This window comes from Streptomyces bugieae, from assembly GCF_036352915.1.
In the GTDB taxonomy this organism is placed as follows: Bacteria; Actinomycetota; Actinomycetes; order Streptomycetales; family Streptomycetaceae; genus Streptomyces; species Streptomyces endophytica.
The window spans coordinates 1-49,928 of the sequence record NZ_JAZBJP010000049.1 but is presented as its reverse complement, the minus strand read 5'-3'; the positions used below and the strand labels follow the sequence as shown (position 1 = coordinate 49,928).

49 protein-coding genes, 3 tRNA genes and 1 pseudogene are annotated in these 49,928 nt (G+C 73.4%); 26 read left to right on the top strand and 27 right to left on the bottom strand.

Annotated elements, in window-relative coordinates:
• The 5 genes from V2J85_RS37560 to V2J85_RS37540 form a co-directional block, all read right to left on the bottom strand.
• On the bottom strand, positions 1-2,382 hold a 2,382-nt coding region (locus V2J85_RS37560; RefSeq protein WP_474064971.1), incomplete at its 3' end, for a WXG100-like domain-containing protein.
• Positions 2,383-2,543: 161 nt separating this feature from the next.
• Positions 2,544-3,053, bottom strand: a complete 510-nt coding sequence (locus V2J85_RS37555) for a hypothetical protein (protein WP_261951591.1) — start codon at positions 3,051-3,053, stop codon at positions 2,544-2,546.
• Positions 3,054-3,161: 108 nt separating this feature from the next.
• Positions 3,162-3,626: a hypothetical protein gene (locus tag V2J85_RS37550; protein ID WP_330824081.1), complete on the bottom strand. Its 465-nt coding sequence runs from the start codon at positions 3,624-3,626 to the stop codon at positions 3,162-3,164.
• A 126-nt stretch (positions 3,627-3,752) separates the two neighbouring features.
• The gene (locus V2J85_RS37545) at positions 3,753-4,550 is read right to left on the bottom strand and encodes a maleylpyruvate isomerase family mycothiol-dependent enzyme (RefSeq protein WP_261951593.1); all 798 of its coding nucleotides are present in this window, start codon (positions 4,548-4,550) and stop codon (positions 3,753-3,755) included.
• A 19-nt stretch (positions 4,551-4,569) separates the two neighbouring features.
• Complete coding sequence (locus V2J85_RS37540) at positions 4,570-6,486, bottom strand: APC family permease (protein WP_261951594.1); 1,917 nt, start codon at positions 6,484-6,486, stop codon at positions 4,570-4,572.
• Between the two features lie 475 nt (positions 6,487-6,961).
• Here V2J85_RS37540 and V2J85_RS37535 point away from each other — a divergent pair, with 475 nt between their 5' ends.
• A complete protein-coding gene (locus V2J85_RS37535) occupies positions 6,962-7,471 on the top strand; it encodes a hypothetical protein (RefSeq protein ID WP_330824080.1) in 510 nt (169 codons plus the stop codon).
• A gap of 72 nt (positions 7,472-7,543) precedes the next feature.
• Here the strand turns inward: V2J85_RS37535 and V2J85_RS37530 are convergent, their stop codons facing one another.
• From V2J85_RS37530 to nirB, 5 genes are all read right to left on the bottom strand, one after another.
• Positions 7,544-8,488, bottom strand: coding sequence for an oxidoreductase (locus V2J85_RS37530; protein ID WP_261951596.1), 945 nt, complete (start codon positions 8,486-8,488; stop codon positions 7,544-7,546).
• A gap of 132 nt (positions 8,489-8,620) precedes the next feature.
• Positions 8,621-8,917: an ArsR/SmtB family transcription factor gene (locus V2J85_RS37525; protein ID WP_315975482.1), complete on the bottom strand. Its 297-nt coding sequence runs from the start codon at positions 8,915-8,917 to the stop codon at positions 8,621-8,623.
• A gap of 113 nt (positions 8,918-9,030) precedes the next feature.
• Positions 9,031-9,531, bottom strand: coding sequence for an SRPBCC family protein (locus V2J85_RS37520; RefSeq protein WP_261951598.1), 501 nt, complete (start codon positions 9,529-9,531; stop codon positions 9,031-9,033).
• A gap of 104 nt (positions 9,532-9,635) precedes the next feature.
• Positions 9,636-10,070: a nitrite reductase small subunit NirD gene (nirD, locus tag V2J85_RS37515; protein WP_330824079.1), complete on the bottom strand. Its 435-nt coding sequence runs from the start codon at positions 10,068-10,070 to the stop codon at positions 9,636-9,638.
• Entirely contained in the window at positions 10,067-12,718 is a 2,652-nt protein-coding gene (gene nirB, locus V2J85_RS37510) for a nitrite reductase large subunit NirB (protein ID WP_330824078.1), read from the bottom strand. The genes nirD and nirB overlap by 4 nt, the downstream gene beginning before the upstream one ends.
• A gap of 158 nt (positions 12,719-12,876) precedes the next feature.
• Between nirB and V2J85_RS37505 the strand changes: the two genes are divergently transcribed.
• The 3 genes from V2J85_RS37505 to V2J85_RS37495 are packed head-to-tail and all read left to right on the top strand — an operon-like array spanning position 12,877 to position 15,429.
• Entirely contained in the window at positions 12,877-13,317 is a 441-nt protein-coding gene (locus tag V2J85_RS37505) for a hypothetical protein (RefSeq protein ID WP_330824077.1), read from the top strand.
• Positions 13,314-14,723 (top strand): sensor histidine kinase, encoded by a 1,410-nt coding sequence (locus V2J85_RS37500; RefSeq protein ID WP_330824076.1) that lies wholly within the window; start codon positions 13,314-13,316, stop codon positions 14,721-14,723. The genes V2J85_RS37505 and V2J85_RS37500 overlap by 4 nt, the downstream gene beginning before the upstream one ends.
• Before the next feature lie 40 nt (positions 14,724-14,763).
• On the top strand, positions 14,764-15,429 hold the full coding sequence (locus tag V2J85_RS37495) for a response regulator (protein ID WP_261951602.1): 666 nt from the start codon (positions 14,764-14,766) through the stop codon (positions 15,427-15,429).
• Here the strand turns inward: V2J85_RS37495 and V2J85_RS37490 are convergent.
• The 5 genes from V2J85_RS37490 to V2J85_RS37470 are packed head-to-tail and all read right to left on the bottom strand — an operon-like array spanning position 15,393 to position 20,125.
• Positions 15,393-17,477, bottom strand: coding sequence for a glycoside hydrolase (locus V2J85_RS37490; RefSeq protein WP_330824075.1), 2,085 nt, complete (start codon positions 17,475-17,477; stop codon positions 15,393-15,395). The two genes, V2J85_RS37495 and V2J85_RS37490, sit on opposite strands and share 37 nt — an antisense overlap.
• A gap of 50 nt (positions 17,478-17,527) precedes the next feature.
• Positions 17,528-17,851: a hypothetical protein gene (locus V2J85_RS37485; protein WP_330824074.1), complete on the bottom strand. Its 324-nt coding sequence runs from the start codon at positions 17,849-17,851 to the stop codon at positions 17,528-17,530.
• Positions 17,852-17,880: 29 nt separating this feature from the next.
• Positions 17,881-19,071, bottom strand: coding sequence for a M20 metallopeptidase family protein (locus tag V2J85_RS37480; RefSeq protein WP_330824073.1), 1,191 nt, complete (start codon positions 19,069-19,071; stop codon positions 17,881-17,883).
• Between the two features lie 11 nt (positions 19,072-19,082).
• Positions 19,083-19,304 (bottom strand): DUF397 domain-containing protein, encoded by a 222-nt coding sequence (locus V2J85_RS37475; protein ID WP_261951606.1) that lies wholly within the window; start codon positions 19,302-19,304, stop codon positions 19,083-19,085.
• Positions 19,301-20,125, bottom strand: coding sequence for a helix-turn-helix domain-containing protein (locus tag V2J85_RS37470; protein WP_261951607.1), 825 nt, complete (start codon positions 20,123-20,125; stop codon positions 19,301-19,303). The genes V2J85_RS37475 and V2J85_RS37470 overlap by 4 nt, the downstream gene beginning before the upstream one ends.
• Positions 20,126-20,284: 159 nt before the next feature.
• Between V2J85_RS37470 and V2J85_RS37465 the strand changes: the two genes are divergently transcribed.
• The 5 genes from V2J85_RS37465 (at position 20,285) to V2J85_RS37445 (ending at position 23,934) form a co-directional block, all read left to right on the top strand.
• A complete protein-coding gene (locus V2J85_RS37465) occupies positions 20,285-20,662 on the top strand; it encodes a hypothetical protein (protein WP_330824072.1) in 378 nt (125 codons plus the stop codon).
• A gap of 155 nt (positions 20,663-20,817) precedes the next feature.
• On the top strand, positions 20,818-22,143 hold the full coding sequence (locus V2J85_RS37460) for a ferredoxin reductase family protein (RefSeq protein WP_419836869.1): 1,326 nt from the start codon (positions 20,818-20,820) through the stop codon (positions 22,141-22,143).
• Positions 22,144-22,237: 94 nt separating this feature from the next.
• Positions 22,238-22,438 carry a hypothetical protein gene (locus V2J85_RS37455; RefSeq protein ID WP_330824070.1) on the top strand — a complete coding sequence of 67 codons (201 nt, stop codon included), beginning with the start codon at positions 22,238-22,240 and terminating at the stop codon, positions 22,436-22,438.
• An 84-nt stretch (positions 22,439-22,522) separates the two neighbouring features.
• Complete coding sequence (locus V2J85_RS37450; RefSeq protein ID WP_330824069.1) at positions 22,523-23,032, top strand: hypothetical protein; 510 nt, start codon at positions 22,523-22,525, stop codon at positions 23,030-23,032.
• A gap of 113 nt (positions 23,033-23,145) precedes the next feature.
• Positions 23,146-23,934 (top strand): sulfite exporter TauE/SafE family protein, encoded by a 789-nt coding sequence (locus V2J85_RS37445; RefSeq protein ID WP_330824068.1) that lies wholly within the window; start codon positions 23,146-23,148, stop codon positions 23,932-23,934.
• 46 nt (positions 23,935-23,980) lie between these two features.
• Here the strand turns inward: V2J85_RS37445 and V2J85_RS37440 are convergent, their stop codons facing one another.
• Positions 23,981-24,850, bottom strand: coding sequence for a class I SAM-dependent methyltransferase (locus tag V2J85_RS37440; RefSeq protein ID WP_330824067.1), 870 nt, complete (start codon positions 24,848-24,850; stop codon positions 23,981-23,983).
• Between the two features lie 56 nt (positions 24,851-24,906).
• Entirely contained in the window at positions 24,907-25,275 is a 369-nt protein-coding gene (locus V2J85_RS37435) for a cupin domain-containing protein (RefSeq protein WP_261951614.1), read from the bottom strand.
• Positions 25,276-25,513: 238 nt separating this feature from the next.
• On the opposite strand from V2J85_RS37435, the gene cutA reads away from it, so the two are divergent.
• Together cutA and V2J85_RS37425 are read left to right on the top strand one after the other, a co-directional pair.
• The gene (gene cutA, locus V2J85_RS37430; RefSeq protein ID WP_410011148.1) at positions 25,514-25,879 is read left to right on the top strand and encodes a divalent-cation tolerance protein CutA; all 366 of its coding nucleotides are present in this window, start codon (positions 25,514-25,516) and stop codon (positions 25,877-25,879) included.
• Between the two features lies 1 nt (position 25,880).
• A complete protein-coding gene (locus V2J85_RS37425; protein WP_330824066.1) occupies positions 25,881-26,888 on the top strand; it encodes a trypsin-like serine peptidase in 1,008 nt (335 codons plus the stop codon).
• Between the two features lie 130 nt (positions 26,889-27,018).
• Here V2J85_RS37425 and V2J85_RS37420 read toward each other — a convergent pair whose 3' ends face one another.
• Positions 27,019-27,702, bottom strand: a complete 684-nt coding sequence (locus V2J85_RS37420; RefSeq protein ID WP_261951616.1) for a SanA/YdcF family protein — start codon at positions 27,700-27,702, stop codon at positions 27,019-27,021.
• A gap of 303 nt (positions 27,703-28,005) precedes the next feature.
• On the opposite strand from V2J85_RS37420, the pseudogene V2J85_RS37415 reads away from it, so the two are divergent.
• From V2J85_RS37415 to V2J85_RS37380, 8 genes and pseudogenes are all read left to right on the top strand, one after another.
• Positions 28,006-28,428: pseudogene (locus V2J85_RS37415) on the top strand (gamma-glutamylcyclotransferase family protein); the annotation flags it as partial.
• 131 nt (positions 28,429-28,559) lie between these two features.
• Complete coding sequence (locus V2J85_RS37410) at positions 28,560-29,624, top strand: adenosine deaminase (RefSeq protein WP_330824085.1); 1,065 nt, start codon at positions 28,560-28,562, stop codon at positions 29,622-29,624.
• A gap of 78 nt (positions 29,625-29,702) precedes the next feature.
• On the top strand, positions 29,703-30,638 hold the full coding sequence (locus V2J85_RS37405) for a sirohydrochlorin chelatase (RefSeq protein WP_261951617.1): 936 nt from the start codon (positions 29,703-29,705) through the stop codon (positions 30,636-30,638).
• Positions 30,635-31,948 (top strand): deoxyguanosinetriphosphate triphosphohydrolase, encoded by a 1,314-nt coding sequence (locus V2J85_RS37400; RefSeq protein ID WP_261951618.1) that lies wholly within the window; start codon positions 30,635-30,637, stop codon positions 31,946-31,948. The genes V2J85_RS37405 and V2J85_RS37400 overlap by 4 nt, the downstream gene beginning before the upstream one ends.
• Before the next feature lie 259 nt (positions 31,949-32,207).
• Positions 32,208-33,521 (top strand): NAD(P)/FAD-dependent oxidoreductase, encoded by a 1,314-nt coding sequence (locus V2J85_RS37395; protein ID WP_261951619.1) that lies wholly within the window; start codon positions 32,208-32,210, stop codon positions 33,519-33,521.
• A gap of 9 nt (positions 33,522-33,530) precedes the next feature.
• Positions 33,531-34,562: a pyridoxal-phosphate dependent enzyme gene (locus V2J85_RS37390; RefSeq protein ID WP_330824065.1), complete on the top strand. Its 1,032-nt coding sequence runs from the start codon at positions 33,531-33,533 to the stop codon at positions 34,560-34,562.
• A gap of 156 nt (positions 34,563-34,718) precedes the next feature.
• Positions 34,719-36,641 carry a DNA primase gene (gene dnaG / locus V2J85_RS37385; protein WP_330824064.1) on the top strand — a complete coding sequence of 641 codons (1,923 nt, stop codon included), beginning with the start codon at positions 34,719-34,721 and terminating at the stop codon, positions 36,639-36,641.
• A gap of 504 nt (positions 36,642-37,145) precedes the next feature.
• Positions 37,146-38,576 (top strand): RNA polymerase sigma factor, encoded by a 1,431-nt coding sequence (locus V2J85_RS37380; RefSeq protein ID WP_330824084.1) that lies wholly within the window; start codon positions 37,146-37,148, stop codon positions 38,574-38,576.
• A gap of 125 nt (positions 38,577-38,701) precedes the next feature.
• Here V2J85_RS37380 and V2J85_RS37375 read toward each other — a convergent pair whose 3' ends face one another.
• Positions 38,702-40,183: an FGGY family carbohydrate kinase gene (locus V2J85_RS37375; RefSeq protein WP_261951623.1), complete on the bottom strand. Its 1,482-nt coding sequence runs from the start codon at positions 40,181-40,183 to the stop codon at positions 38,702-38,704.
• A 105-nt stretch (positions 40,184-40,288) separates the two neighbouring features.
• Positions 40,289-40,588 carry a hypothetical protein gene (locus V2J85_RS37370; RefSeq protein ID WP_030416956.1) on the bottom strand — a complete coding sequence of 100 codons (300 nt, stop codon included), beginning with the start codon at positions 40,586-40,588 and terminating at the stop codon, positions 40,289-40,291.
• Positions 40,589-40,808: 220 nt separating this feature from the next.
• On the opposite strand from V2J85_RS37370, the gene V2J85_RS37365 reads away from it, so the two are divergent.
• The 3 genes from V2J85_RS37365 (at position 40,809) to V2J85_RS37355 (ending at position 41,213) form a co-directional block, all read left to right on the top strand.
• A tRNA-Asn gene (locus tag V2J85_RS37365) sits at positions 40,809-40,881 on the top strand.
• A 5-nt stretch (positions 40,882-40,886) separates the two neighbouring features.
• A tRNA-Asn gene (locus V2J85_RS37360) sits at positions 40,887-40,959 on the top strand.
• 180 nt (positions 40,960-41,139) lie between these two features.
• A tRNA-Ile gene (locus V2J85_RS37355) sits at positions 41,140-41,213 on the top strand.
• Positions 41,214-41,411: 198 nt separating this feature from the next.
• Here V2J85_RS37355 and V2J85_RS37350 read toward each other — a convergent pair.
• A complete protein-coding gene (locus tag V2J85_RS37350; RefSeq protein ID WP_330824063.1) occupies positions 41,412-42,287 on the bottom strand; it encodes a glycosyltransferase family 2 protein in 876 nt (291 codons plus the stop codon).
• A gap of 303 nt (positions 42,288-42,590) precedes the next feature.
• On the opposite strand from V2J85_RS37350, the gene V2J85_RS37345 reads away from it, so the two are divergent.
• The 4 genes from V2J85_RS37345 (at position 42,591) to V2J85_RS37330 (ending at position 45,172) form a co-directional block, all read left to right on the top strand.
• Positions 42,591-42,953, top strand: a complete 363-nt coding sequence (locus V2J85_RS37345; protein WP_330824062.1) for a cupin domain-containing protein — start codon at positions 42,591-42,593, stop codon at positions 42,951-42,953.
• Positions 42,954-43,091: 138 nt separating this feature from the next.
• Positions 43,092-43,928, top strand: a complete 837-nt coding sequence (locus V2J85_RS37340) for a maleylpyruvate isomerase N-terminal domain-containing protein (protein ID WP_330824061.1) — start codon at positions 43,092-43,094, stop codon at positions 43,926-43,928.
• Positions 43,929-43,994: 66 nt separating this feature from the next.
• Positions 43,995-44,564, top strand: coding sequence for a thioredoxin (trxA, locus tag V2J85_RS37335; protein WP_330824060.1), 570 nt, complete (start codon positions 43,995-43,997; stop codon positions 44,562-44,564).
• 11 nt (positions 44,565-44,575) lie between these two features.
• The gene (locus tag V2J85_RS37330) at positions 44,576-45,172 is read left to right on the top strand and encodes a histidine phosphatase family protein (protein WP_261951700.1); all 597 of its coding nucleotides are present in this window, start codon (positions 44,576-44,578) and stop codon (positions 45,170-45,172) included.
• 62 nt (positions 45,173-45,234) lie between these two features.
• Here the strand turns inward: V2J85_RS37330 and V2J85_RS37325 are convergent, their stop codons facing one another.
• The 6 genes from V2J85_RS37325 to V2J85_RS37300 form a co-directional block, all read right to left on the bottom strand.
• Complete coding sequence (locus V2J85_RS37325) at positions 45,235-46,266, bottom strand: rod shape-determining protein (RefSeq protein WP_261951701.1); 1,032 nt, start codon at positions 46,264-46,266, stop codon at positions 45,235-45,237.
• A gap of 206 nt (positions 46,267-46,472) precedes the next feature.
• The gene (locus V2J85_RS37320; protein ID WP_261951702.1) at positions 46,473-47,081 is read right to left on the bottom strand and encodes a hypothetical protein; all 609 of its coding nucleotides are present in this window, start codon (positions 47,079-47,081) and stop codon (positions 46,473-46,475) included.
• Complete coding sequence (locus tag V2J85_RS37315) at positions 47,065-47,874, bottom strand: FkbM family methyltransferase (RefSeq protein ID WP_261951703.1); 810 nt, start codon at positions 47,872-47,874, stop codon at positions 47,065-47,067. The genes V2J85_RS37320 and V2J85_RS37315 overlap by 17 nt, the downstream gene beginning before the upstream one ends.
• Positions 47,871-48,095, bottom strand: coding sequence for a Trm112 family protein (locus tag V2J85_RS37310; RefSeq protein ID WP_261951704.1), 225 nt, complete (start codon positions 48,093-48,095; stop codon positions 47,871-47,873). Before V2J85_RS37310 ends, V2J85_RS37315 begins: the two co-directional genes overlap by 4 nt.
• A 3-nt stretch (positions 48,096-48,098) precedes the next feature.
• Positions 48,099-49,076 carry a DMT family transporter gene (locus V2J85_RS37305; RefSeq protein ID WP_330824059.1) on the bottom strand — a complete coding sequence of 326 codons (978 nt, stop codon included), beginning with the start codon at positions 49,074-49,076 and terminating at the stop codon, positions 48,099-48,101.
• A 4-nt stretch (positions 49,077-49,080) separates the two neighbouring features.
• Positions 49,081-49,821, bottom strand: coding sequence for a class I SAM-dependent methyltransferase (locus V2J85_RS37300; RefSeq protein WP_330824083.1), 741 nt, complete (start codon positions 49,819-49,821; stop codon positions 49,081-49,083).
• Between the last annotated feature and the right edge of the window lie 107 nt (positions 49,822-49,928).

The following is a 49,928-nucleotide window of genomic DNA, read 5'->3' as shown; positions in this document are numbered from 1 at the left end:
GGTGGTGGGGTTGCTGGACGGAGTGCTGGTGCGGGGCGGGGTGTTGCTGGAGGGGGTGCCGGCGGCGCGGGGCGGGGTGCCGGCCGTCGGGGCACCGGCCTGATGCGGGACGGCGCCCATCATCATCGGGCCGTTGGCCTGGGGGGAGTTGGGCTGGGCCTGGGGGGTGGGGCCGGTGGGGGCCGCGCTGGGGGAGTCGGCGGTGTGCTGGGTGGGCGGAGGGAGGGTGGCGGTGCCTGCGGACTGGGTGGTGACGGTGGTGTCGTCGCCGCCGTCCACGGTCGGCATGGGGTCGCCGGGGGCCGGGTCGCGCTGCTGGATGGGCTGGCTGGACGGCGCGTGCTGGACCGGGGCGCCCTGCGGGGTGCTGAGGTGCGGCACGGAGGGGCGGCCGCCGGCGCCACTGCCGGAGTTGTCGCCGTTCGCGGTGCCGGAACCGTCGTGGGAACCGGGGGAGGTGTCACCGTACGAGGGCGGGTTGCCGGCTACCGCGTCGGTGGCCGGGGAGGGTGCCGCCGGGGTCGGCTGGGTGCCGACGTTGTCGGTGTCCGGACGCGCCGCGTCGGGGGTGTTGTCGCGGGTCGGCTGGGTGCTGATGCCGTCGTGGTCGGGGCGGGCCGCATCCGGGGTGTTGTCGTGCGCGGGTTGGGTGGTGATGCCCTCACTGTCCGGGCGGGCGAAGTCGGGCGTGGTGTCCCGGGTGGGGTGAGTGCTGGTGCCGTCCGTGTCGGGGCGCGCCGCGTCCGGGGTGTTGTCGTGCGTGGGCTGGGTGCTGACGCCGTCGTGGTCGGGGCGCGCCGCGTCGGGGGTGTTGTCGTGCGTGGGCTGGGTGGAGGCGCCGTCCGTGTCGGGGCGGGCCGCGTCCGGGGTGTTGTCGTGGGTCGGCTGGGTGGTGGCGCCGTCGGTGTCCGGGCGGGAGGTGTCCGGGCCGCCGTCGGGGGTGTGGGACGGGGACGAGTCGTGGGACCCGCTGTCGTTGCCGCCGGCGTAGCCCTCGTCGAAGGGGGAGCGCTGGTCCGGGGGCGGCAGCGGCTGGGCCGGGGGGACGTCGTGCCGGGGCTGCGAGCCGTTCGGGGAGGAGTCGGAGCCGTCGGAGGTGGGGGAGTTACCGGAGTGGTTGGAGTTGCCGGCACCACCGGAGTCACCAGAGTCACCAGAGTTACCGGCGTCACCGGAGCTGTGGTCCGAGGCCGGGGTGGTGTCCGAGGGACGGGGGGTGTGGCTGCCGCCGCCGTCGGTGGGGCGGTTGCCGTCCGAGCCGCCGTTGCCCGAGCCGTTGCCGCCGGCCGAGTCGTGGGAGGAGGAGTTGCTGCCGGAGCCCGCGCCGCCGGAGCCGCTGCCGGCACCCCCGTCGCCGGAGCCGCTGTCGTGCGAACCGCCGGAACCCGAGCCGGATCCCGACCCCGCTCCCGACCCGGAGCCGCTACCCGACGACGAGCCGCTGCCAGAGCCCGACCCGGACCCCGACCCGGACCCCGACCCGGAACCGGATCCCGACCCGGAACCGGATCCCGACCCGGAGCCTGACCCCGAGCCGCTGCCGGAATCGTTGGAGTGGCTACCACTGCCGCTGCCGCTATCACTGCCACTGCCGCTATCGCTGCCGCCGTCGCCGTGTTCGCCGCCCCCGTGGTCCCCGCCGCGCCCGGCGGCGTGGTCGAGGCCGCCGCGGGCGCGGTGGCCCGCGCGGTGGCCGGCGCCGTCGCGGAGGCTCTCGCCGAGGGACTCGCCGGTGTTCTTGATCGCGTCGGTGGCGGCGCTCTGGCCCTCCTTGAGGGTCCGGCCGAGGTTGTAGCCGTTCTGCGCGCCGAAGTTCTGGTTGACGGTCTGGGCGATGATGTCCGAGACCATGGCCTCCAGGGCGGAGATCACCGGCTCCTTGGCGGCCTCCAGGATCGCGTCGAGCAGCTGCTTGGCGACCTCCTTGAGGATCTTGCGGACCATCTCGCGGGTGGCCAGGGTCGCCGCCGCGCCGCCGATTTCCGATAGGCCGAGTGTGAAGGGTGCCGCGGCTTGTGCGGCGATGATTTCGGCCGCCAATATCGCCAATTGGACGATCACGGCGATCTTCATGCCGATGACGAGGGCGGCGGCGGCCTCGAAGGTGAAGGCGATGACCTCCGCCGCCTCGCGGGCGTCGTTGAAGTAGCCCGAACCGCCGCCGAACTTGTCCCACGCCTTGCTGAAGCCCTCGATGGAGTCGCCGGCGTTCTGGCTGAGCACGTTCGACGCGGCGGTCGTGCCGGTGGCCTGGTGGCCCTCGACGTCCGCGGCGAACTGACGCCAGACATTGGCGCACTCGATCAGCTTGTCCTCGTCGGCGGTGGGCCAGTTGAAGCCGAGCATCTCGAGGACCCACTCAAGAGCGTTCGGCAGCATCATGGACAAGGTGGAGCTCCCCCGTGAAATTTGCGCATAGCGGCGTGGTGCGGTGCGGGCCTCGCCCGGAGGCTCGCTCGTCAGAAGGGCGGGACCCGGGTCACACAAGGGTGTGACCCGGCAGGGTGTGCGGCCCGGCCAGGCCTGTGGTCCGGCCGGTCGACTCAGTTCTTGGCCGGGTACCAGGCGGTGGTGACGACTTCGTCGGGCTGCTGCTGCTTCGTCGGGTCCTGCCAGGCCTGCTTGTTCTCGACGTGCTGCTTCATCAGCGCTTCGTTGAAGTCCTCGTTCTCCGCGTGGTTCTTGGACATATCGGTCAGCGCCTTGCCGATTTCCTGGAGCTTCGCGGAGAGGTGGCCCATCGACTCGTACATGCCGTCACGCACGCCCTCGTAGGCCACGCCGAACTTCTCGCCGAGGTCGTCGTCCCCCCACGGCGGAGCGCCGTCCTTGCTGTCGAACGTCGTCAGTCCGCTGATGAACTGCTGGCCGAACGACTTCTCCTCCGGCTTGGGCGCCTTCGAGGGGTCGGCCGGCGGGCCCGCACCCAGCGCGCTCAGGCCGTTCATCAGCCGCGCCACGGACTGGTAGAAGTCCTCGCCGAGCTTGGTGAAGTTCGTGCCCTCGGACTTGAGGGACTCCACATCGGTCTGAAAACCGCCTGCTCCGGCCACAACGCCCCCCGCGTTCGTAATGGTTACCCAATGAGATGTTCAAGGTAAAGCTTAGCTGTCGCCGCTGACATGCCGACAGGTGCCGCCGACCCGGCTCCGCCCGGTCTTTCAGGCCTCGGAAGACGGGCGGTAGACCCGGCGGTAGAGGTCCTCGATCTCGGCCGGGGGGAAGTTGGGCAGGAAGGTCACATCGCCGTTCTCCTTGTTGATGACGACGTTGCTTCCACCGGGCGACGCGGGCGGGGCGGTGGGGTCCTCGGGGGCCGGCCAGCCGGCGTGGACGAGGTAGCCGAGGTCGAATTCGTGGACGTGCAGACTGGCGGGGCCGTCGGGCGAACCGACCTCGGGGAAGTGCCGGCGGCCGATGTCGAGCGCCTCGTCCGCATTCGCCGGGACGGGCCGGGGGCCCTCGTCCGCCGCCTGCGGGGGCAGCGGCGGGGGCGTGGGCGGCAGGGACCCGTTGTTCCCCGCTGCCGAGGGGCCGCCGCCCGTCGGGCTGCTGCCACCCGTGGAGTTGCCACCCGTCGGGACGGCCCCCGGCTGGTCGCTTCCCGGCTGGTCGGAATCGGTCATGTTGCTGTCCCCTCGGCGCTGATCCGGTCGATGATGGTCAACTTAACTCACGCGCTGAAGGCTTGATTGGTTCGCCCGAGGGCAGGACCGTCCGCTGGTCGCCCGGGGCGATTGCCGCGCGGAAGCTCACTCGAAGTTGACCAGCGACAGCCAGAACTCCAGCAGGTCCGTATCGCCGGTGACGGTGAAGGCTTCCTGGTCGGAGGAGTGGCGGCCGTAGACGAGGAGCAGCAGGTCGGTCAGCGGGGCGCTGACGGAGACGGCGGCCGGTTCCTTGGCGCGCCGCCAGGCCAGGGCGTCGCCGGTGAGGTCGACGAGCCAGTCGGCGGCGGCCTCCGGTGGGGTGTCCGTGGCGTGGAAGTGGAGCGTGCGGCCGGGGCCCAGGAGGGCGCGCCGGTCGGGGTGGTGGTCGAACATCTCGGGCAGCGAGCCGAGTTCCATCCACTCGTCGAGGGCGTCGAGGGCGACCGGCCGGGTGACGGAGAAGTCGGCGTGCAGGGCGAGGGTGGCGTCGGCCCGGTGGATGACTGTCTCGTGGCACATACGGCGCGCGAAGAAACGGGGGCTCCCGGAGGGCAGCGGGGTCCAGATCCGGGCCTCCGGGCCGGCGGTGCGGAGGGTCGCGGCGAGCAGCTCCGCGCCGTCGATGAGCCAGCCGGCGAGGGCGGTGGGCGGCTCGGTGGTGTCCCGGGAGAGGACGCGCAGGGCGGTGTCGGGCGGGGGTGCGGTGGCCCGGGTCCGTACGACCTCCGCGACCCAGCGGTGGGCCTCGCCCAGGTGGCGCAGCAACTGGGCGAGGTTCCAGTCCGGACAGGACGGTACGGCGGGGCCGAGGTCCGTGTCCTCCTTGAGGGCCGAGCCGAGCAGGAGGGACTGGGTGACGATTTCGGTGCAGTGGCTGTCGTAATCCATGGCGGGACGCATGACGTCACCGTAGGGGCCGTCACTGACCGGAACCGGCTATGACGCCACCAACAGGGTCATTACCGACAACCGGGGCCGTCGACAGCCGGAACCGCAGCCGGCAGATCACCGCGTCCGTGTCGCGGCGGACCGCGTGGGCGACGACCGCGCCGCGCTGGTTCTGCAGCAGCCGCTGCCACAGGCGGGCCGGCTCGGCCTCCGGTATGAGGACGGTGATGCGGGTGCCGGGGCGGCGGGCGGTGAGCTCGGTGACGTAATCGGCGATGGGGCGGCCGAGGGAGCGGGTCGCGGAGGGCAGTTCGAGGAGTTCGACGCCGGGGTTCCACAGCTCCCAGTCGCGGCGCAGCGCCTCGGCGGCCGGGCGGTCCTCGGGGGTGTCGTGGGTGACGGTGACCGCCACGACCTCGTTCCCCAGGGACACCGCCGCGTTCAGCGCCTCGCAGGTCAGCCGGGACAGGTGCGAGACCGGAACGATGACGAGGGAGTGTGCGCGGCGCGGGGGTTCGGGGATCCGGCCGAGGCCCAGGCGGTCGCCGATCCGTGCGTAGGCCCGGTGCACCGCCTCGAAGGCGAGGACCAGTACGGGCAGGGCGATGACGACGAGCCAGGCGCCCTCGGTGAACTTGGTGGCGGTCACGACCAGCGCCGAGACGCCGGTGAGCAGCGCCCCGCACCCGTTCAGCAGGGCCTTGCCGCGCCAGCCGGCGGAGCGTTCCAGGCGCCAGTGCCGGACCATGCCGACCTGGCAGAGGGTGAAGCCCACGAAGACGCCGATGGCGAAGAGCGGGACGAGGGTGTTGACGTCGCCGCCGGAGAGGGCGAGGAGGACCGCGGCGGCCGCGGCCAGCGCGAGCACGCCGTGCCGGTGGACCTGGCGGTCCGCCTTCAGGCCGAAGACGTGCGGCAGGTGGTTGTCCCGGGCGAGCAGCCCCATGAGGACGGGCAGCCCGCCGAAGGAGGTGTTCGCGGCGAGGGCGAGGAGCACCATGGTGGCGAACTGGACGACGTAGAACGCCCAGTTGTGGCCGAGCGAGGCGTCCGCGAGCTGGGCGAGGACGGTGACGCCCTCGACCGGCTGGAGGTGGAACCGGCCGATCAACACGGACAGGCCGATCAGCATGACGCCGAGCAGGGCACCGAGCGCGACCTCGGTGCGCTGGGCCCGCCGGGCGGCCGGGGCCCGGAAGGACGGCACCGCGTTCGCCACCGCCTCGACGCCGGTCAGCGCCGAGCAGCCGGCCGCGAACGCCTTGAGCAGCAACAGGGCGCCCACGGCGGTCGCGTGGTGGGCGACGACGGAGGCGTGGCCGGCCGCGGTGACGGTGGAGGCGGGCGCGTCGCGGAGGAGGCCGGCCACCACCATCGCCAGGACGGCACCGATGAAGACCGCGGTGGGGACGAGGAACGCCTTGGCCGAGTCGACGATGCCGCGCAGGTTCACCCCGGTGATCAGGACCAGGACGGCCAGGCAGATCCCCACCCGGTCGGCGTAGAGGCCGGGGAAGGCCGAGGTGAGCGCGGCCACCCCGGCCGTCACGGACACCGCGACGTTGAGGACGTAGTCGAGGACGAGGGAGGCCGCGGCGACCAGGGCGGCGCGGCGGCCGAGGTGGGTCCGGGCCACCGCGTACGAACCGCCGCCGTTCGGGAAGGCGGCGATGACCTGCCGGTACGACGCGACCAGGACGGCCAGCAGGGCGGCGATGGCGAGCGTGACCGGAAGCGTGAAGCCGAGCCCGTGACCACCCGCCGCGGCCAGGACCAGCACGATCGCCTCGGGCCCGTACGCGACGGAGGCCATGGCGTCGAGGGAGAGGGCGGAAAGGCCCTGGAGCGCGGTGAGGCGGTGGCGGGCGTCGGGGTCGGGGGCGGCGGAGGGCGCGACGGCACCACGGACGGTGTCCGGGCGGCCATCGGGCTGGGACACCGTCGACATCGTGCGTCGTACCTCCGTGTGCGGTGCGGGGCAGTGGGCTCCGCGGTGCGCTGTGCTGTGGCTGTGCGGGGTGTCCGACTGGACCAGGCCAGCGTGCGGGCCGCGGCGGAGGTCCACGAGCGGCCTTGGCGCCTCCTTGGCGCACGAAAGGACGTTCTTCACGGGTCCTTGACGGCCCCGCCGCCGCTGCCCGACGGCAGGCACCCGTCGCAACGGCCGGATCCCGCGCCCCGCATGGCCGCTTTCCGGTGCCCGTGTCAACGCCACGTCATCGTCGCGTCAAGGTTCGGCGCGACCGCATCAGTGCCCTGTAAACGCCTGGGGAGGGCACGGTGCGCCGCCCTAGCGTCGAGGCATGGGACGGCGACGGGGCCTGGGGCCCGGCTTCACGAGGGACGGGGACGACGCAGGCGAGGACGGTGGACGACGGGTCGCGTGGCGGCGGCCGGTCGCCCGGTCGGCGATCCCCCCGCCCATGCCCGCCAACCGGACCGTCCACGACCGGACCTGGCTGCCCGAGCTGCGCGCCACGCTCTGCTGCACGGCCGGGCTGCTCCTCGTCATGCTGCTGGTCGACCTCGCCAACGGGACGCTCACGCCGTGGCGCGCCGGGTGCTGGGTGGCCGTCGCGCTGGTGCTGTTCGCGGTCCTCTACCCGCCACGGGTGACCGCCGGGGACGGCTGGCTGCGGTCCCGTGGGCTGCTGTGCGGGCACCGGGTCGAGACCGACCAACTCGTCGTCGTACGGCGCACCGACGGCATGGCGCCGCGGCTGGTGCTCCGCGACGCCCGGGGCGGCCGGGTCGAGCTGGACCCCAAGGTCCTCAGCGCCAACCCCGTGCTGTGGCACCGCCTCGACCAGGGGGTCCGCCGCTCCCGCGAGCGCGGACTGCTGCGCTGCGGGGCGGCGACGCTCCAGGTGCTGGCGGACCGGATCGATCAGGACGGCGCACGGGCGGTGTTCGAGGCGTCCGGGCTGGAGTGAGGGCCAGCGGCTGAAGCGTGGGTTCCGGGAGTGAGCGCCAACGGCCGATGCGTGGGCTCCCGGAGTGCGTGCTCAGCCGGACGGGTGGGCCGCGGAGAAGTCGTAGTGCACGCCGGTCAGTTGCTCCGAGGCGGCCCAGAGCCGCTCGCCGTTCGCGTCCTGCTTCGTCCAGGGGGCGCGGAAGGACTGCGCCGGGGCGCCGCGCAGCCCGTTGCGCGGACCGACGAAGGAATCCGGCCGCATGTGCGGGGCGGTGGCCGCGCACAGGGTGCCCAGCGCGCCGCCCTCCGCGGGCTGGGCGATCAGGCGGTTGCCCAGCTCGATGACCCGTTCCGCCGAGTTGCGGCCCTCCATCCGGGCACCCGCGGTCTGCAGGTTCGTGGCCGCGTAACCGGGGTGCGAGGCGGCCGCGACGAGCGGTGAACCGGCCGCCGCGAGCCGTCGGGCCAGCTCGTGGACGAAGAGCAGATTGGCGCTCTTGGAACGGCCGTAGGCGATCCAACGTCCGTAGGAACGCTCGCCGTTGAGGTCGTCGAAGTCCAGGTCGGCGAGGGCGTGCAGCATGCTGGAGACGGACACGACGCGGGCTCCCGGGGTGGCCAGCAGCCGGGGCAGCAGCAGGCCGGTGAGCGCGAAGTGGCCGAGGTGGTTGGTGCCGAACTGCATCTCGAAGCCGTCGGCGGTGGTGCGGTACGGCAGTGCCATCACGCCCGCGTTGTTGACGAGCAGGTCGAGGCGGTCGCCGGTGAAGCCGTCGAGGGTGGCCGCGAAGTCCCGCACGGAGGACAGGTCGGCGAGGTCGAGCGGCCGGAACTCGGCCTTCGCGGCGGGTACTTCGGTACGCAGCCGGTCCAGGGCCGCCTTGCCGCGCGAGGCGCTGCGGCAGGCCAGCACCACGCGGGCGCCGCGGCGCGCCAGTTCGCGTGCGGTGATGTAGCCGATGCCGCTGTTCGCGCCCGTGACCACCGCCGAGCGGCCGGTCTGGTCGGGGATGTGGCGGGTGTTCCACCGGGTCACGCCTGCACTCCTCCCTACGGGGCCGGCGGCCGAGGGGCGTTGGGCCAGCGGCCGACGAGCCGACGGAGCATCCACCCTACGCCCGAGTAGCCCGGCCCGCGGCGGCGGGCCCGGGGCCGCCCCGCGCGGCCCTCACTCGCCCTCCGCCAGGCGCTTGATCGCCGCCAGGCGGGTGTCCCAGGTGGCGGCCAGCCGGTCCATCCACCGGGCGGTGATCCCCAGCCGCTCCGGTACGACCCGGTAGCGCGCCTCCCGGCCCGCCCGGTGGCCGACGACCAGCCCGGCCCGGTCCAGGATGCCGAGGTGCTTGACGATGGCCTGGCGGCTGACCGGCAGTTCCGCCGCCAGGACCGTGGCGGTCGCCTCGCCGTGCGCGGCGAGGGCGTCGAGTATCCGGCGGCGGGTCGGGTCGGCCAGCGCGGCGAACACCTCCGACGCGGCGTCGGCGGGTGGCTCCCCGTCCGCCGCCCTGCCGTCCGCCGCCCTGCCGTCCGCCGCCCTGCCGTCCGCCGCCCTGCCGTCCGCCGTCCTGTCGTCCGTCGTCATGCCGCGAGCCGCTCCGCGTACTGCCGGACGTTCTCCATCTGGCCGGTCCAGCCCTCGGAGTGGCTGTCGTACCCGGCGGTCTTGATCCGGTCCTCGGGGATCTCGATCTCGGCGAAGCCGGTCTCCACGACCCGCAGGCGGGTACCGCCGTCGCCCTCCGGTGTCAGGGTGAACTCGACGAGGGTGGAGTTGCCCTCGACGGCCACCTCGCCCGGGTGGGCGCTGGCCCAGCGGTACGAGAAGCGGTGCGGCGGGTCCACGGTGACGATGGTGGTCGGGAACCGGCCGTACTCGCCGTGGTCGAGGTGCATGATCCCGCCCGGGCGGAGGTCGACCGGGGTCGGTTCGCCCTGGCCGAACCACGAGCCGACGTGCTCGGGCTCGGTCAGGACCGCCCAGACCCGCTCGACGGGCGCGGCGATGCTGATCTCCCGCTCGATGCGGTTGCGCTCGCGGTCGTCGCCGCGCTTGTCGGTGCTGTCGCTGTGGGTGCTCATGAGGTGCCTCCTGGCGTTCCGGCGGTTCTCCCTTGCGCTACGTGCTACCCAATGGTTGCACGTAGCGGAGGGAGGTGCAACCAGGAGGTTGCGTGACGTCTCGGTCAGTCGTTGCTCCGCACCCGCACGCCGTACACCGGAACCGACACCGACGGATCGTCGAGGCAGTCGCCCGACTCCAGGTCGAAACGCTGCTTGAGCAGGGGCGAGGCCACGAACGGGCGGCCGTCGGCGCTGCCGGTCAGGCCCCGGGAGAGGACCTGGGCGCCGGTGAACGGGTCGCGGTTGCCGATCGCGTACGGCCGGCCGGCCCGGTCCGCGAAGAGCGCGGCCTGTGTGCCGTCCGGGAGGAGGGCGGCCACCCCGCGCCCCGGGGTGAGGTCGTCCGGCGTGCAGACCGGGAGCCAGCCGCCCTCCGGGCCGCGGATCTCGACGAAGGCGGTCGCCGTGCCGTCGGACGTGCCGGTGGCGGTACCGGTGGTGGCTTCCGGGAAGGCGGGAGCCGCTTCAGGGGAAACGGTGGTGGTCATCAGGCTCATCGGGCAGAGGTCCCTTCCAGAGTGCGAACGGGCAGGGTCGGTCCGGCCAGCAGCGTCAGATCCGGCTTGACCTGGTCGCGCTCCGGGACGAAGCGGACGGACGGGTCCGGCGCGCCGGGCGCGTTGACGAACGAGACGAAGCGGCCCAGCCGTTCGGGGTCGGCGAGGGTCTCGGCCCATTCGTCGCGGTAGTGGGAGACATGGGCGGCCATCAGCGCCTCCAGTTCGTCGCACAGCCCGAGGGAGTCGTGCACGACGACATCGCGTACGTGGTCGAGGCCGCCCTCGATCCGCTCCAGCCAGGCGGAGGTGCGCTCCAGGCGGTCGGCGGTGCGGATGTAGAACATCAGGAAGCGGTCGATCAGCCGGATCAGTTCGGCGTCGCTCAGGTCCTGGGCGAGCAGATCGGCGTGGCGCGGGGTGGCACCGCCGTTCCCGCCGACGTAGAGGTTCCAGCCGCCGGCCGTGGCGATCACGCCGAAGTCCTTGCCGCGGGCCTCCGCGCACTCCCGTGCGCACCCGGAGACCGCCGACTTCAGCTTGTGCGGTGCGCGCAGCCCCCGGTAGCGCAGCTCCAGATCGATCGCCATCCGGACGGAGTCCTGGACGCCGTAGCGGCACCAGGTCTCGCCGACGCACGACTTCACGGTGCGCAGCGCCTTCCCGTACGCGTGGCCCGACTCGAAACCGGCGTCCACCAGGCGCGCCCAGATGGCCGGCAACTGGTCGACCCGGGCGCCGAAGAGGTCGATCCGCTGGCCACCGGTGATCTTCGTGTAGAGGCCGAAGTCGCGCGCCACTTCGCCGATGACGATGAGCTTCTCCGGGGTGATCTCACCGCCCGGGATCCGCGGCACGATCGAATAGGAGCCGTTCCGCTGGAGGTTGGCGAGGAAGTGGTCGTTGGTGTCCTGGAGCGCCGCCTGCTCACCGCCCAGTACGTAGCCGTCGGCCCCGACCGACGGGGCGAGGGAGGCCAGCACGGAACCGATCGCGGGCTTGCAGATCTCGCAGCCCTCGCCGCCGCGCGCCTCCTCCCGGCCGTACGCGTCCAGCAGTTCGCCGTACGAGGTGATCCGGCGGACCCGGACGATCTCGTAGAGCTCGGCGCGGGTGTGCGGGAAGCAGCCGCACAGGCCCTGGTCCTCGGACTGCGGCAGCAGCTGGCCGATCAGCTTCACGCAACTGCCGCAGCCGGTACCGGCCTTGGTGCACTGCTTGACCTCGGGGAGGGTGGCGCACGCCTGGATGGCGTCCTTGGTGACGTTGTGGCAACTACAGATCACCGCGTCGCCGGGCAGCGCGTCCGGGCCCAGCGCGGCGCCGCCGCCCTCCGCGAGACCGGCCGGCAGCACCAGCTGCTCCGGCGCCACCGGGGGCACCGTGCCGGTCAGCGGGCGCAGCGCGCCGTACGCGTCGGCGTCGCCGACCAGCACCCCGCCCAGCAGCGCCCCGTCGGCACCGATCACCAGCTTCTTGTAGACGCCACTGCGGGCGTCGGAGTAGACCACGTCGAGACAGCCGTCGGCGGCGCCGTGCGCGTCCCCGAAGGAGGCCACGTCCACGCCGAGCAGCTTCAGCTTGGTGGACAGGTCGGCGCCGGTGAATCCGGGGCGCTCCCCGGCGGGCTCCGTCGGCTCCTCGGCGAGGGCGGCGCGCTCGGACAGTCGCTCGGCGAGGTCCGCGGCCGCCACCCGGGCCATGTCGTAGCCCGGCGCGACCAGCCCGTAGACCCGGCCGTCGACGGCCAGCGCGCACTCGCCGATGGCGTAGACGGCGGGGTCCTCGGTGCGGCACTGCGCGTCGATGACGATGCCGCCGCGCTCCCCGACGGGCAGCCCGCAGTCCCGGGCGAGCTGGTCGCGGGGGCGGACGCCGGCCGAGAAGACCACCAGGTCGGTGTCGATGCGGGAGTCGTCCGACAGGCCCATGGCGGTCACCGCCCCGGCCTCGTCCGCGACGATCTCCTTGCCGCCGACGCCGGTGTGCACCGTGAGGCCCATCTCCTCGACCGTACGGCGCAGCGCGCGGCCGCCGCCCTCGTCGACCTGGAGCGCCATCAGCCGCGGCGCGAACTCCACGATGTGGGTGCGCAGTCCGAGGCCCTTGAGCGCACCGGCCGCCTCCAGGCCGAGCAGTCCGCCGCCGACCACCACGCCGGTGCGCGCGTTCTTGGCGTACTCCTCGATGGCCAGCAGGTCGTCGAGGGTCCGGTAGACGAAGCAGCCCGCGCTGTCCTTGCCGGGCACCGGCGGGACGAACGGATACGACCCGGTGGCCAGCACCAGGGCGTCGTAGCGCACGGTCCGCCCCGAGCGTGCGGTGACCGTGCGGGCGGCCCGGTCGACGCCGGTGGCCGGGTCGCCGAGGAGCAGTTCGATGCTGTGCTGGGCGAGGAAGTCGGGATCGGTCAGGCTCAGATCGTCGGCGCTGCGGCCGGCGAAGTACGAGGTCAGCTGGACCCGGTCGTAGGCCGGGCGGGTCTCCTCGCACAGGACGACCACCCGTGCCCGTTCGGTGACACCGCGGTCGGCGAGCTCTTCCAGGAAGTGCTGGCCGACCATGCCGTGGCCTATCAGGGCGATGGTGGGGGCGGTGTCCGGTGAGGTGGCCCGTGCGGCGTCCGGGAGCGATGGAGTGGAGGTCATGGTCGTCAGCGTGCGGTGCCGCTGTTACCCGCCGGCATCTGGTCTGTTTCCCGGGCGGAACGCCTGCCTCAGTGCGGTGGTGGGGGGCGTGTGAGGCGGGGGCCCCGGTGAGTACCCCTACTCATGCCGCCCTGGGGTCCGCCCGCCATCATGGGCGCATGAAGATACCGGGGACACCTACGGCGGCCGCCGCCGTGCTGCCCGTGGCCTTACCGGTCGCGGTGTGGGGGCTGCTGGGACAGGACGACTACCAGGGCGTACCGCCGTCCCGGCTGGACTATTTCGTCCGGCCCCCGGAGCTGCCGCCGGGCCTGGACACCGCGCTGGGCGTGCTGGCCCTGACCGCCGTGGTGGTGAGCGCGGTGGCGCTGGCCCGTGCCACGTGCCACCACGCCTTCGACCGCCGCTGGTGGCAGGTGCTGTCCCCGCTGCTGGCGGCCGGGCTGCTGGCCGGCTGGGGGTGGCGGGTGCTGACCGCCGGGACCATCGGCGCGAACATCGGGGCGGGCGTCGTCCTGATGGCCTTCGGCCCGGTGGTGGCCGCGCTGGTGCTGATCGCCGCCGGCCGCGGGATCTGGCTCGCCCGGCACCCCGGTTGAGTACGACCCTGCCGGGCACCGCGGGCTCCACGGGCCCCGCGCCCCGGGCCCGCCCCCTGCGCACCGTCCTCACCGCGCCCTTCCTCCCCCGCAGCCTCGCCGCCGTGGCCCACGCCCTGCTCGCCGCGCCCCTCGCGCTCTGCGGACTGGTCCTGGTACCGGCCGGGCTGGCGCTGGGCGCGGTGCTGTCGTGGACGGCCCTCGGGCCCTGGCTGCTCGCGCTGACCGTACGCGGTGCCCTCGGCCTGGGCGGTCTCCAACTGGCCCTCGTACGGCGCCTGTTGGGCGTGGACATCGAACCGGCGGGGCGGCGCGTCGCGCGCGGGGCGTTCGGCTGGCGGCGCGCACTGCTCGGCGACCCGGCCGGCTGGCGGGCCGTCGCCGCCGCGCTGCTCGCCCCGTTCACCGCCCTGCTGCCGCTGCTCGCCGTCCTGGTCGGCTACGTCTACGGCCTGCTGGCGCTCGCCCACCCCGTGCTGCGCCGCTGGAACTACGTCACCCTGCGCGGCGCGGACGGCTCGGTGCGCCGGGTGTCGCTGCAGATCCACGGTGTGGAGTTCGACAGCTGGCCGCGCTGGACCGTGGTGGTCGCCGCCGGAGCGCTGCTGGTGCTGCTCGCGCCCTGGCTGGTGCGCCGGGCGGGCGCGCCGCACCGGCTGCTGTTGCGCGCCCTGCTGGGGCCGAGCGCCGCGGAGGCCCGTATCCGCACCCTGGAGGAGACCCGCGCGCACGCCGTCGACGACGCCGTGGCCACCCTCCGCCGCATCGAACGCGATCTCCACGACGGCACCCAGGCCCGGCTCGTCGGCCTGGGCATGCACCTCACCCTCATCCGCGAACTGATCACCCAGGACGCCGACCGGGACCGGCTGCTCGCCGTGGTGGAGACGGCCCGGAGCAACGCCACCCAGGCCGTCACCGATCTGCGCCACCTCGTCCGGGGCATCCATCCGCCCGCGCTCGACCAGGGCCTGGAAACCGCGCTGGCCACCCTCACCGCGGACGCCCCGCTGCCGGTCGCCCTGCACACCGCCCTCGGCCCGCGCCCCTCCCCGGCCCTGGAATCCCTCGCCTACTTCTGCGCGGCCGAACTCCTCGCCAACGCCGTCAAACACAGCGGCGCGTCCCGCGTGACGGTGGACGCACGGACCGAGGGGCAGGGGTCGGAACCGGGCCCGGAAGGCACCACCGGCCCTGCGGGCGCCGCCCCCGACGGGGCCCTCCTGCTGACCGTACGGGACGACGGGCGCGGCGGAGCGGTGGTCGGCGCGGGCACCGGCCTGACCGGGCTGCTGGGCCGGATCCGTACCGTCGACGGCACGCTGGCCTGCGACAGCCCGCCCGGTGGCCCTACGGTGATCACCGTCCGCCTCCCGTACCCGGCAACCGGCCGGGCAGCCACGTGACGGCGGGCGGGGCAGACACGACGACCCGACGGGGGACCCCATGCGCATCGTCATAGCCGAGGACTCCGCGATCCTGCGCGAGGGCCTGGTCCAGCTGCTGGAGCTGCGCGGGGTGACCGTCGCGGCCGCCGTCGCGGACGCCGAGGCGCTGCTCGCGGCGGTCGCCGCCCACCGCCCGGACGCCGCCGTGGTGGACATCCGCCTGCCGCCCGGCCATACGGACGAGGGCCTGCGGGCGGCCGTCCGGCTCCGCCGCGACCACCCCGGCACCGGCGTGCTGATCTTCTCCCAGTACGTGGAGACCGCCTACGCCGACCGGCTGTTCGGCGCGGGCTTCGCCGGCGTCGGCTACCTCCTCAAGGAACGGGTCATGGACATCGGCGAGTTCGTGGCCGCGCTGGAACGGGTGGCGGCCGGCGGCACCGCGCTGGACCCGGACGTGGTGTCCCAGCTGTTCGGCGCGAGCCGCCGGTCCCGGGCGCTGGACGCGCTCACCCCGCGCGAGCACGAGGTGCTGTCCCTGATGGCGCAGGGCCGCACCAACCAGTCCATCGCCACCGCCCTGACCGTCTCCGAGCGGGCGGTCGAGAAGCACGTCGCCCATGTCTTCGCCAAGCTCGGCCTCCCGCCCTCGGAGACGGACCACCGCCGGGTGCTCGCGGTGCTGCGCTACTTGGAGGCCGCGGGTCCCGCCGGGGTGAGCTGAGCCGGGCACAGCCGGCGCGGCCGCGCGTCGGTGCGCAGCTCGGCGTCGACGCAGCCGGCCGGCAGCCCGTCGTGGGCGGTGCTGCCGAAGTTGGCGGTGACGGTCAGGGCGCCGTCGCCGAAGACCGTGCGCTGGACGCTGCGGTCACCGGTCAGCCACCGGAAGGACGTCATCCGCTCGGTCCCCGCGGCCCGGTGCAACGGCGCGAAGTACCGCTGCAGCGCGGCGAGTTCAGCCCCGTGCTCGGTCAGCGACGGCCCGTCCAGAACGTAATTCAGCGGCGTGTTGTAGAGCATCGCCAGCAGCGCCCGGGTGGTCTTCTGCGCCGGCAGCTTCTCGTACGACAGCTCCCAGCGCTCGGCGTTCACCAGCGAGCCGTGCAGCGCGGTCTCGTACAGCGGCACCCGGTACTTCGGGTCGTACATCGCCTTCGCCAGGCCGGCCGGCAGCCGCACCGGCTTGAAGAACGCCGTCGGCGCGTTCTCCGGGTAGTAGCCGCCCCAGGTCGGCTTGTCGCGCTCCAGCTTCCACAGGCCGTCGGCGACCGGGGTGCCCGAGCCGTGGTCGTACGCGAGCACCTCGTTGGCCCACGGCTGGGCCGACTCCGAGCCCAGCACGAAGTCCCGGGACAGGCGCCGCATCCGGGCCAGCCGGTCGGCCCGGTCGCCCGCCTTCGTCATCTCGTGCCCCGCGGCGTGGTCCCGGAAGACCTCCCCGGTCGCGTCGACGTCGAGGAAGTAGCTGTCCGCCCCGTTGGCGGTCATCGTGCGGGTACGGTCGGCGAGGTAGTGCTTCGTCGGCTCGGCCTTCTCGAAGGCGCGCGAGCTGAGGTAGCAGCCGCGCCCGCCGAAGCCGGTCTCCGGGGTGCCGTCCGCCTTTCGTATACAGAAGTCGGGATACACCCGGTCCGGCCACGCCGAGGTGGGACTGTCGGCGGTCTTCGGGTCCTGCCCGTTGGCGAACGAGTCGTACGGGCCGACGAGATAGCCCGCCTTCTTGGCGGCCCGCACCGCCGCGGCGTCCATCGGGTGGGGCCCCGAGTCGTACCCGAGCCACATCCGGTCCACCCCCAGCCGCTTGAGCCTGTCGACCCCGGCGGCGGTCCGCGCCTCCCCCCACACATACGCGTGGAACGCCCCGAGCAGCTTGGCGTTGGCCGGGTTCTGCCGGATCTTCCGCCGCAGACTGCCGAGCTGCCCGCGCTGGGCGAGATACGCCCGGTAGTCGGCCGCCGGCGCGACCGGATCGCCGTCGGTGAGCGCGAACGAGACGTCGTACTCCCGGGTCCCCTCCCCGCCGTCGAACGCATGGACGGCGGTACTCCGCAACCGCCCACCCACGGACGTGAACCGCAACGACGTCCCGATGTCCGTCGGCACGAGATAACTCACCCCGTGCCCCCGCCCGCCGGAACTCCCGCCGGCCCCCTGGGAGCCGTCCAGCGCATAGCCCCACAACGGCAACGCCAGCTCCGCCCCCACATCCACGCTGCTCCCGGCCAGCCCGCCCTTCTCCGCCCCCGCATTCCAGAACGCGTCCCGCACCGGAATGTCCAGCCCTTCCCCGCGTGGCAGTTGGACGGACGAGGCGGCCCGGTCGGTCCCGGTCACCGGCCAGCTGACCGACCCGTCACGCTCCGACCGCAGCCGGATCCGCAGCCGCCCGTGCTCCACCCCGGCCGTCACCGCCAGCCCCTTCGCGGGATAGCTCCAGCGCGCCCCGTCCGCCGTACGCGTCACCGGCCCCGGCTTCCCGAGCCCGCCCCCGGCCGCCTCGGACCACACCATCCGCCGCCCGTCCCCGGCCCGCGCACTCACCGCGAGCGTCCCGGTGTCCACGACGGCGGTACCACCGGCCACGGGCAACTCCAACTTGCTCCCCCGCAGCGTCCCGGCGGCGGCACTGTCACATCCGCTCAGGCCGAGGGCGGCCGAGGCGAGGGCGAGGGAGGCGGCGAGGGCGCGGGTGGTCCGGCGGGCCCGCGGGGACCGGTGAAGGGCGCCGCGCGAAGGGGAGTTGGGGTCCCCGGAGATCGTGAAAGAGGTCATGGGGACTGGATAGTGAGCGGTCTTAAGAGGCTTCTAAGAGCCGCTCTCAACTACGGGGAAACGCTGGCCCCGTCGCCCGCTTCCCGCTCCTCCTCGGACGGCTCCGCCGCCCCCGAGGCCCGTGCCCGCATCCGCCCCAGCAGCGCCGTGCCCGCGATGACCAGCCCGATGGCGATGACCCGGCCCGCGCGGTAGTAGCCGAGCGCCTGCCCCTGCGCGTCCCCGGGCAGCCGCAGGAACGACCACACGGCCCAGACGACCCCGCCGAGGATCAGCACCATCGCCCCGATCGGTCCCAGCCCCGCCCACCAGGGGCCGGAGTCGTAGGTCCGGTCTTCGGGACGGTGCGGCTCGTCGGGCAGGGTCGGGGCCATGGGGGGATCTCTCCGTACGGGGTTCCGGGTCAGGCCGAGGCGAGGCGTCGCGCCGCGAGTTCGGCGTAGAGGGTGGCGCCGTCCGCCAGTACGGCGTCGTCGAACTCGGCGAGCGGGGAGTGGTTGTTGGGGCTGCGCTCCGGGTCGGCGCCGCGGGGCGGGGCGCCGAGGAAGAGCATGGCACCGGGGACCTCGGCGAGCACGCGGGAGAAGTCCTCCGAGCCCTGGAGGGGCTGCGCCTGCGGTACGTAGCGTTCCTCGCCCAGCGCCTCGCGGACCGCGCCCGCCGCGAAGTCCGCCTCCGTGTGGTCGTTGACGGTGACGGGGTAGACCTCCTGGAACTCCGCGTCCACGGCCACCCCGTAGGCCGCCGCGATGCCGCGGCACACCTCCACCGTGCCGTCCTTGACGCGGGCCTGCGCCGCGTCGGAGAAGCTGCGGACCGTCGCCTCGAAGACCGCGGTGTCCGGGATGACGTTCTGCTTCGTACCGGCGTGGAACGTGCCCACCGTGAGGATCACCGGGTCGAAGACGTCGAAGGTACGGGTGATCCACGCCTGTAGCGCGGTCACCATCGCACAGCCCGCCTGCACCGGGTCCTTGGCGCGGTGCGGCATCGACCCGTGCCCGCCCTCCCCTTGCACCGTCACCCGCAGCGTGTTGGACGCGGCCATCGCCGTACCGCCGCGGGTCCGGAACACGCCGCTGGGCAGCCCCGCCGACAGCACGTGGATCGCGTACGCCGCGGCCGGCCGCTGCCCGGTCGCGTCCAGCAGCCCCTCGGCGAGCATGTACCGCGCCCCGTCGTAACCCTCCTCGCCCGGCTGGAACATGAAGAGGACGTTCCCCGCGAGCCGGTCGCGGTGCGCGCTGAGCAGCTTGGCGGCGCCGGTGAGCATGGTGGTGTGCAGGTCGTGGCCGCAGGCGTGCATCCGGCCGTTGTCGGCGGCGAAGTCCAGACCGGTGCGCTCGGCGACCGGCAGGGCGTCCATGTCACCGCGCAGCAGCACGGTGGGCCCGGGCCGGCCCCCGCGCAACACCGCCGTCACCGAGCTGAGTCCGTCGCCGGTGCGGACCTCCAACGGCAGCCCGTCGAGCGCCCCCAGCACCGTCTCCTGGGTACGGGGAAGATCGAGCCCGGTCTCGGGGATGCGGTGCAGCGTACGGCGGAGCTGGATGAGATCGCCGGACAGCGCCCGGGCGTCGTCGCGGAGGTTCACGGGGGCTCCTTTCAGGCGCCGAACGTCCCTTGCTTCACGGCGAAGATGAACGCGGTCCAGCCGCTGGCGGGGATGACGAGCGCGGGGCCGTCCGGGTCCTTGCTGTCACGGACGGGGACGAGGCCGTGGGGGTGGGTGAGGGTGCGGCTGAATTCGAGGCATTCCCCGCCGTTGCCTTCGCTGTAGGAGGACTTGGTCCACTTGGCAGCTGCGAGATTCAACTCGGGGCTCATGCGCGGTACTCCTTCAGCAGAGTCGTGATCAGGGCCAGTGACCGATCAGGGGCCAACGCATGCGCCCTGAGGAGATCATAATCATCCAAGGCGGAGTCGACCGTTTGTGCGGAATCGTGCATCCTGCCTCCTACCCGAGTCTCTGTGTAGAGCACCGTTGGAGCGTCCGTGAAGCGCAGCACAGTGAAGGGCATGGTGGATGTGGCCGGGATGCCTGCCGAGAACGGCATGACCTGGACCTCGACGTAGGGCGACGCGCCTACCTGCACCAGATAGTCGAGCTGTTCGGCCATGACCTCAGCGCCACCGACGACGGTTCGCAGACATGCCTCGTGAAGGATGACCCACAGGGATGGCGGAGCGTCCCCGTCGAACACCTCACGTCGTCGTAGCCGTGCGGCGACCTTGTCCTCAATCCCCTCGGCGCTTGTCCGAGGGTTCGATCCGCGGAAAACGGCTCGGGCGTAGCCTTCCGTCTGAACAATGCCGGTCATGAGGTTCGTCGAATAGGCCAGTATCCGCGACGCCTTCCGCTCCAGCCGCAGATAGGGAACGAACCACGACGGGTGGTCGCCTTCGTCGATCCTGCGCAGCAGCCCCGCGAAGAGCCCGTTCGTACCGAATGCCATGTCGCAGCCGCTGGCGAACTTCTCGCTGGCCTTCAGCTTTCCGGACTCCACCATGGAGACGTACGCGTCGGTGTAGCCCGTTGCGTTGCCTAAATGTTTCTGGGTGAGTTTGCGTCCCAGGCGTACGCGACGGACGTCCTGGCCGAATCGCTGTAGCGGATTGAAGAGTTCGGGTGGGGTCGTCTCGTCCAATGCCGTGACCTCTCCTCATGTGATCGCAGCCAGTAGCTGCGCAGGTCATCGCCCTAAGCGCAGGCGCTTAAGTAGTGCCATTCTATTGCCCGTTGCGTTGCCAGCGTGACCGAATGGCTACATCCGGTTACCTCGCAACGGAGCCCCAGGAGGCCGCTCATGACGGACGACACCCCCACCACCTCCACCCCCCGACTCCTCCCGTGGACGAGCCCGGAAGGGAAGCCCTGCCTCGTTCTCGGGGACGGGACCGGGTTCATCTCCCGGCTCGCGGACGACATCGAGGCGGAGCAGCTCTGCTACACCGCCGAGTTGCGCAAAGAGGCGCGGCGGCTGCTCGACGGGCGGAGCTGGACGACCGGGGAGCTCCAGTTGCTGACGGTCGAGCTGACCGAGGCGCTCGACGCGGTGCACCGGATCGCGGAGAGCCGGGGCGAGCGGCTGGTTCTTAACCAGCGGTCAGGCTGTCCTCAAGGCTGCCTTAAGGAACCGGAATTGGGGCCTGACCTGGTGTTTCGCGGCGTCGAACGGCCGTAGTTTGTCGGCCTGTGAGCACCCCCACCCACCCTCGCGCCCGGGACGGCGCCCCGCATTCGTCCCCCGTCCATCCGCTCTACTCGCGGCTGGCCCCCCGGCCCGTATCGATGCCCGCACCGCCGTCCGCACCTCCGGCCACGCCGACGCCCGTGCCGATGCCCGTACCGGCGCCCCCGCTGCGTACCTCGCCGCGGGCCCTGCGGGCCGGGCTGGCGGGTGGCGCAGCCGTGGTCGTCGGGCTCTGGCTCGTGCAGGCGGAGCCCTCGGCGCGGCTCGATGCGCTGTTCGCCACCCTCGCGCACCTCAGCGGGCTGCTCGCGGCGTACGGCGTGCTGGCGATGCTGCTGCTCATGGCGCGCGTACCGGCCGTCGAGCACGGGGTGGGTGCCGACCGGCTGGCCCGCTGGCACGCCCTCGGCGGCCGGTACGTCCTCGGGCTGTGTGGCACCCACGCCCTCTTCGCGCTGTGCGGTTACGCGGCCCACACCGGTGCGGATCTGCTCGCCGCCACCGGTGGCCTGCTCGGCTACCCGTGGCTCGCCGCCGCGGTGGTGGGCACCGGGCTGCTGGCCGGGGTCGGGGTCACCTCGGCCCCTGCGTTCCGCCGCCGGGTCCGGCACGAGACCTGGCGTGCGGTCCATCTGCTGACGTACGCGGCCGTCGCGCTCGCCTTCGGCCACCAGCTCTCCGGGCCCGATCTGGCCGGCAGCCCGTTCGCCGGCTGGCTGTGGACGCTGCTGCACACCACCGTCGGCACCCTGCTGGTCTGGTACCGGCTGGTCGTACCCGTACGGCAGGCGCTCCGGCACGACCTGCGGGTCGCCGAGGTGCGGACCGAGGGGCCGGGGGTGGTCTCGGTCGTCATACGGGGGCGCGGACTGGAAGCGTTGCGGGCCGAGCCGGGGCAGTTCTTCCGCTGGCGGTTCCTGGACCGGCGGCTGTGGCGGACGGCGCTGCCGTTCTCGCTCTCCGCGCCGGTACGCGAGGACACGCTGCGGATCACGGTCAAGGCGTGCGGCGACCACACGCGGCGGGTCCGGCGGCTCCGGCCTGGGGTACGGGTGCTGGCCACCGGTCCGTTCGGCGCGCTGACCGCCCACCGGCGGACCCGCCGCAAGGTGCTGCTGCTCGCCGGAGGTGTCGGCATCACGCCGATGCGGGCGTTGTTCGAGACCCTGCCGGGCGGGCCCGGTGATCTCACGCTGCTCTACCGGGCGGGCAGCGCCGCGCAGTTGGTGCTGCGCGAGGAGCTGGAGGGGATCGCCGCGGCGCGTGGGGCGGCCCTGCACTATCTGCTCGGCCCGTCCGACGGGCCCTTCGATCCGCTGGCCCCGCGCGCGCTGTGCAACCTCGTGCCGGATCTGGCGGAGCACGACGTCTATCTGTGCGGCCCGCCCGGGATGGCGCGGGCCGCGATCACCGCCCTGGAGCGGGCGGGCGTGCCCGCGTCCCGTATCCACACCGAGCACTTCACGTTCTGAGCCCCCCGGCCGCGCACCCGTCCCTCGGGCCGCCGGCCCGTGAACCGTTGACTGTTGGCCGTTGGCCGTTGGCCGTTGGAAGGATCCGTCGTTCATGGCGAAGCACCGCAAGCCGCACCCCGCCCCCGTCGTTACCGTATGGGCCCGCCGTCAGCTCGTGGCCTGGCTGGCCGGGGCGAGTGCGCTGAGCGCCACGCTGCTGTCGCTGACGGTCTCCCCGGCGGCCCCGCCCGCCCCGGACCGGGCACCGGCCGGCCACAGTGTCCCGGACCCGCAGGCGGCCCCGCCCCGCTGAGGGCCGACGGACCGGGGGCGGAACCGTCATCATCGGGGAAGGCACGGCCCGCATCCGGGCACATCGAGGACATCGGGGGATGACGTGCACAGCTTCTACGTGTTCGAGGGCTCGCTCTGGCAGGGCGGCGGTGGTTGGGAGCACCTTGAGGTGTGCAGCGACCTCGAAGAGCTCGACGCCTCGGTCGCTTACTACGTGCGCACGGGTTCGTGGGCGGTCGGCGATGCGTTCGTGGTCAGGGTGTACCAGCGCGGGGAGCTCCTGGCGGAAAGGGAGCTGGGCCCGTTCGTGACGGTGAAGGTCCCCGGGCTGACGGCGATGCGGTCCGCGGCGGACATGCGGATCAGCGGCGGTGTACCGGAGCCCGGTGGGCGGTACGACGGCATGGAGGAGTACGCGATCTGGGAGGACCTGCCCCAGGACATGTACGAGATCGCGACGGAATCTCCCGAGCGCATCCAGGTGAGCGTCGACCGGGACGGCCTTGCTCTGCCGGAGCTGGTCCCTCCTGTGCTGCCGCCGGGGGGCGGTGTCGTGATCGACGGGCGCGAGTTGCCCTACGGCCGCACCTCGACCCTGGACGGCTGCCTCTGATCCCGCGGACGTACGCCCCTCCCGCGGACGCATGCCCCTCCCGTCCCGGCGGTGTTCGTCACAGCGGCCGTAATTCCGGGCCCGGTCCGCAACCCACTTCTTAAGATCAGCCGGTGCCCGCTGACATATCGCTCTTCGCCCTGACCCTGCTCTGCCTGGCCGCGCTCGCGGCGGGCTGGATCGACGCCGTGGTGGGTGGTGGCGGGTTGTTGCTGCTGCCGGCCCTGCTGGTCGGCCTGCCGCACACGCCCGCCGCGTACGTCCTCGGCACCAACAAGTCCACCGCCATCGTGGGCACGACGGCCGCCGCGGTCACCTACGTGCGCAAGGCGCCGATCGATCTGCGGACCGCGCTGCGGATCGGGCTGGCGGCGATGGCCGGCTCGCTGGGCGGGGCGTTCTTCGCGGCCGGGATCAACAGCGAGGTACTGCGCCCGCTGATCATGGCGGTGCTGCTGGCGGTGCTCGCCTTCGTCCTGTTCCGCCCGGCGTTCGGGACCGCTCCGGCGCCGTCCGGCCCGGTCACCCGGCGGCGGGTGCTCGCCGCGGTCCTCGTCGCCGGTCTGGGCATCGGCTTCTACGACGGCCTGATCGGGCCGGGGACCGGTGCGTTCCTGGTCATCGCGCTCGCCGCGCTGCTGCACATGGACCTGGTGACCTCGTCCGCGACGGCCAAGGTCGTGAACGTCTGCACCAACGTCGGCGCGCTGACGATGTTCGCCGTCCAGGGCACCGTGCTGTGGCAACTCGGCGCGCTGCTGGCCCTGTTCAACCTCGTGGGCGGCATGGTGGGCGCCCGGATGGCGCTCAAGCGCGGGGCCGGGTTCGTCCGCGGGGTGCTGGTGGTCGTGGTCGTCGCCCTGCTGTGCAAGCTGGCGTACGACCAGTGGATCGCGGTCTGAGGACGAACGGTGAGGCCGAGGACGACGCCGCAGAGGGCGGGGCGGCTCAGAACCGGCAGTGGTACAGCCGCCACGTGTCCCGGACCGCGGGCACCTTGGCCGCGGCCCGGGCGGCCAGCCGGTAGGCGGGCGGCAGTTTCTCGATCCCCGGGAGCTCCAGTGCGCTGACGTCCTCGACGATCTTCAGCCGGGGGCTCAGCGCGGCGATCCCCGCGCGGTCGGTGGCCCAGTGCACCTTCGCGCCGGCCTTCCGGAGCACCCGGCTGAGCCGCTGCGTACGGATGGCGACGCTGCCGAAGACGTCGAAGGCCGCCGCACCGTGCGGCGCGTGGACGATCAGCCGTCGCAGCAGCGCGGTGGCGTCCTCCTCGGTGAGGTACATCAGCAGCCCCTCGGCGACGATCATCGTCGGCCGGGCCGAGGGCACCCGGGCGACCCACGCCGGGTCGGTCACCGACGACGGGACGGCCGTGTAGTCGGCCGCCGGCTCCGGATACAGCTCCCGGCGCAGGTCGATGACCTCGGGGAAGTCGACGTCGAACCAGCGCACTCCGGGCCCCGGGTTCAGCCGGTGGACGCGGGTGTCGAGGCCGCAGCCCAGATGCACCACCACCGCGTCATCGTGCCGGTCCAGGAACCGTGCCGTCCAGCGGTCCAACTGGCGGGCGCGCAGGGCCACCGTGACGGCGTCGCCGGCGCTCAGCCGCATCGCGGCGAAGTCGGATTCGATCCGGCGGAGGGCGTCCAGGGCCATGGTGTCGCCGAGGATCGGGTCGGGGGAGAGGCAGTCGACCGCGCGGGCGTGGAGCGTGGGGAGCAGGGTCTCCTTCTCGCCGGTCAGCCGCACCTTGATGCCCGGCCCGCCGCCGTGGGAGCTGCGCCCGGCGGGACCGTCACTGGACCTGGAACTCGTCATGCTCCACAAGCTACATAAAATTCAGAAAAACGTGAAGTCCGCGAGGGCTCCAGGTCCTATCCCCGCGCCATCCCTACCGTCTCCGCGTCACGGATCCCCTCGCCCTTGAACTCCGTGACGGACGTCAGCAGCACCGCCGAGTCCTCGACGGCCTCCAGCCCGTGCCGCTCCTGCGGGAGCACGGCGATCTGACCCGCTTTCAGCTCGGTGCCGTTGCCCGGCCCGGTCAGCCGGACCCGCCCCTTGAGGACCTGCAGGCTCGCCGCCGGTGGCGCCTGGTGCTCGTCCAACGAGGCCCCGGCGATCAGCGCGATCACGGTCTGCCGCAGCGGACCGTCATGGACGAAGAGATGGGCACTGCGCCCGTGCGCGGAGGCCCTGGCGTCGTCGAGCTGCTGGCGGGTGAGTGCGTCGAGGTCGTCCATGGTGCTGGCCTTTCGATGCGTGCCGGCGGCTGGCTCCCTTCCATCGTTGCCGCTGTACCGGCGGATGCAACCGGGGAATTCGGCCCCGTGCGTCCGGGTGCGTGCCCCTGCGCGGGGCGGCCCGTCAGCTGAGGGATGATCATCCCGGTCCGTACGATGCGGGCAGCGTCCGTTCGTCCCTCACCGGGTGCCCACCATGTGCCCGCACCATGTCCCCCACCATGAAGGATGCGCCACCGTGGCCGATCCCACCGACCCGACCTCCCGCACGGGCGAAGCGCCCGTGTCCACCGAGTTCCTGACCGTCATGACCACCACGGACAGCGCGGAGGCGGCCGAGCGCCTGGCCCGCGGCGCGATCGAGGGCCGGCTCGCCGCCTGCGCCCAGGTCGGCGCCCCGGTGACCTCGGTCTACCGCTGGAACGACGCGGTGGAGACCGCGCGGGAATGGCAGGTCTTGTTCAAGACGTCGCAGGCGCGCTACCCGGAGCTGGAGCGCTACCTCCTGCAGGCGCACGACTACGACACCCCCGAGATCATCGCCACCCCGATCACCCGCGGTGGGGCCGGCTATCTGTCCTGGGTCGCAGAGGAGACGAGCTGACGTGGCGCGACACGCGAAGCGGCGGACCCCGGGCCCGCTGCGCACCCCCCTGCTCACCCGCGGCGGCAAGGCCGTGACGGCGGCCCTCGGCATGGCGTTCTGCCTGACCGCGGCGCCGGCCGTGCACGCGGCCGAGGGCGCCCGGGGCGCCGCGGCCACCGGCGACCTGCCGACCCGGGCCCCCGACGCGCCCTGGAGCAGCCGGGACGCCGCCGCCTACTGGACGCCCGAGCGGATGGCCGCCGCCGCACCGGCCGCGGGCGCGACCGGTTCCGCGTCCGCATCCGCGTCCGCGGCCAAGCCCTCCGCTGCCGCGGCCCAACTCCCCGCCACCGCCCGGCACTTCGACGGCATCCCGACCGTCGGCGTGCTGTTCTCGGTGGACGGCGATGCCCGGGCCCACCACTGCACCGCCAGCGTGGTGCACAGCCCGCACCGCAACCTGATCCTCACCGCGGGGCACTGCAACCCGGGCGACCGTGCCGCGTTCGTCCCGCAGTATCGTTCCGGCGCGCAGACCCAGCCGTACGGGGTGTGGGCGATCGACGAGTCCTTCGCCTATCCGGACCGCGGCACCACCGGCGACAAGTCCGACCTCGACTTCGCCTTCGCCACCGTCGAGCCCGACGCGGACGGCCGCGCCCTGGAGGACGTCACCGGCGGCAACGTCCTCGCCCCGACGCCCGGTTACACCAACGACGTCACCGTCATCGGCTACCCCAACGTCCGCAACGACCCGGAGGACCGGGCGGTGCGCTGCGCCGCCCGCACCTCCCGGCTGACCGGCACCAGCCAACTCCGCATGGAGTGCGGCGGTTTCTACGGCGGCACCTCGGGCAGCCCCTGGCTCGCCGGCTACGACGAGCGGACCGGGACCGGCCGGATCATCGGGCTGATCGGCGGCCTCAACGGCGGCGGCCCCAAGGGCCCGAACAGCGACCGCGTCTCCTACAGCCCCTTCTTCGGGGCGAAGATCCTCAGCCTGTACGCCCGCGCGTCCAAGGCCTGAGACCGGGGCAGGGCCCGGAGGCGGAGGCGCGCGCGGCCCGCCGCAGCGCCTCCGTCACGCCCTGGGGCAGCGCCCCCGCCGGCCTCGACGCAGTGCCTCCGTCGACCTCACCGCAGTGCCCTCGCCGACCTCAGCGCAGTGCCTCCGTCACGCCCTTCTCGCGCGGGCCGAGGAACTGCGGATCGGGCCGCAGCAGCGCGTCGGCCGCCGCCTTCCCGGCCGCGAAGATCTCTCGCACACCGCCGTACGCCCAGGTCACATCGCGCGTGGCGGCGACCCCGACCCCGTAGGAGTCGATCCCGGCCGCCGTGCACAGCGCCAGCGCGCGCCGGATGTGGAAGCCCTGGCTGACCAGCACCGCCCGGTGCACGCCGAAGATCCGGCGGGCCCGGCTGCAGGAGTCCCAGGTGTCGAAGCCCGCATAGTCGTTGACGATCTTCCGGGCCGGGACGCCGTGGTGCAGCAGATAGCCGCGCATGGCGTCCGGTTCGTCGTAGTCGTGGCGGCTGTTGTCACCGGTGACCAGGACGGCCCGGACGGTGCCCCGCCGGTAGAGCGCGGCGGCCGCGTCCAGCCGGTGGGCGAGGTACGGGGACGGTTTGCCGTCCCACAGACCCGCGCCGAAGACGATGGCGACCGGTGCGGCGGGGGCGTCGGCGACGGTCCGGACCCGGGGGCCCGCGGTGGCGTTCAGCCAGGTCGCCGGGGCCAGCGCGAGCACCGTTGCGGCCACCACGGCCTGATAGGCGCGGCGTTGCCCGCGCCGGGTCCGCGGCAGCCGCAGCCGGGACACCCCGCCCCGTATGCGCCGCATCAGCCCTGCCACCGGCCCTCGCATGACCCGCCCCCGTCCCCGTTCCTGTCCGCAAGCGATCGCTTCTGCTCGCGACCGATTGCGTGCGATCGCGTCTGATCGCGACAGTGTTTGCAGGGACCGACGCCCACCGGCCGATGATGGTTGCAGGACCACCTGGCATCGTGGCCGACGACCCACCGCCGACGACATGCCGCCCCGAGGCGCACCGGCGCCCCGAGCCGCGCCGCCGAAGGCGAACGGCCCCGCCGCCGATGCCGAACGGCCCTGGAGAGGACCCCACCACCGGGAGGACCGCGCCCCATGACCACCGAGCCCGAGCGCCTGCCCTTCTTCGTCTACGGAACGCTGCTCCCCGGCCAGGCCAACCACGCCTGGGCGCTCCGCGGCCGGACCGCCCACGAGGAACCGGCCCGGATCACCGGCGCGCTGCTCTACGACGGCCCCGGCTACCCGTACGCGATACCCGGGCCGCCGGACGCGGTGGTGCACGGCGCGCTGGTCCACCCCCGGGCCGCCGACTACGACGGGGTGCGGGCGGTGCTGGACCGGCTGGAGGACTACGCCCCCGGCGACCCGCGGAACCTCTACGAGCGGGTGGTCACCGACGCGGTCCGCCCGGACGGCCGGACCGTACCGGCCTGGGTCTACCTGGCCGCCGCACCGCTCGCCGCCCGCCTGCGCGCGACCGGCACGCCCATAGCGGGCGGCGACTGGCTGGCCGCCCCGCGTCGAGCGCGTCCTCACCCGGTCGGCTCCGGGGCTCCCCACCAGCCGGTGGGCTCCGCGGCTCCCGCGGCTAACCTGGAAGATCCCTCCCGTACCACGGAGGGCCCTTCACCTACCGCAGAACAGGTCTGACCAGCGTGGCTTCCTCCCCGAACCCCTCCACCGACCGGCCGGCCGCCGGGCCGCTGCCCAAGGCGGAACTGCACCTGCACATCGAGGGCACGCTGGAGCCCGGCCTGGCCTTCGCGCTCGCCCGGCGCAACGGCGTGGAGCTGCCCTACGCCACCGAGGACGAGCTGCGCCGCGCCTACTCCTTCGCGGACCTGCAGTCCTTCCTCGACCTGTACTACGCGCTGATGGCCGTGCTGCGCACCGAGGACGACTTCGCGGACCTCGCACACGCCTACCTGGCCCGCGCCAAGGAGCAGGGCGTACGGCACGCCGAGATCTTCTTCGACCCGCAGGCGCACACCGCGCGCGGCGTCGCGATCGGCACGGTGATCGACGGCCTGGCCCGGGCGCTGGACGCCGCCGAGGAGACGTACGGCATCAGCACTCGGCTGATCATGTGCTTCCTGCGGGACGAGAGCGCCGAATCGGCCCTGGCCACCTTCGAGGCGGCCCGCCCGTACCTGCACCGGATCACCGCCGTCGGGCTGGACTCGGCCGAGGTCGGGCATCCGCCGGTGAAGTTCCGGGAGGTCTTCGCGCTGGCGAAGGAGGCCGGGCTCAAGTGCGTGGCGCACGCGGGCGAGGAGGGCCCGCCGGCGTACGTCTGGGAGGCCCTGGACGTCCTCGGCGTCGACCGGATCGACCACGGGGTGCGCTCCATGGAGGACGAGCGGCTGGTCGCCCGCCTGGTGGCGGACCAGGTGCCGCTCACGGTCTGCCCGCTGTCGTACCTCCGCCTGCGGGTGGTCGACGACCTCGCGGACCACCCGCTGCCGGCGATGCTGGACGCCGGGCTGCTGGTGACCGTCAACTCCGATGACCCGGCGTACTTCGGCGGCTACGCGGACGACAACTTCACCGCCGTCCGCGACGCCCTCGGCCTCGACGGGGCGACGCTGCGCAGGCTCGCCCGCAACTCCTTCCGCGCGTCCTTCCTGGACGAGCCGACCCGCGAGCGCTACCTGAAGGAGATCGACGCCCACGAGGCGGCCGCCGGGCAGGACGGCGCACACGGGGCGTAGCGCCGGCGGAAGCCGTACGGAACACGGAGTTCCCCGCGGGGAAACCGCAGCGCAACGCCCGGCTGCCAGGCTCGGATCATGACGGTGCCGATACCGCAGCCCTCCGCCTCCGCCTCCCCCGCGCCGCTCGGCGCGGGGGACCTCGCCGCCGAGATCACCGCCGAGCTCAGCAGCCGGCTCCGCACGGTCCGGCTGCACGGCTTCCGCCCACCGCGCCCGGCCGCCCCCACCCTCGTCGCCGTCGCGCACGGCAGCCGGGACCCGCGCGCCCTGCCGGCCGTCCGTGCGCTCCTCGACCGCGTCCGTGCGCTCCGCCCCGGCCTCCCGGTACGGCTCGGGCACATCGAGCTCAACCAGCCGCTGCTGGCCGACACCCTCGCGGACCTCCGCGGCGACGCCGTCCTCGTCCCGCTGCTCTTCGGCCACGGCTACCACGTCACCCACGACCTGCCCGCCGCGCTCGCGGCCGCACCCCACCTGACCGGCCGGATCGCCGCTCCGCTCGGCCCGCACCCGCTCCTCGCCGAGGCGCTGCACGGCCGGCTGCTGGAGGCCGGTGCCGCCGCCGGCCTCGGGAGCACCGCCGTGATCCTGGCCGCCGCCGGCTCCCGGGCCGCCCGCTCCGCCCGGGACACCGAGCGCACCGCCCGCCTCCTCTCCGCCCGCCTCGGCGGCCTCCCGGTCGTCCCCGCCTACGCCCACCCGTCTCCCGCCACCACCCCGGAACGAGACGCTTCGCGTCACCCCTCTCGGACGGCCGCCGCCCCGACCGTCGCCGAAGCCGTCCGGACGCTGACCGCCGACGGCCACGAGCGGATCGCGCTGGCCGGCTGCTTCACCGCCCCCGGCCGCTTCGCCACCCAGTGCGCGGCCGCCGCCCCCGGCGTCGCCGCCGCGCCCCTGGGGGACCACCCCGCGCTGGCCCGCCTCGTACTGCACCGCTACGACCAGGCGCTCCTCACCCGCACCGGATCCGGCCCCGAGAGCATCAGGGCGGCTACCGTCGCTGTATGACGGGCACACGACCGACCATCACCGGCTACACCGCGGCCGATACCGAACGCTGGGTCCCCGAGCCCGACAAACGCCCGGGACGCACCGCCTTCCAGCGCGACCGGGCCCGGGTGCTGCACTCCGCGGCGCTGCGCAGACTGGCCGGCAAGACCCAGGTCGTCACCCCGGGCACGCTCACCCACGCCTGGGACGCCAGCCCGCGCACCCGGTTGACCCACTCCCTGGAGTGCGCCCAGGTCGGCCGGGAACTCGGCGCCGCCCTCGGCTGCGACCCCGACCTGGTCGAGACCGCCTGCCTGGCTCACGATCTCGGCCACCCGCCCTTCGGGCACAACGGCGAACAGGCCCTCAACGAAGTCGCCGCGCCCTGCGGCGGCTTCGAGGGCAACGCCCAGTCGCTGCGGCTGCTGGCCCGTCTGGAGCCCAAGCGGTTCGTGCCCGCACCGGACGGCTCGGCGCTCAGCGTCGGCCTCAACCTCACCCGCGCCGCGCTCGACGCCGCCACCAAGTACCCCTGGCCGCGCGGCGCGCACCCCACCGACCCGGACTCCCCGAAGTTCGGGGTCTACGAGGACGACCAGCCGGTCTTCGCCTGGTTCCGGCAGGACGCGCCCGACGCGGCGCGCAGCTTCGAGGCGCAGGTCATGGACTGGTCCGACGACGTGGCGTATTCGGTGCACGACGTCGAGGACGGGCTGCACGCCGGGCACCTCGACCCCAACGTCCTGCTCGCCGACGCCGAGCGCGCCGAGATCTTCGCGGTCGCCGCCGAGCGCTACGCCCCGGGCGCCGGACCGGAGGAACTGGCCGCGGCGCTGGACCGCCTGCTGGAGCAGGAGTGGTGGCCGCACGGCTACGACGGCAGCGCGCTCGCCCAGGCCCGCCTCAAGGACGCCACCAGCCAACTGATCGGCCGCTTCTGCCTCGCCGCGGAGGGCGCGACGCGCGCCCGGTGGGGGAGCGGCCGGCTCACCCGGTACGCCGCGGAGCTGGTGGTTCCGGCCGAAACCCGGCTGGAATGCGCCGTTTTGAAAGCGGTCGCCGACCGGTACGTGATGCAGCGCCCGGACCAGGAAGCACTCCGCGCGGACCAGCGCGTGGTCATCGCCGAACTGGCCGAGGCACTGCTCGCCCGCGCCCCGGACGGCCTTGATCCGCAGTTCCGTTCGCTGTTCGAGGCGGCCCCCGACGACACCGCCCGGATGCGGGCCGTCATCGACCAGATCGCGGCCTTGACGGACACGACGGCCCGCTCCCTGCACGCCCGTCTCACCCGACGGCCCGGTAACGCGCGGGGCAACCCAGGGTGACCCTAGGGGGGAAGCCCCTCTTCCCCCCTCACCCTCCGTGCGGGACGCTCGAACCCGACCGTTTTCGAACGGCCCACACGGAGAACCCCGCCAACACCGCACACATCTACAGGGGAAAGCACACCGGGACAGCGCATCGGGACAGCACACCCGGTCAGCACACGGGGGAAGGCACACCGGAAAAACCACACCGGGGGCACATCGGGGGCGTTTACGGACGCGGACGCGGACGTACGGCACCGCAACGAGGAGGAAGCAAGTGGTCGACGCACACCAGACGTTCGTCATCGTCGGGGGTGGCCTGGCCGGGGCGAAGGCCGCGGAGACGCTCCGCTCCGAGGGCTTCACCGGCCGGGTGATCCTCATCTGTGACGAGCGCGACCACCCGTACGAGCGCCCGCCGCTCTCCAAGGGGTACCTGCTCGGCAAGGAGGAGCGCGACAGCGTCTTCATCCACGAGCCCGCCTGGTACGCCCAGGCACACATCGAGCTCCACCTGGGCCAGCCCGCCGTCCACCTGGACCCGGCCGGCCGGACCGTCCGCCTGGGGGACGGCACCCTGATCGCCTACGACAAGCTGCTGCTGGCCACCGGCGCCGAACCGCGCCGCCTGGACATCCCCGGCACCGGCCTGGCCGGCGTGCACCACCTGCGCCGCCTCGCCCACGCCGAACGGCTCCGCGGCGTCCTGGCCTCCCTCGGCCGGGAGAGCTCGGCACCCGGAGACACAGAAGAGAGCCGAGGCGGAGCGAAGCGGAGCGGGCAACTGGTCATCGCGGGCGCCGGCTGGATCGGCCTGGAGGTCGCCGCCGCGGCCCGCTCCTACGGCGCCGAGGTCACCGTCGTCGAACCCGCGCCCACCGCCCTGCACGGCATCCTCGGCCCCGAACTCGGCGCCCTCTTCACCGACCTGCACCGCGAACACGGCGTCCGCTTCCACTTCGGCGCCCGCCTCACCGAAATCGTCGGCCAGGACGGCATGGTCCTCGCCGTCCGCACCGACGACGGCGAGGAACACCCCGCCCACGACGTGCTCGCCGCGATCGGCGCCGCCCCGCGCACCGCCCTCGCCGAACAGGCCGGCCTCGACCTCGCCGAGCCCGGTACCGGCGGCGGCATCGCCGTCGACGCGGCGCTGCGCACCTCCGACCCGTACGTCTACGCCGCCGGTGACGTCGCCGCCGCCGACCACCCCCTCCTCGACACCCGCATCCGGGTCGAGCACTGGGCCAACGCCCTCAACGGCGGCCCGGCCGCCGCCCGCGCCATGCTCGGCCAGGACATCAGCTACGACCGCGTCCCGTACTTCTTCTCCGACCAGTACGACGTCGGAATGGAGTACTCCGGCTACGCCCCGCCCGGCTCGTACGCCCAGGTCGTCTGCCGCGGCGACGTCGCCAAGCGGGAGTTCGTGGCCTTCTGGCTCGCCGCCGACGGCCGGCTGCTGGCGGGCATGAACGTCAATGTCTGGGACGTCGCCGACACCATCCAGCAACTCATCCGCAGCGGCGCCCCGTTGGAGCCCGCAGCGCTGGCCGATCCGGATGTTCCGCTCGCCTCGCTGCTCCCGTAGCGTGCGTATATGACGCAGAGCCCCAGCGGCCCCAGCGGCCACCCCCGCCCCGCCGGCCCCGGCACCGGCGCCCCGGACACCGTCACCCTCGACGACGTCCGGGACGCCGCCCGGCGGCTGGCGGGCGTGGCCCACCGCACGCCCGTCCTGCGCTCCCGCACCCTCGACGCGCTGGCCGGCACCGAGGCCCACCTCAAGTGCGAGAACTTCCAGCGCATCGGCGCCTTCAAGTTCCGCGGCGCCTACTACGCCCTCTCCCGGCTCGCCCCCGAACAGCTCGCCCGGGGAGTGGTCGCCTACTCCTCCGGCAACCACGCCCAGGCCGTCGCCCTCGCGGCCCGCGAGCTGGGCAGCCACGCCGTCATCGTGATGCCCGAGGACTCCCCGCGCTCCAAGACGGACGCCACCGCCGGCTACGGCGCCGAGATCGTCCGCTACGACCGCTACACCGGCGACCGCGCCGCCCTCGCCCAGCAGCTCGCCGAGGACCGCGGACTGGCCCTGATCCCGCCGTACGAGCACCCGCACATCATCGCCGGCCAGGGCACCGCCGCCCTGGAACTGCTGGAGGAGACCGGTCCGCTCGACGTGCTGCTGGTGCCCGTCGGAGGCGGCGGCCTGATGGCCGGCTCGGCCACCGCCGCCACCGCCCTCGCCCCCGGCATCCGCATGATCGGCGTCGAGCCGGAGGCCGGCGACGACACCCGGCGCTCACTGGCCGCCGGCCACCCCGTCACCATCCCCGTCCCGCGCACCATCGCCGACGGCCAGGCCGTCGACACCCCCGGCGCCCTGACCTTCGCGATCAACCGGCGCCTCATCGACTCGGTGGTCCTGGTCAGCGACGACGAGATCCGCGCGGCCATGGCGTTCGCCTTCGAACGGCTCAAGATCGTCACCGAGCCCAGCGGCGCCAGCGCCCTGGCCGCCCTCCTCACCGGCCGGGCCGGCCCGCTCCCGCCCCGCACCGGCGTGATCATCTCCGGCGGCAACATCGGCCTCGACCGGTTCCTGGCGGTGATGGCGGGCGCCGGCGGATGAGGGCCTTCCGCGCGGACCCGGCCGGGCCCGACCCGACCTGGCCGGCCCGACCCGGCAGGGATGACCTGGGCCGATGCCCGCCACCGCGCGCCCGGGCCGCCCGGCCCCGACGCGCACCCGGCCGGGACTGTCCGACCCCGGCCGTAGAATTCACGCGTGGCAGGCAGGATCAACGATGACGATGTGAAGGCGGTACGGGACGCGGTCCCGATCGACGCCGTCGTGTCCGAGTACCTCCAGCTCCGCAACGCCGGCGGCGGCAACCTCAAGGGCCTCTGCCCCTTCCACGACGAGAAGTCCCCGTCCTTCCACGTCAGCCCCGCCAAGGGCCTGTACCACTGCTTCGGCTGCCAGGAGGGCGGCGACACCGTCGACTTCATCATGAAGATCGACCACCTCTCCTTCGCCGAGACCATCGAGCGCCTCGCCTCCCAGGCCGGCATCACCCTGCGCTACGAAGAGGGCGGCTACACCCCCGGCCGCCAGCAGGGCGAGCGCACCCGCCTGGTGGAGGCCCACAAGGCCGCCGCCCAGTTCTACGTCGAACAGCTCGACAGCCCCGAGGCCGAGATCGGCCGCCGGTTCCTCGCCGAGCGCGGCTTCGACCAGGCCGCCGCCCAGCACTTCGGCGTCGGCTACAGCCCGGCCGGCTGGGACCACCTCACCCGCTTCCTGCGCGGCCGCGGCTTCAGCGACAAGGAGCTGATCGTCTCCGGCCTCTCCCAGGACAGCCGCAGCGGCAAGCCCATCGACCGCTTCCGCGGCCGCCTGATGTGGCCGATCCGCGACATCGCCGGCGAGGTCGTCGGCTTCGGCGCCCGCAAGCTCCGCGACGACGACAACGGCCCCAAGTACCTCAACACCCCCGAGACCCCCCTCTACCGCAAGTCCCAGGTCCTCTACGGCATCGACCTCGCGAAGAAGGAGATCGCCAAGGGCAACCGCGCCGTGGTCGTCGAGGGCTACACCGACGTCATGGCCTGCCACCTGGCCGGCGTCACCACCGCCATCGCCACCTGCGGCACGTCCTTCGGCGAGGGCCACATCAAGATCCTCCGCCGGCTGCTGATGGACAACTCCGGCTCCGAGGTCGTCTTCACCTTCGACGGCGACGCCGCGGGCCAGAAGGCCGCCCTGCGCGCCTTCGAGGACGACCAGAAGTTCGCCGCGCAGACCTCCATCGCCATCACCCCCGGCGGCATGGACCCCTGCGACCTGCGGCTCAACAAGGGCGACGACGCCGTCGCCGACCTCGTCGAGTCCCGTACGCCGCTCTTCGAGTTCGCGCTGCGGCACGTCGTCTCCCGGCACAACCTCGACACCGCCGTCGGCCGGGCCGCCGCGCTCGACGAGGCAGCGCCCATCGTCGCCCACATCAAGAACAGCTCCATCCAGCACGAGAGCGCCGTCCAGCTCGCCGGCATGCTCGGCATCCTGGACACCCAGTTCGTGGTCAAGCGGGTCGCCCAGCTCGCCCGCTGGGCCCGCGAACGCGGCCGCGACGGCACCGGCCCCGACCAGGGCCGCCGGCCCCGCCCCGGCGCCGCCCCGGCCGCCGCCGAGCCGCCGCACCCGGCCGTCCCGCGCGGCCCGGCCCTCAACCTCCGCAGCCCCGCCCACCGCGTCGAACGCGAACTCCTCAAGCTCGCCCTGCAGCGCCCCGACCTGGTCTCCCCGGCCTTCGACGCCTACGGCGCCGACGAGTTCACCGCGCCGCCCTACGCCGTGGTCCGCCAGTGCATCGAGGAGGCCGGCGGCGCCACGGCCGGCGCCGCCGACAACGGCTACGTCGCCCGGGTGCGCGAGGCCGCCCCCGACGACACCGTCCGCGCGATGGTCACCGAGCTCACCGTCGAGCCCCTGCACACCCGCCGCGACCCCGACGAGGCCTACGCCGGCGTCCAGTTGGTCGCGGTCCGCCTCGCCGCCGTCAACCAACGCGTCACCGAAATCCGCGGCACCCTCCAGCGCCTCGGCCCCCGCGCCGACCCCGACCACCTGGCCGCCGTCCAGAACGAACTCTGGGTCCTCCAGCAATACGGCCAATCCCTCCGCGAACGCGGCTACGCGGCACTGTAGGAGGCGGCTGGGAGGCTGCCGCGGCCAGGCGGTTGACGCGCGGCTAGGCGGCTGACGCGCGGCCGGGCGGTTGACGCGCCTACGCACTGCGCGGCTGCGAGGCTCCGTGCCCCCGCGCGACCGCGGCTCCGTGCCTGCGAGGCTCCGTGCCTGCGCGACCGCGGCTCCTCAACTTCGCGCGGCCGTGCCGGAATACCTCACCACCCCGCCACGTTGTGGCCCCGCAGGGGGCCCTCGCGACCCCTACGGGAGGCGTTCGACCGCCCCCTAGCTAGGGCCCCCGCCCCCCCACCGCGTCCCCGACCGCGCCCCCCAACACCCCCCGCCACCCCGCCCCTCCCCGCCACCCCGACGCCCTCCCCGCCACCCCGTAACACCCCGCGGTAGCCGTCCGGTCACGGACCGGACTCAAAAAGTGGTCGCACGCCCCTCGTGGCGGGAGTGTGTCGTACTCCACACTGAGGAGCGGTGCCTGAGTCCTCGGAGCGCGGCGGGTCCGGTCGTATGCCACCGGAAACCCCCGCGGAACCGCTCTTGACGTACGGGACGGACGGCGGCTCGGCCGCAACCGTACCCGGCCTTTCTGCCGCCACAGCAGCGATCACCCTGGAGGTCGCCCCCGTGCAGACCCAGACCCTCGCCGACGCGCCGGCCGCCGCCCCGCAGCTCCCGCCACCCGTCGCGCCACCAGCCGCGGAGCCGGTCGCCGGGCCGCTGCTCGATCCGTCCGACGAGCCCCTCACGGTCCCGCAGCAGGCCGAACCCCCGGCCGCCGAAATGCTCCTGACCCTCGCCCCGGACGTCCTCGGCCCCGGCCCCACCCCCGACCCGGAGCACGGACCGGCCCTCCCCACCGGGCGGGCAGTAGACGTAGAAACAGGCGCAGAAACAGACGCAGGAGCGGCAGCGGAAACCGACCAGGCAGCGGAAACCGACCCGGAAGCGGAAGCGGAAGCCGCACCGGAACCCGAGTCGGAGCCCGAGCCCGAGCCCGGCCCCGCGCCCCGTGCCGACACCAGCAGCGGCCCCTCCTCCGACCTCTTCCGCCAGTACCTCCGCGAGATCGGCCGGATCCCGCTGCTCACCGCCGCCGAGGAGGTCGAACTCGCCCGCCGCGTCGAGGCCGGCCTGTTCGCCGAGGAGAAGCTCACCAACACCCCCGACCTGTCCTCCCAACTCGCCTACGACCTCGACCAGTTGGTGGTCCTCGGCCGGATGGCCAAACGCCGGCTCATCGAGGCCAACCTCCGCCTGGTGGTCTCCGTCGCCAAGCGCTACGTCGGCCGCGGCCTGACCATGCTCGACCTCGTCCAGGAGGGCAACCTCGGGCTGATCCGCGCCGTCGAGAAGTTCGACTACGCCCGCGGCTACAAGTTCTCCACCTACGCCACCTGGTGGATCCGCCAGGCGATGTCCCGCGCCCTCGCCGACCAGGCCAGAACCATCCGCGTCCCGGTCCACGTCGTCGAGCTGATCAACCGCGTGGTGCGGGTCCAGCGCCGGATGCTCCAGGAACGCGGCTACGAACCGACGCCCGAGGAGGTCGCCGCCCACCTCGACCTGACCGGGGAACGCGTCAGCGAGGTGCTCCGGCTGGCCCAGGAACCGGTCTCGCTGCACGCCCCGGTCGGCGAGGAGGAGGACGTCGCGCTCGGCGACCTCATCGAGGACGGCGACGCCGCCTCACCCGTCGAGTCCGCCGCGTTCCTGCTGCTCCGAGAGCACCTCGACGCGGTCCTCTCCACCCTCGGCGAACGCGAACGCAAGGTCGTCCAGCTCCGCTACGGCCTGGCCGACGGCCGCCCCCGCACGCTGGAGGAGATCGGCCGGATCTTCGGCGTCACCCGCGAACGGATACGGCAGATCGAGTCCAAGACCCTCAACAAACTCCGCGACCACGCCTTCGCCGACCAGCTCCGCGGCTACCTGGACTGAGCCACACCCGACTGAGCCACACCCGACGGAGCCACCCCGACCGCGCACGGCCCCGGACCGGCACCACCACGGTGCGCCCGCGGCCCGCGCGCCGGTACGGCCCGCGCGCCGCGCACGCCTCCCGCTCACCCCTCCCGCTGGAACGCCCCCGGATGGGCCTCGTCCCGTACCGCCGCGTACTGCTGACGCACGGCCTGGCCGACCGGCAGTTCCTCGCCCGGTTCGAAGACCTGGCTCGCGGCGGCCGGCCACTGCGGCGGATCGATCCAGGCGGACCCGCCGCCCGGCGCGGCCGGTGCCCCGGCGGCCGGCGTGAGCGTGCCGTGCGCCACCCCCCACGCCCAGGCCGCCTGCCGCGCCGCGCCCAGCGCCGCGTACTCGGCCGGCTGCGGCACCACGACCTGCACCCCGAACAGTGCCGGCGCGACCGTCTGCACCGCCGCCAGCTCCGCCGCCGCACCCAGCAGGAACACCCGGCGCACCGCCACGCCCCGCCCGCGCAGCACGTCCAGCGCGTCGGCGAGCCCGCAGAGCATGCCCTCGACGGCGGCCCGCGCCAGATGCTCCGGCTTCATCGACTCGCGCCGCATCCCGTGCAACGACCCGGCGGTGTGCGGCAGATGAGGCGTCCGCTCGCCCTCCAGATAGGGCAGCAGCACCATGCCGTACGCACCGGGCGACGACTTCAGCGCCAGGTCGGACAGGCCCTGGAGGTCCGTCCCCAGCATCTCCGCGGCGCCCCGCAGCACCCGCACCGCGTTGCTGGTGTGCACCACCGGCAGATGCCGTCCGGTGGCGTCGGCGAACGAGGTGATCGTGCCGCTCGGGTCGACCAGCGCCTCGTGATGGATGCCGAACACCGACCCCGAGGCGCCCAGCGACATCACGGCGTCGCCCTCGCCGACGCCCAGTCCGAACGCGGCCGCCATGGTCTCGCCCGTACCGGCCGAGATCAGCAGCCCCTCCGGGGTGAACCCGGCGGTCCCGGACGGACCCAGCACCTCCGGCAGCCGCACCTGATGGCCCAGCGACAGCTCGACCAGATCCGGCCGGTACGAGGCGGTCTCCGCCGACCAGTACCCGGTGCCCGAGGCCGCGCCCCGGTCCGTGGTCCGCCGCGCCGGCCGCCCCAGCAGCTGCCACACCAGCCAGTCGTGCGGCTGCATGACCTCCGTGATCCGGGCCGCGTGCTCCGGCTCGCTACGCGCCAGCCAGCGCAGCTTGGTCACCGGGTGCGCGGCCTGCGGCACCGCCCCGACGGCCTGCGCCCAGGCGGTGCGGCCGCCCAGCGAGTCCAGCAGGTCGGCCGCGGCGCTCTGGGCCCGCTTGTCGTTGCCGACCAGCGCCGGCCGGACGAGGTTGCCGTCGGCGTCCAGCGGCAGCAGCCCGTGCTGCTGCGCCGCGACCCCGATGGCCTGCACGCCCTCCAGCAGCCCGTTCCCCGCCGCCTCCCCGAGTGACATCAGCCACGCCTGCGGGTCGACGTCCGGTCCCTTCTCGACCGGGTGCGGGGCATACCCCTGCCTGATGACGGCGCCCGTGTCCGCGTCGCAGACGACGATCCGTGTGCTCTCGGACGAACTGTCCAATCCGGCGACTATCCCCATGGCCCCAGATGATGCCCCATGGGACGCATAGGGAAAGAGTCAGGGTTTGCCCCCGGCGACCGCCGCCCGCCGTCCGCCTCGGATGCCGCCGGGCCCGCCCCTATTTCAGGTGTTGCTGGTTCCCCACTCGTCCTCGTCGGCGGAACGCTGCTCCCGCAGGGAGCGCACCCGGTCGCTCACGGACGCCGGAAGCCGGTCCTCGACCTTGGCCGAGACCTTCCCGAACGCCTTGGCCGCCGCGTCCCGCCCGGTCAGCGCCACCGACTCGGCGCTGTTACGGACGGCCGGGTTCTGTGTGACCCGCTGGGCGGCCTTGCGGAGCTGCTCGTACCGTTCCCGGCCGGCCCGTGCGCCGAGCACGTACCCCGTGGCCAGTCCCGCGATGAAAGTGAGCCGGTAGCGCATCGCTCCACCTTTCCCTGTGTTCGGTCCCGTCCGATGCCGGTACGCACCGGGATGCCGGGCTGTGCCGCGCGCCTACCCTCCGGGGCCGGAGATCACCCGAGGTGACCTGAGGCGATACCGATTGGCGGAGCACCCCCCTGCTTGCGCTAATGTATGTGTCGCAGCGAGCGCCCGCCGTCCGGAGGCCCGGACAGCGACGCATTCGAGGCACACGGAGCAATCCCCTGTAGCTCAATTGGCAGAGCAGCCGGCTGTTAACCGGCAGGTTACTGGTTCGAGTCCAGTCGGGGGAGCTCAATCCCCTGTAGCTCAATTGGCAGAGCATTCGGCTGTTAACCGGAGGGTTACTGGTTCGAGTCCAGTCGGGGGAGCAGATCGAGGAAGGGTCCCGGACGGGGCCCTTTTTCGTGTGCCGTGGAACCGAAACCCCGGTGATCGAAGTCCTCTTGGGCATGCGTGGTCGCGGAACGGCAGCCCTCACGGGCAGCAGATCGTATGAGCGGCTATGCTGCGGCAGACGGCGCGCACAAATGTGCGCGACGCGCCGCGAGGGGGCGGTAGCTCAGCCGGTTAGAGCAGCGGACTCATAATCCGTCGGCCGTGGGTTCGAGTCCCACCCGCCCCACCGCAGCCTGTTGGAGCAGGACAGAGCGCTCCGGGCGACGCACGGCAGGAAGGGTCCTCACGTTCATTGTGAGGACCCTTTTTCGTTGCCGGCGGTCTTGTGCGGCGGTGCGGCGTGTCGGCGGATTCGGCGCGGCGTGGTCGTGATGCGGCACGGTGCGGTGAGGGCGAGTGGTCGCCCCGATGGCCGCGGTGGGCGTCAGATGATCGGGGGGCGGCCGAGGCGGGTCATGCGCCAGACCGTGCGCCAGCGCATCGGGCGGCGTGGGCCGCAGGGGGTGCGGACGCCTTCGGTGAAGCCGGCGGCCCAGGCCCGTAGACCGGCGGCCGAGCGGCTGCGGACGGCCGTCAGTGCGGCCCATACGCCGAGGTAGACCGGCACCAGCAGGGCCGGGAGGTGGCGCTTGGCGAGCCAGACGCGGTTGCGGGCGACCATGCGGTGGTAGACCGCGTGCCGGGTGGGGGAGGTGTACGGGTGCTGGAGCACGAGCTCCGGGGCGTAGCGGATGTGCCAGCCGTCGTCCAGGGCCCGCCAGGCGAGGTCGGTCTCCTCGTGCGCGTAGAAGAAGTCGTCCGGCCAGCCGCCGATGCGGTCGAGCATGGGCAGCGAGAGGGAGTGTCCGCCGCCGAGGAAGGTGGTGACCAGGCCGCCGCGCGCGGGGTCGCCGACCCGTAGGCGGGGGACGTGCCGGCGCTGGGTACGGCCCCGCTCGTCGGCGATGCGGAAGCTGACGATGCCCAACTGCGGGTCGGCGGCGTGCAGTTCGGCGAGTCGGCGGAAGACGTCGGGGCTGATCAGCAGGCCGTCGTCGTCGAGGTCGACCACCAGGTCGACGTCCCCGAGCTTGCGCAGTTCGTCCAGGGCCACGTTTCTGCCGCCGGACACGCCGAGGTTCTCGCTCAGCTCGATCCCCACGGCGCCGTGCGGCAGGGGCGGCAGCGGCGAGCCGTTCCCGACCACCACGACGTGGGCCGGCGCGAGGTCCTGCTTGGCGACCGAATCCAGCAGGGCCCGGAGTTCGGCGGGGCGGTTTCCCATGGTGAGGATGGCGACGCCTACGCGCAGAGGGGGCACGGGCGGAGACTCCGTTCTCGGCGGTCCCCCGGAGTGTCCGGAGCGTGGGGTCCCGGTGATCCGCGGTGGTTCCGACGGGTCGTTCCGGGGGTTCCGGTGGGCGTTCCGGGGCGGTTCCGGTGGGACGTTCTGGGGCGTTCTGGTGGGGCGTTCCGGGCGAATCGTTCCGGATGCTAGCCGTCGGGCGGGGCGGCTGCGGGCCACGGCACCGGTACGGCGACATTTCGTCCGGGAGAGGGCGGGCGCACGATGGAAGGGGTGGGGAAAACCGGGAACGACAGGGGGTGGAGGGAGGCAGTCCTCATGATGGAGGTCAAGCCGATCGACAAGCCCGATGAGCGGCGGGACTTTCCCCGGGGCCACCTGGAGGCCCTGCATCTGACCGGCCTGGACTTCGCGGTGGCGACGTTCGAGCCGGGCTGGCGCTGGTCGGAGTCGGTGGCCCCGATCGCCGGGACCGACAGCTGCGAGGTCCACCACAACGGCTTCGTGGTCCAGGGACGGCTGCGCGTACGGATGAACGACGGCGCGGAGACCGAGGTGGGGCCCGGCGACGTCTTCGTCTGCCCGGCCGGTCATGACGCCTGGGTGGTCGGCGACGAACAGGTCGTGGTGTACGACTTCGCGGGCGGTATGGCGAAGGACTATGCGAAGGAGAGTGGGTGAGGCGCCGGACCGCTGAAGTGGTGGCCGTCGGGGGCTCGCTGCGCGTGATCGCCTGACCTGGTTCCCCCTTCTATCGCAATGCGGCATTCTGTTTTCACCTATCGGAATGCTTGGGGAGGCTGGGTCAGGCATATGGCCATGCGTGGGAGCAGGAGCGGCGACGGCGGGCGTGCGGCGGGGGACTCCGGGATGACGCGGGAGGAGTTGCGCGGGGCACTCGATGCGTCCATGGCGCGGCTGGCCGGCACCGTCGCGGGGCTGACCGACCAGCAGGTCGGCGGGGCGACGCTGATCCCGCCGTGGACCCGGGGGCATGTGCTGACCCATCTCGCGCGGGCCACCGACAGTCTTTGCCGGCTGCTGGAGGGCGCGCGTACGGGTACGGCGATTCCGCAGTACCCGAGCATGGCGGCCCGCGCGGCGGAGATCGAGGCCGGGGCGGCCCGCCCGGTTGCCGCGCTGGCGGAGGACCTGGCGGGGAGCGCGGAACGGTTCGCGGCGGCCCTCCGGGCGCTGCCCGAAGCGGCGTGGCAGGCGCGGGTGCGGATGCGTACGGGGGAGACGCGGACGCCGGCCGGCCTGATGGAGACCCGACTGCGCGAACTGGAGATCCACCACGCGGACCTGGACGCCGGCTACACCTTCGCGGACATCCCGGCGGCCACGGTGCGCTGGATCCTGGACGACATCGTCGCGGCCCTCGCCCGCCGGGAAGCGGATGCGGAGAAGGCTGCGGAAACGGGTGCGGAAACGGGCGCGGGTGGGGACGGTGCGGGGCGGGTGGCGGCGGTGCGGATCGAGGCGACGGACGCGGACTTCGCCCGTGCCATCGGGAGCGGTGACGGTGCCGGTGGCCCGGTCGTGCTGGGCCGATCGGCTGATCTCTTGGCCTGGCTGACGGGGCGCAGCCCGGCCGGGGCGGGGCTGGCCACATCCGGCGGAGCGGACGTGCCCTCGCCGCCGTATTGGATATGAGGCCGCCGCGCACGGGGAGGACGGGCGCCGGCGTGTGTCTTCCCACGTGGATCGGGATGTCTAGGAATGCTGTCGGTGGGCAGGGGAGCGGGGCGGTCCGGCGTACGGATGCGCCGCGGCGTACCGAATGCGCCGCGGAGTACGGAAACGTCACGGCGTACGGAATACCTGGCGGGGCGAACCCGTTTCCGCAGCCGGAGACCGTGCGAACAGCAGCACATCCTCGACAGAAGCAGGGAATACATGAGCACCGTTGAGCTCACCAAGGAAAACTTCGACGAGATCGTCTCCGGGAACGATTTCGTCCTGATCGACTTCTGGGCCGAGTGGTGCGGCCCCTGCAAGCAGTTCGGCCCGGTCTTCGAGCGCTCCTCGGAGAAGCACGACGACCTGATCTTCGCCAAGGTCGACACGGAGGCGCAGCCCGAGCTCGCGCAGGCCTTCCAGATCCAGTCCATCCCGACGGTGATGATCGTCCGGGACAACATCGCGGTGTTCGCCCAGCCGGGCGCGCTGCCCGAGGCGGCGCTGGAGGACGTGATCGGCCAGGCCCGTGCGCTGGACATGGACGAGGTCCGGGCGTCGGTCGCCGAGGCCCAGAAGAGCGAGCAGGCGCAGGGCGGGGCGGCCCAGTAGGCTCTGGGCTCGTGAGCGAGCTACTTCTGGTCCGGCACGGCGAAACCGAGTGGAGCCGGGACGGCCGGCACACCAGTTGGACCGATCTGCCGCTGACCGCCGTCGGCGAGGAGCAGGCCCGCGCACTGCGGCCGCTGCTGTCGGGCCGGAAGATCGCGCAGGTCCACGCCAGCCCGATGGTGCGGGCACTGCGCACCGCCGAGCTGGCGGGCCTCCCGCAGCCGCAGATCGACCCCGACCTGCGGGAATGGGACTACGGCGGTTACGAGGGCGTCGCCACCTCCGACATCCACCGCGACCGGCCCGGCTGGTACCTCTTCTCCGACGGTGTCGTCCCCGGCCCCGACGGGCATCCCGGTGAGTCGCCCGAGCAGATCGGGGCGCGCGCCGACCGCGTGCTGGACCGGCTCGACCCGGAGCTGCGGGCCGGCCGGGGCGATGTGGTGCTGGTGGCGCACGCGCACTTCCTGCGGGTGCTGGCCGCCCGCCGGCTCGGGCTGCCGGCCGCCGCGGGCGGGCTGTTCACGTTCGAGACGGGCGCGGTCGGCGTCCTGGGGACGGAGCACGACCGCCCGGCCGTGGTGGCGTGGAACACTCGTCATCCGTAACGGAACACCCGTCAGGGGACCCGGGTGTCGCCGCGCCCCTGCGGCGCCATCGGGTCCAGCTCCTACGGCGCCATCGGGTCCAGGTGCAGCGGCTGCACCTTGCCCTCGATCATCGCGCCCAGCCCCATCACCGCGCAGGTGTCGGGACGGTCCGCGGTGTGCACCGGCATCGAGGTGGCCTGATGGATCATCGGCTCCAGCCCCGGGATCAGCGCGCTGCCGCCGGCGAGCACGATGCCGCGCTCGCCGAGGTCGGCGACCAGGTCGGGCGGGCAGCGGCGCAGCACGGCACTGATCCCGTCGAGGATCGCGGTCAGCGGCGTGGTGATGGCGTCCCGTACCCGCTCGGTGTCGATGTGCACCGAGCGCGCCATACCGCTGACCACGTCCCGGCCGTGCACCTCGGTGGAGCCGGGGGTGAGCTCGTCGCCACCGGTGAGGATCAGATGCAGCGGGCGTACGGACTGGCCCGCCAGCATCAGTTCGTGGTGCAGACGCAGGTGCTGGACCACCGCGTGGTCGATGGCGTTGCCGCCCACCGGCACGGTCTCCGCGGCCACGATCGAGCCGAGCGAGAGCACCGCGACCTGCGTCGTCCCCGCACCGCACACCACGATCATGGTCGCCTCCGGCTGCTCCACCGGCAGCCCGGAGCCGACCGCGGCGGCCACCAGGGTGTCGACCAGTTCCACCCGGCGCGCGCCCAGCCCGGTGAGCGTCTCGACCGCGGCCCGCTGCGCCAGCGGCTCGCTCCCGTACGGCAGGCAGACCGCGGCCCGCATCGTGGGCCGGCGGCGCCAGGACTTGCGCAACTTGTCGCCGACCAGGGTGCGCAGCAGCCGCTGGGCCATGTCGATGTCGACGACGGTGCCGCCGGAGACCGGGCGCACCACGCGGATGTAGTCCGGGGTGCGGCCGTCCATCACCTCCGCCTGTGCGCCGACGGCCAGCAGCGCACCGGTACGGGTGTTGATGGCGGCGACGGTCGGTTCATCGACCACCAGCCCCTGGTTCTTCACGTACACCCGGGTCCGGGCCGCACCGAGGTCGACGGCGGCCGAGCAGCGCCGCAGTTGGGCGAGGCTGATGGTCATGGGTGATTCCTCCCCGGTGGGCCGGTATGGACGAAAGCGCTCGTACGGCCCGTTCACCGGACCGCTGATACGGCCCGTGCACACGGACCGCTCGTGCGCCATCCTCCGAGCGCCCGCACAACTCCGCCCGCCGAGAGCGTCCGGTCGGGGGACGGGCGGGGGCGGAACGGGGCGAACGGGTGACCGCGGGCGGGTGCGCGGTCCGCTCAGTCGACCCGCCGCTGGTACAGCCCCCAGGTGAATTCCGCGACGAGATCCTGGGGCGTGCCGTCGGGCCCCGGGGCCTTGCAGGCCAGGCGCCAGCGGGTCGGGGCGCTGCCCTCCATCGGGCGGGCCGGAGGGAACGCGCGGGCCACCTCGTCGACCGTGCACGACCACGGAGCCAGGTCCGCGGTCGTGCGCAACTCGGGGGCGGCGGCTCCCGGTGCGCGGACGAGCCAGGCGTTCCAGACGGTGCCCCGGGCGGCGGTGAGCACCTCGAACCGCAGATCGGGCCAGAGCGGGACCGGCCAGAGCAGCGCCTCGCAGGTCAGATCGCCGATCCGGCGGGGGGCGACGGACTCGGGGGCGCCCAGCAGCGCCCGGTACGGTTGGACGCCGCCGGCCCGCGGGGCGTGCATCCGCGCCTGCCAGCGGCGGTTGGCCTCCCGCATCTGCGCCCGCGAGGCCCCCAGCTCCCGCAGCGCGTCCTCGACCAGGCCGGGGTGGTGGTCGGCCATCCGGCGCAGCAGCACGAGCTGGAACGCGAGTGGTCCGGGCAGGTCGGAGGGGGTGCCGGAGCCGGCGGGCGGGTCATTGTCAGTGGTGGGGTTCATGATGGACATGGTCGTGGACGACGGGGGCCGCGGGGGGTCCGGGGCGCTCGCCGTCCGGAAGGAACAGCACGGAATTGACGTAGCGGCGGTGCGGGGCGAGGGAGCGCCTCAGCAGGCCGTGTTCGGCGACGTGGGAGGTGCGGGACTGATGGGCGGACAGATCGAAGTCGGCCAGTGGCAGCCAGCGGTCGTGCGGCAGGACCCAGCCGCGATAGCCGCGCGCCGCCGTCCAGTCCAGCACGGGCCGGAGCGGCTGGATGCGGGACTCCAACTCCACGAACAGCGCCGGGAGTTCCCGTTCGACGGTGCGCGCGGCGCCGCGCAGCACCGCCAGTTCGGCACCGTCCACGTCGATCTTGATGAGCGTCACGGACGCCAGGCCGAGCGCGTCCAGCGGCAGACAGGGCACGTCGAGGGCGGCCGTGTGCAGATCACGGCGGACGAGCGAGGAGACCCCGCGGTCGCCGCGGCCGTCCGGGGGCAGCCAGAGGGTGGCGCAGCCCGCGTGGTCGGTGGCCGCGGCGGAGAACACCTCGACATGAGGGGGCGTCACGGACGCCAGCAGACGGGCCAGATGGGGCACCGGCTCGAAGGTGACGACCCGGTCCGCGCGCCGGGCCAGCCGCCGGGTCCAGGGGCCGTACCACCCACCGACGTCGACGGCCGTACCGCCCGGCGGGCAGAAATCGCCGAGGCGCCGCAGCTCCGGCTCGAAGCGTGGATAGAGCCCGGCGGCCAGCGCCGACACCAGCCGGGCCGGCAGCCGGGGTCCCAGCCGCGCGGCCAGCGTCACGGCCGCCGGTCCTGGTCCGTGAGGCGGCGCAGCAGACGGGTGTGTTCGGCGTCGGTGACCTGCTCGCCGGAGGAGGGGAGGAGCTGGGGGATGCCGTCGAGGATCGGATAGCGGCGGCGCAGCCGGGGGTTGTAGAGGACGTCCTCGGGGGTGAGGAGGGCGAGCGGGCCCTTGTCCAGGGGGCAGACGAGGATCTTGAGCAGCGGGTCATCGGGCTTCATGGGTCAACTCCGAGGGGTGTGCGGGAGGTTGGTACGGAGCGCCGGGCTCGGGGGCTCGGGGGACGTAGGTACGAGGGCCTCGGGGGCCCGGGGGACGGGAGGTGCGTCGTGACGCGGGAGTGCGAGCAGGACGGTCACCGCGACGGCGGTGCCGCCCAGCCGCAGCGCCAGCCGTAGCGGATCGGCGGGCAGCGGCTCGCCGAAGGCGACGGTGCCGCAGACGACGGTGAAGACACAGGTGACGGTGGTGCAGACGGGGACGATCACCGAGGCGCGGCAGCGCTGCAGCGCGGTCTGGGACAGCACCAGACCGGCCGCACCGGTGAAGAGCAGGAGGTAGGGGTACGGCGAACGGAACAGCTGCCCGGCGGCGGCCGGGACGTCATGCGTGGTGAGCAGGCCGGAGACGCCCTTGATGGCCAGTGAGCTGACGCCGTAGAGCAGGCCGACGGCCACCCCGTAGGGGACGCCGGCGGTCGGCAGGCGGTGGCGGCGCCGGGCCCGCCGTTCCGCCGAGCGGTAGAGCAGCAGCCCGGCGGCCAGTGACGGGACGGCGATGACCAGCAGTGTCGCCGGCGGGGCGATGCGGGCGACGGCCCGGGCGTCCTCGCCGCGGAGGGAGGCGACGACCAGGACGAGCGCGACGAGGATCGCCACGATGCTCTGCCGCTCCCGGCCACTGGTCCGCTCGCCGAGCACGACCGAGGAGAGGAGCAGCAACAGCACCAGGCCCGACACGAAGATGCCCTGCGCGGCGGCGAGCGGCAGGGTGCGGTAGACGGCCAGCTGGGCGGCGAACCCGGCGGCCAGCGCGAGCGAACCGCCCAGCCACAGCGGACTGGACAGGAGGTGACCGACGACCCGGGCGGGCTGCCGGGTGCTCAGCGCGGGCAGCGCCGACAGCGCCCGCTTCTCCAGCACGAAACCGGTGCTGTACAGGACGTTGGCGAGCAGCGCGGACGCCACGCCCCACCACGGCATCGACCTACTCCCTTCTCCGGCGGGCATGGGCGAGCAGGATCGAGGCCAGCGACGGGAGGTGGCACGCGGCCCGGTCGAGGGGGCGCAGCGGGCGCGGTACGTCGTGGTACGGCGCACCGGCGATCCGTACGACCTCGAAGCCGGACGCGGCCAGGAAGCCGCGGAGCGCGCGGGCGGTGTAGAGGCGCAGATGGCCGACGACCTGGGTGCCGGGCCGGCCGTGGATCCGGCGCATGCTCACCTCGGAGAAGACGGGCTGGACACCGGCGAGCAGCAGCCCGCGGTTGTACCAGGCGGCGAGATTGGGGGTGGAGAGCAGCAGATGGCCGCCGGGGCGCAGCACCCGGTGCAGCTCGTCCAGGGCGGCATCGGGGTCGACGAGGTGCTCGACGACCTCGCTGAAGAGGACGGCGTCGGCGGAGCCGGTCGCGAACGGCAGCCCGCCGTCGGTGAGTTCGCCGCGTACGACATACGGAATACGGGCCTGGGCGCGGCGCAGCGCGTCCTGCGACCAGTCGACGCCGATGAGGCGGTGACCGGCCAGGACCTCCGCCGCGGTGGCGGCCGCGGTGCCGTCGCCGCAGCCGATGTCCAGCACGGTCGCGCCCGGCGCCCCGGCCCGTACGGGGCCCCGGGCGCGCGCCAGCAGCCGCGCCTGCCGCCGGCTGCGCCCGGCCCCGGACGCCACCGGCACGGCGGGATCTTCGTAGAAGTCCCGCAGCGTCGCCGCCGCGGCCGGGCTCACCGGGCACCGCCCTCGGCCGGGGGCACGGGGGGCGGCGAGACCGGTGGGGATGGGGCCGGCGGTCGCGCGGCGGGTGGCGGAGGTGGTGGTGGCGGGGTGGGTGGGCT

Coding starts and splice junctions, on each gene's coding strand:
- V2J85_RS37550 (WP_330824081.1), bottom strand. CDS start 3,626: ATGACCGATTCCGACCAGCCGGGAAGCGACCAGCCGGGGGCCGTCCCG.
- V2J85_RS37545 (WP_261951593.1), bottom strand. CDS start 4,550: ATGCGTCCCGCCATGGATTACGACAGCCACTGCACCGAAATCGTCACC.
- V2J85_RS37540 (WP_261951594.1), bottom strand. CDS start 6,486: ATGTCGACGGTGTCCCAGCCCGATGGCCGCCCGGACACCGTCCGTGGT.
- V2J85_RS37535 (WP_330824080.1), top strand. CDS start 6,962: ATGCCCGCCAACCGGACCGTCCACGACCGGACCTGGCTGCCCGAGCTG.
- V2J85_RS37520 (WP_261951598.1), bottom strand. CDS start 9,531: ATGAGCACCCACAGCGACAGCACCGACAAGCGCGGCGACGACCGCGAG.
- nirD (WP_330824079.1), bottom strand. CDS start 10,070: ATGAGCCTGATGACCACCACCGTTTCCCCTGAAGCGGCTCCCGCCTTC.
- nirB (WP_330824078.1), bottom strand. CDS start 12,718: ATGACCTCCACTCCATCGCTCCCGGACGCCGCACGGGCCACCTCACCG.
- V2J85_RS37505 (WP_330824077.1), top strand. CDS start 12,877: ATGAAGATACCGGGGACACCTACGGCGGCCGCCGCCGTGCTGCCCGTG.
- V2J85_RS37495 (WP_261951602.1), top strand. CDS start 14,764: ATGCGCATCGTCATAGCCGAGGACTCCGCGATCCTGCGCGAGGGCCTG.
- V2J85_RS37490 (WP_330824075.1), bottom strand. CDS start 17,477: ATGACCTCTTTCACGATCTCCGGGGACCCCAACTCCCCTTCGCGCGGC.
- V2J85_RS37485 (WP_330824074.1), bottom strand. CDS start 17,851: ATGGCCCCGACCCTGCCCGACGAGCCGCACCGTCCCGAAGACCGGACC.
- V2J85_RS37475 (WP_261951606.1), bottom strand. CDS start 19,304: ATGAGCCCCGAGTTGAATCTCGCAGCTGCCAAGTGGACCAAGTCCTCC.
- V2J85_RS37465 (WP_330824072.1), top strand. CDS start 20,285: ATGACGGACGACACCCCCACCACCTCCACCCCCCGACTCCTCCCGTGG.
- V2J85_RS37460 (WP_419836869.1), top strand. CDS start 20,818: ATGCCCGTACCGGCGCCCCCGCTGCGTACCTCGCCGCGGGCCCTGCGG.
- V2J85_RS37455 (WP_330824070.1), top strand. CDS start 22,238: ATGGCGAAGCACCGCAAGCCGCACCCCGCCCCCGTCGTTACCGTATGG.
- V2J85_RS37440 (WP_330824067.1), bottom strand. CDS start 24,850: ATGACGAGTTCCAGGTCCAGTGACGGTCCCGCCGGGCGCAGCTCCCAC.
- V2J85_RS37435 (WP_261951614.1), bottom strand. CDS start 25,275: ATGGACGACCTCGACGCACTCACCCGCCAGCAGCTCGACGACGCCAGG.
- V2J85_RS37420 (WP_261951616.1), bottom strand. CDS start 27,702: ATGCGGCGCATACGGGGCGGGGTGTCCCGGCTGCGGCTGCCGCGGACC.
- V2J85_RS37405 (WP_261951617.1), top strand. CDS start 29,703: ATGACGGTGCCGATACCGCAGCCCTCCGCCTCCGCCTCCCCCGCGCCG.
- V2J85_RS37400 (WP_261951618.1), top strand. CDS start 30,635: ATGACGGGCACACGACCGACCATCACCGGCTACACCGCGGCCGATACC.
- V2J85_RS37390 (WP_330824065.1), top strand. CDS start 33,531: ATGACGCAGAGCCCCAGCGGCCCCAGCGGCCACCCCCGCCCCGCCGGC.
- V2J85_RS37380 (WP_330824084.1), top strand. CDS start 37,146: ATGCCACCGGAAACCCCCGCGGAACCGCTCTTGACGTACGGGACGGAC.
- V2J85_RS37375 (WP_261951623.1), bottom strand. CDS start 40,183: ATGGGGATAGTCGCCGGATTGGACAGTTCGTCCGAGAGCACACGGATC.
- V2J85_RS37370 (WP_030416956.1), bottom strand. CDS start 40,588: ATGCGCTACCGGCTCACTTTCATCGCGGGACTGGCCACGGGGTACGTG.
- V2J85_RS37345 (WP_330824062.1), top strand. CDS start 42,591: ATGATGGAGGTCAAGCCGATCGACAAGCCCGATGAGCGGCGGGACTTT.
- V2J85_RS37340 (WP_330824061.1), top strand. CDS start 43,092: ATGCGTGGGAGCAGGAGCGGCGACGGCGGGCGTGCGGCGGGGGACTCC.
- trxA (WP_330824060.1), top strand. CDS start 43,995: ATGCTGTCGGTGGGCAGGGGAGCGGGGCGGTCCGGCGTACGGATGCGC.
- V2J85_RS37325 (WP_261951701.1), bottom strand. CDS start 46,266: ATGACCATCAGCCTCGCCCAACTGCGGCGCTGCTCGGCCGCCGTCGAC.
- V2J85_RS37320 (WP_261951702.1), bottom strand. CDS start 47,081: ATGAACCCCACCACTGACAATGACCCGCCCGCCGGCTCCGGCACCCCC.
- V2J85_RS37310 (WP_261951704.1), bottom strand. CDS start 48,095: ATGAAGCCCGATGACCCGCTGCTCAAGATCCTCGTCTGCCCCCTGGAC.
- V2J85_RS37305 (WP_330824059.1), bottom strand. CDS start 49,076: ATGCCGTGGTGGGGCGTGGCGTCCGCGCTGCTCGCCAACGTCCTGTAC.